Annotated in this window: 61 protein-coding genes (2 of these 61 only partly in view); 58 read left to right on the forward strand and 3 right to left on the reverse strand. The window is 53.4% G+C overall.

Annotation, left to right across the window (positions count from 1 at the left end; genetic code table 11):
* From nadD to QO008_RS00670, 19 genes are all read left to right on the forward strand, one after another.
* On the forward strand, positions 1-155 hold the end of the coding sequence (nadD, locus tag QO008_RS00580; RefSeq protein ID WP_126465191.1) for a nicotinate-nucleotide adenylyltransferase. 454 nt of this gene lie to the left of the window's left edge; 155 of the gene's 609 nt are visible here — the last part of the coding sequence; the start codon falls outside the window, past its left edge; the stop codon is at positions 153-155.
* Complete coding sequence (gene yqeK, locus QO008_RS00585) at positions 152-724, forward strand: bis(5'-nucleosyl)-tetraphosphatase (symmetrical) YqeK (protein ID WP_307383332.1); 573 nt, start codon at positions 152-154, stop codon at positions 722-724. The genes nadD and yqeK overlap by 4 nt, the downstream gene beginning before the upstream one ends.
* Positions 721-1617: an LCP family protein gene (locus QO008_RS00590; protein WP_126465195.1), complete on the forward strand. Its 897-nt coding sequence runs from the start codon at positions 721-723 to the stop codon at positions 1615-1617. Before yqeK ends, QO008_RS00590 begins: the two co-directional genes overlap by 4 nt.
* A gap of 30 nt (positions 1618-1647) precedes the next feature.
* On the forward strand, positions 1648-1998 hold the full coding sequence (gene rsfS / locus QO008_RS00595; RefSeq protein WP_307383337.1) for a ribosome silencing factor: 351 nt from the start codon (positions 1648-1650) through the stop codon (positions 1996-1998).
* Complete coding sequence (locus tag QO008_RS00600; protein ID WP_126465199.1) at positions 1995-2369, forward strand: RidA family protein; 375 nt, start codon at positions 1995-1997, stop codon at positions 2367-2369. The genes rsfS and QO008_RS00600 overlap by 4 nt, the downstream gene beginning before the upstream one ends.
* A 6-nt stretch (positions 2370-2375) precedes the next feature.
* A complete protein-coding gene (locus tag QO008_RS00605; protein WP_307383343.1) occupies positions 2376-2981 on the forward strand; it encodes a ComEA family DNA-binding protein in 606 nt (201 codons plus the stop codon).
* A 56-nt stretch (positions 2982-3037) separates the two neighbouring features.
* On the forward strand, positions 3038-4900 hold the full coding sequence (gene uvrC / locus QO008_RS00610) for an excinuclease ABC subunit UvrC (protein ID WP_307383346.1): 1863 nt from the start codon (positions 3038-3040) through the stop codon (positions 4898-4900).
* Positions 4893-5840 carry an HPr(Ser) kinase/phosphatase gene (gene hprK / locus QO008_RS00615; protein WP_126465205.1) on the forward strand — a complete coding sequence of 316 codons (948 nt, stop codon included), beginning with the start codon at positions 4893-4895 and terminating at the stop codon, positions 5838-5840. Before uvrC ends, hprK begins: the two co-directional genes overlap by 8 nt.
* Positions 5841-5953: 113 nt before the next feature.
* Complete coding sequence (nifJ, locus tag QO008_RS00620) at positions 5954-9496, forward strand: pyruvate:ferredoxin (flavodoxin) oxidoreductase (protein WP_307383348.1); 3543 nt, start codon at positions 5954-5956, stop codon at positions 9494-9496.
* Positions 9497-9622: 126 nt separating this feature from the next.
* Complete coding sequence (locus tag QO008_RS00625; protein ID WP_307383352.1) at positions 9623-10081, forward strand: glutathione peroxidase; 459 nt, start codon at positions 9623-9625, stop codon at positions 10079-10081.
* Positions 10082-10206: 125 nt separating this feature from the next.
* A complete protein-coding gene (locus QO008_RS00630) occupies positions 10207-11202 on the forward strand; it encodes a substrate-binding domain-containing protein (protein WP_371828956.1) in 996 nt (331 codons plus the stop codon).
* 124 nt (positions 11203-11326) lie between these two features.
* The gene (gene pstC, locus QO008_RS00635; protein ID WP_307383354.1) at positions 11327-12184 is read left to right on the forward strand and encodes a phosphate ABC transporter permease subunit PstC; all 858 of its coding nucleotides are present in this window, start codon (positions 11327-11329) and stop codon (positions 12182-12184) included.
* A complete protein-coding gene (gene pstA, locus QO008_RS00640) occupies positions 12184-13005 on the forward strand; it encodes a phosphate ABC transporter permease PstA (protein WP_307383357.1) in 822 nt (273 codons plus the stop codon). Before pstC ends, pstA begins: the two co-directional genes overlap by 1 nt.
* Positions 13006-13764, forward strand: coding sequence for a phosphate ABC transporter ATP-binding protein PstB (gene pstB / locus QO008_RS00645; protein ID WP_126465215.1), 759 nt, complete (start codon positions 13006-13008; stop codon positions 13762-13764).
* Positions 13765-13781: 17 nt separating this feature from the next.
* Complete coding sequence (gene phoU / locus QO008_RS00650) at positions 13782-14453, forward strand: phosphate signaling complex protein PhoU (RefSeq protein WP_307383362.1); 672 nt, start codon at positions 13782-13784, stop codon at positions 14451-14453.
* A 1-nt stretch (position 14454) separates the two neighbouring features.
* Entirely contained in the window at positions 14455-15132 is a 678-nt protein-coding gene (locus QO008_RS00655; RefSeq protein ID WP_126465218.1) for a response regulator transcription factor, read from the forward strand.
* 113 nt (positions 15133-15245) lie between these two features.
* A complete protein-coding gene (locus QO008_RS00660; protein WP_307383365.1) occupies positions 15246-16850 on the forward strand; it encodes a PAS domain-containing sensor histidine kinase in 1605 nt (534 codons plus the stop codon).
* A 42-nt stretch (positions 16851-16892) separates the two neighbouring features.
* A complete protein-coding gene (locus QO008_RS00665) occupies positions 16893-17573 on the forward strand; it encodes a response regulator transcription factor (RefSeq protein WP_126465222.1) in 681 nt (226 codons plus the stop codon).
* Positions 17570-18982 carry a HAMP domain-containing sensor histidine kinase gene (locus QO008_RS00670; protein WP_232006504.1) on the forward strand — a complete coding sequence of 471 codons (1413 nt, stop codon included), beginning with the start codon at positions 17570-17572 and terminating at the stop codon, positions 18980-18982. The genes QO008_RS00665 and QO008_RS00670 overlap by 4 nt, the downstream gene beginning before the upstream one ends.
* Before the next feature lie 135 nt (positions 18983-19117).
* Here QO008_RS00670 and QO008_RS00675 read toward each other — a convergent pair whose 3' ends face one another.
* Positions 19118-22558 (reverse strand): pyruvate carboxylase, encoded by a 3441-nt coding sequence (locus QO008_RS00675; protein WP_307383370.1) that lies wholly within the window; start codon positions 22556-22558, stop codon positions 19118-19120.
* A 134-nt stretch (positions 22559-22692) separates the two neighbouring features.
* On the opposite strand from QO008_RS00675, the gene cbiB reads away from it, so the two are divergent.
* The 18 genes from cbiB (at position 22693) to QO008_RS00765 (ending at position 36226) form a co-directional block, all read left to right on the forward strand.
* Positions 22693-23619, forward strand: coding sequence for an adenosylcobinamide-phosphate synthase CbiB (cbiB, locus tag QO008_RS00680; RefSeq protein ID WP_307383372.1), 927 nt, complete (start codon positions 22693-22695; stop codon positions 23617-23619).
* On the forward strand, positions 23616-24374 hold the full coding sequence (locus QO008_RS00685) for a sirohydrochlorin cobaltochelatase (protein ID WP_126465228.1): 759 nt from the start codon (positions 23616-23618) through the stop codon (positions 24372-24374). Before cbiB ends, QO008_RS00685 begins: the two co-directional genes overlap by 4 nt.
* Positions 24371-25072 carry an SAM-dependent methyltransferase gene (locus QO008_RS00690; RefSeq protein WP_307383377.1) on the forward strand — a complete coding sequence of 234 codons (702 nt, stop codon included), beginning with the start codon at positions 24371-24373 and terminating at the stop codon, positions 25070-25072. The genes QO008_RS00685 and QO008_RS00690 overlap by 4 nt, the downstream gene beginning before the upstream one ends.
* Complete coding sequence (locus QO008_RS00695; RefSeq protein ID WP_307383379.1) at positions 25018-26073, forward strand: pyridoxal phosphate-dependent aminotransferase; 1056 nt, start codon at positions 25018-25020, stop codon at positions 26071-26073. Before QO008_RS00690 ends, QO008_RS00695 begins: the two co-directional genes overlap by 55 nt.
* A complete protein-coding gene (locus tag QO008_RS00700; RefSeq protein ID WP_307383381.1) occupies positions 26066-26686 on the forward strand; it encodes a precorrin-8X methylmutase in 621 nt (206 codons plus the stop codon). Before QO008_RS00695 ends, QO008_RS00700 begins: the two co-directional genes overlap by 8 nt.
* Entirely contained in the window at positions 26683-27732 is a 1050-nt protein-coding gene (gene cbiD, locus QO008_RS00705; RefSeq protein WP_307383383.1) for a cobalt-precorrin-5B (C(1))-methyltransferase CbiD, read from the forward strand. The genes QO008_RS00700 and cbiD overlap by 4 nt, the downstream gene beginning before the upstream one ends.
* Positions 27733-28344 carry a precorrin-6y C5,15-methyltransferase (decarboxylating) subunit CbiE gene (gene cbiE, locus QO008_RS00710; protein ID WP_307383386.1) on the forward strand — a complete coding sequence of 204 codons (612 nt, stop codon included), beginning with the start codon at positions 27733-27735 and terminating at the stop codon, positions 28342-28344. It abuts the gene before it with no gap.
* Positions 28322-28867 (forward strand): precorrin-6Y C5,15-methyltransferase (decarboxylating) subunit CbiT, encoded by a 546-nt coding sequence (gene cbiT, locus QO008_RS00715; RefSeq protein ID WP_126465240.1) that lies wholly within the window; start codon positions 28322-28324, stop codon positions 28865-28867. The genes cbiE and cbiT overlap by 23 nt, the downstream gene beginning before the upstream one ends.
* Entirely contained in the window at positions 28864-29616 is a 753-nt protein-coding gene (gene cobM / locus QO008_RS00720; RefSeq protein WP_307383390.1) for a precorrin-4 C(11)-methyltransferase, read from the forward strand. The genes cbiT and cobM overlap by 4 nt, the downstream gene beginning before the upstream one ends.
* Positions 29613-30587: a cobalt-precorrin 5A hydrolase gene (locus tag QO008_RS00725; RefSeq protein WP_307383393.1), complete on the forward strand. Its 975-nt coding sequence runs from the start codon at positions 29613-29615 to the stop codon at positions 30585-30587. The genes cobM and QO008_RS00725 overlap by 4 nt, the downstream gene beginning before the upstream one ends.
* A complete protein-coding gene (gene cobJ, locus QO008_RS00730; RefSeq protein ID WP_307383396.1) occupies positions 30584-31312 on the forward strand; it encodes a precorrin-3B C(17)-methyltransferase in 729 nt (242 codons plus the stop codon). The genes QO008_RS00725 and cobJ overlap by 4 nt, the downstream gene beginning before the upstream one ends.
* The gene (cobK, locus tag QO008_RS00735) at positions 31309-32043 is read left to right on the forward strand and encodes a precorrin-6A reductase (RefSeq protein ID WP_307383399.1); all 735 of its coding nucleotides are present in this window, start codon (positions 31309-31311) and stop codon (positions 32041-32043) included. The genes cobJ and cobK overlap by 4 nt, the downstream gene beginning before the upstream one ends.
* Positions 32036-32296, forward strand: a complete 261-nt coding sequence (locus tag QO008_RS00740) for a cysteine-rich small domain-containing protein (RefSeq protein ID WP_307383402.1) — start codon at positions 32036-32038, stop codon at positions 32294-32296. The genes cobK and QO008_RS00740 overlap by 8 nt, the downstream gene beginning before the upstream one ends.
* Positions 32283-33359, forward strand: coding sequence for a nicotinate-nucleotide--dimethylbenzimidazole phosphoribosyltransferase (gene cobT, locus QO008_RS00745; RefSeq protein WP_307383405.1), 1077 nt, complete (start codon positions 32283-32285; stop codon positions 33357-33359). Before QO008_RS00740 ends, cobT begins: the two co-directional genes overlap by 14 nt.
* Positions 33356-33892, forward strand: a complete 537-nt coding sequence (gene cobU / locus QO008_RS00750; protein WP_126465252.1) for a bifunctional adenosylcobinamide kinase/adenosylcobinamide-phosphate guanylyltransferase — start codon at positions 33356-33358, stop codon at positions 33890-33892. Before cobT ends, cobU begins: the two co-directional genes overlap by 4 nt.
* Positions 33817-34605, forward strand: a complete 789-nt coding sequence (cobS, locus tag QO008_RS00755) for an adenosylcobinamide-GDP ribazoletransferase (RefSeq protein ID WP_307383409.1) — start codon at positions 33817-33819, stop codon at positions 34603-34605. Before cobU ends, cobS begins: the two co-directional genes overlap by 76 nt.
* Positions 34602-35153, forward strand: a complete 552-nt coding sequence (locus QO008_RS00760; RefSeq protein ID WP_307383412.1) for a histidine phosphatase family protein — start codon at positions 34602-34604, stop codon at positions 35151-35153. Before cobS ends, QO008_RS00760 begins: the two co-directional genes overlap by 4 nt.
* A gap of 86 nt (positions 35154-35239) precedes the next feature.
* On the forward strand, positions 35240-36226 hold the full coding sequence (locus tag QO008_RS00765) for an S-layer homology domain-containing protein (protein ID WP_126465258.1): 987 nt from the start codon (positions 35240-35242) through the stop codon (positions 36224-36226).
* A 62-nt stretch (positions 36227-36288) separates the two neighbouring features.
* Here QO008_RS00765 and glmS read toward each other — a convergent pair whose 3' ends face one another.
* Positions 36289-38109 carry a glutamine--fructose-6-phosphate transaminase (isomerizing) gene (gene glmS / locus QO008_RS00770; protein ID WP_307383416.1) on the reverse strand — a complete coding sequence of 607 codons (1821 nt, stop codon included), beginning with the start codon at positions 38107-38109 and terminating at the stop codon, positions 36289-36291.
* A gap of 351 nt (positions 38110-38460) precedes the next feature.
* On the opposite strand from glmS, the gene QO008_RS00775 reads away from it, so the two are divergent.
* The 20 genes from QO008_RS00775 to pyrR all read left to right on the forward strand — a co-directional run bounded on the left by QO008_RS00775 (position 38461) and on the right by pyrR (position 55732).
* Entirely contained in the window at positions 38461-39210 is a 750-nt protein-coding gene (locus QO008_RS00775; protein WP_269471183.1) for a peptidylprolyl isomerase, read from the forward strand.
* A gap of 138 nt (positions 39211-39348) precedes the next feature.
* Positions 39349-40689, forward strand: coding sequence for a GTP pyrophosphokinase (locus QO008_RS00780; protein WP_307383421.1), 1341 nt, complete (start codon positions 39349-39351; stop codon positions 40687-40689).
* An 18-nt stretch (positions 40690-40707) separates the two neighbouring features.
* The gene (gene msrA, locus QO008_RS00785; protein WP_307383424.1) at positions 40708-41202 is read left to right on the forward strand and encodes a peptide-methionine (S)-S-oxide reductase MsrA; all 495 of its coding nucleotides are present in this window, start codon (positions 40708-40710) and stop codon (positions 41200-41202) included.
* A gap of 45 nt (positions 41203-41247) precedes the next feature.
* Positions 41248-42687, forward strand: coding sequence for an aminoacyl-histidine dipeptidase (locus tag QO008_RS00790; RefSeq protein WP_307383428.1), 1440 nt, complete (start codon positions 41248-41250; stop codon positions 42685-42687).
* Positions 42688-42691: 4 nt separating this feature from the next.
* On the forward strand, positions 42692-43009 hold the full coding sequence (locus QO008_RS00795; protein ID WP_126465268.1) for a DUF1292 domain-containing protein: 318 nt from the start codon (positions 42692-42694) through the stop codon (positions 43007-43009).
* Positions 43009-43971, forward strand: a complete 963-nt coding sequence (locus QO008_RS00800; RefSeq protein ID WP_126465270.1) for a TIGR01212 family radical SAM protein — start codon at positions 43009-43011, stop codon at positions 43969-43971. The genes QO008_RS00795 and QO008_RS00800 overlap by 1 nt, the downstream gene beginning before the upstream one ends.
* A complete protein-coding gene (locus QO008_RS00805) occupies positions 43946-44371 on the forward strand; it encodes a hypothetical protein (protein ID WP_126465272.1) in 426 nt (141 codons plus the stop codon). The genes QO008_RS00800 and QO008_RS00805 overlap by 26 nt, the downstream gene beginning before the upstream one ends.
* A gap of 97 nt (positions 44372-44468) precedes the next feature.
* Entirely contained in the window at positions 44469-45047 is a 579-nt protein-coding gene (locus QO008_RS00810; protein ID WP_126465274.1) for a DUF6648 family protein, read from the forward strand.
* Positions 45048-45070: 23 nt separating this feature from the next.
* On the forward strand, positions 45071-46303 hold the full coding sequence (locus QO008_RS00815; RefSeq protein WP_307383431.1) for a serine hydroxymethyltransferase: 1233 nt from the start codon (positions 45071-45073) through the stop codon (positions 46301-46303).
* 49 nt (positions 46304-46352) lie between these two features.
* Entirely contained in the window at positions 46353-47696 is a 1344-nt protein-coding gene (locus tag QO008_RS00820) for a DUF512 domain-containing protein (protein ID WP_307383433.1), read from the forward strand.
* Complete coding sequence (gene der / locus QO008_RS00825; RefSeq protein ID WP_126465279.1) at positions 47689-48996, forward strand: ribosome biogenesis GTPase Der; 1308 nt, start codon at positions 47689-47691, stop codon at positions 48994-48996. The genes QO008_RS00820 and der overlap by 8 nt, the downstream gene beginning before the upstream one ends.
* On the forward strand, positions 48993-49586 hold the full coding sequence (plsY, locus tag QO008_RS00830) for a glycerol-3-phosphate 1-O-acyltransferase PlsY (RefSeq protein WP_307383435.1): 594 nt from the start codon (positions 48993-48995) through the stop codon (positions 49584-49586). The genes der and plsY overlap by 4 nt, the downstream gene beginning before the upstream one ends.
* On the forward strand, positions 49583-50587 hold the full coding sequence (locus tag QO008_RS00835; protein WP_307383437.1) for an NAD(P)H-dependent glycerol-3-phosphate dehydrogenase: 1005 nt from the start codon (positions 49583-49585) through the stop codon (positions 50585-50587). Before plsY ends, QO008_RS00835 begins: the two co-directional genes overlap by 4 nt.
* Positions 50584-51876 carry an HlyD family efflux transporter periplasmic adaptor subunit gene (locus tag QO008_RS00840; RefSeq protein ID WP_307383440.1) on the forward strand — a complete coding sequence of 431 codons (1293 nt, stop codon included), beginning with the start codon at positions 50584-50586 and terminating at the stop codon, positions 51874-51876. The genes QO008_RS00835 and QO008_RS00840 overlap by 4 nt, the downstream gene beginning before the upstream one ends.
* 19 nt (positions 51877-51895) lie before the next feature.
* Positions 51896-52585: a YggS family pyridoxal phosphate-dependent enzyme gene (locus QO008_RS00845; protein ID WP_307383442.1), complete on the forward strand. Its 690-nt coding sequence runs from the start codon at positions 51896-51898 to the stop codon at positions 52583-52585.
* A gap of 10 nt (positions 52586-52595) precedes the next feature.
* Entirely contained in the window at positions 52596-53072 is a 477-nt protein-coding gene (locus QO008_RS00850) for a cell division protein SepF (protein WP_126465289.1), read from the forward strand.
* A 56-nt stretch (positions 53073-53128) separates the two neighbouring features.
* Entirely contained in the window at positions 53129-53848 is a 720-nt protein-coding gene (locus QO008_RS00855; RefSeq protein ID WP_126465291.1) for a YlmH/Sll1252 family protein, read from the forward strand.
* 6 nt (positions 53849-53854) lie between these two features.
* Positions 53855-54319: a signal peptidase II gene (gene lspA, locus QO008_RS00860; RefSeq protein ID WP_126465293.1), complete on the forward strand. Its 465-nt coding sequence runs from the start codon at positions 53855-53857 to the stop codon at positions 54317-54319.
* Positions 54312-55214: an RluA family pseudouridine synthase gene (locus QO008_RS00865; RefSeq protein ID WP_307383450.1), complete on the forward strand. Its 903-nt coding sequence runs from the start codon at positions 54312-54314 to the stop codon at positions 55212-55214. Before lspA ends, QO008_RS00865 begins: the two co-directional genes overlap by 8 nt.
* Positions 55199-55732, forward strand: a complete 534-nt coding sequence (gene pyrR / locus QO008_RS00870; protein ID WP_307383453.1) for a bifunctional pyr operon transcriptional regulator/uracil phosphoribosyltransferase PyrR — start codon at positions 55199-55201, stop codon at positions 55730-55732. The genes QO008_RS00865 and pyrR overlap by 16 nt, the downstream gene beginning before the upstream one ends.
* Before the next feature lie 18 nt (positions 55733-55750).
* Here the strand turns inward: pyrR and QO008_RS00875 are convergent, their stop codons facing one another.
* Entirely contained in the window at positions 55751-56476 is a 726-nt protein-coding gene (locus QO008_RS00875; RefSeq protein ID WP_126465298.1) for an MTAP family purine nucleoside phosphorylase, read from the reverse strand.
* A gap of 59 nt (positions 56477-56535) precedes the next feature.
* Here QO008_RS00875 and QO008_RS00880 point away from each other — a divergent pair, with 59 nt between their 5' ends.
* Positions 56536-57043, forward strand: the 5' end (the start) of a protein-coding gene (locus QO008_RS00880; protein WP_307383456.1) for a s-methyl-5-thioribose-1-phosphate isomerase. Its footprint extends 551 nt past the window's final position; only the first 508 of its 1059 coding nucleotides appear in the window; it begins with the start codon at positions 56536-56538; the stop codon falls past the right edge of the window.

Consider the following 57043-nt stretch of genomic DNA (forward strand, 5'->3'; position numbering starts at 1 on the left):
ACTTCAATGCGGGCATCGTACTGATCGACACGCCGCTCTTGGAGATTTCCTCGACCAATTTGCGCAATCGGATTCGCCAGGGCAAGTCCGTAAAGTACTTTTTGCCCGACGATGTGATGACCTATATTCGAAAAAAGGGGTTTTATCAATATTGAAGACACCGAATTTTAAGAAAATTGAATCGGATATCGGAGAAAAACGGTATTTGCATACATTGCGGGTGACGAAAACCGCCGAAAAACTAGCGGAAATCCACGGCGTGAACGGGGAGAAGGTTCAGATTGCGGCAAGGCTGCACGACGCCTGTAAATATCCCGATGCGGCGGCGATTCGGGATCGCGCACGCGCTTTAAATATGAAAGAAGACGACGTGTTCAAAGATTTTCCGCAGATTCTCCATGCCTATGTGGCCGCGACGTGGGCGCAGAAAGAGCTTGGCATTACGGATCCCGAGATTCTCGACGCCATCCGCTACCATACCACCGGAAGGGCCGATATGCGTCCGTTGGAAGAGATCGTGTTTTTGGCGGATTATCTCGAGCCGATGCGCAATTTTGAGGGCGTAGAGGCACTTCGCGCACTGGCGAAAAAAGATCTCACCCAAGCCATGGCGGCATCGGTGGCGCAGAACCTAAAGTACCTACTCGAGAAGCGGATTCCCGTCCATCTCGACACCGTGCGTTGCTATAATTACTATATCGGACAGATCGGAGGCGGCCGATGAAGAGTTTCTTTCGAGGGTTTTTTGCCACCCTTTTGATCGTCTGCGCCCTGTTTTTCGGGTCGCAGTGGTATATCAACCGCAGCGACAATACCGCGGCGCAGACTTGGGTGGAAGATCTGAAAAACAGCAACGAAAAATTTCAGGTCCTTCTTATCGGCATCGACAGTCTGGACTCGAAACAGGCGGAGAATACGCGCAGCGACGTGATGATGGTATTGGACGTCGACGGGGCGAAGCGCACGGCATCCCTCGTATCCGTGCCGAGAGACAGTCGGGTCCCCATCGAAGGGCATGGAAAGACGAAGATCAATCACGCCTATGCCTATGGAAAACAGGACCTCGCCCTGCAAACCGTCAATGAAAATCTGGGGCTCAACATCCCCTACTATATCGTCGTCGACTACGCCTTTGTCAAAGACGTGGTCGACATTGTCGGCGGGATCGACGTCGATGTGCCGATGGATATGGATTATGAGGATCCTTCGGCGGATCCGCCCCTGTATATCCACCTAAAACAGGGTATGCAGACCCTAAACGGCGACGAGGCGCTTCAATTCGTGCGCTTCAGAAAGGGCTATAAAAACGCCGATCTGGACCGCGTAAAGGCGCAGCAGGCGTTTATTTCCTCGCTGGTTAACAAGGTAAAATCTCCCGGCGGTCTGCTCCATGCGCCGTCTTTGTTCGTAAGCTATATGGACCATACGACGAGCAATATGCCCCTATCCAAGGTGTCGCGCATGGGACTTACGTTGATTTCCATCGGCGAAGAGAATCTGACGACCAATACTTTACCGGGTACGCCGAAGACCATCGACGGGATTTCATATTTTATCGTCGACGAGGCCGGCACCGACCGACTGTTGAAAGATCTGCACATGAAACCCCTGAAATAGGGTATACTGAAATAGAAATAAGGAGGTAGAATGGAAAAAGTCGAATTGACCGGAAAGTTAAAAATTATCGATCAAAGTGCCGAAGCCAAGGGCGGTGCGGACATACAAGTCCTGGACATCCACCAGATGACTTCCATAGCCGACTATTTCGTGATCGTGAGCGGAAACTCGACCCCGCAGCTGAATGCCATCGCCGAAGAAATCGAAGACAATATGGCAGAAGCGGGCTATGAGACCTACCACCACGAAGGAAACGGCATGTCCCGCTGGATTGTATTGGATTATGGTGATATTATCGTCCATATCTTCCACCGGGAAATGCGCGAGTTCTACAACTTAGAGAGACTTTGGACTCAGGATTTTAAGGAGGAAACAGAATGAACATTACCCAAACGGATAAAGCACCTGCGGCCATCGGCCCCTATTCCCAAGCCGTCGTATCCGACAGCGTGGTCTATACGTCCGGCCAGATTCCGGTGGACCCGGCGACCGGCGAGCTGAAGACCGACATCAAGGAAGCGACCCACCAAAGCCTGACCAATCTGAAAAACTTATTGGAAGCCTCCGGGTCTTCTTTGGAAAATACCTTGAAGGTCAATATCTTTATTACCGATATGGACCAATTCGGCGCCATCAACGAAGTCTATGCGGAATACTTCAGCACCCACAAACCGGCGAGAAGCTGTGTGGCCGTAAAGACCCTGCCGAAAAATGCCGTCATCGAAATCGAGGCAATCGCCCGCACCAAGTAATGGATCATGGATCTTTCGCCCCGGGAAAAAAATATTATCTTCTGCTCCATCGCCCTAATTGTCCTCGTGGTTTCGTATTTCACCTATAAGGACAAGAAACGACAGGAGCCCGATGCGCCGATGATGCTATATGCCGAAAGCGGCGATTTTTCCGGCGCGCAAAATGTGGAGCGACAAATAGAAGTGCCGGTGGAGACGGGCACGATTTTCGTCGACATCGGCGGTGCGGTACAGCGTCCCGGACTCTACGAACTCGACGCGGGAAGCCGCGTAAAAGACGGCATCGTCGCGGCCGGCGGCATCATTGGCGAAGCGGATATGTCGCAGGTCAACCAGGCGAGAAAGCTCTCCGACGAGGAAAAGCTCTACATCCCCCACCGGGGAGAAGAAGTGCCGCAAGGCGAGGCAGGTGAATCGGAGGGGGCGGGGCCCGTTAGCATTCAAACCGCATCCAAAGAGCAGTTGATGCGCCTTCCCGGCATCGGCGAGAAGACCGCCGATAAGATCATCGAACATAGAAATGCCCATCCCTTTCAACAAGCGGAAGACTTAAAAGAAGTTCCGGGCATCGGCGAAAAGACCTATGAAAGTTTAAAACCATATATCAAATAGAAAACTGACCTTCCCGGTCAGTTTTTTACTAGGATAGAAAAGGAGCATTGCGGCGAATGAGCGAAGAGAGTATACGAGAAAAACTCGCCAAATTGCCCGACGATCCCGGCGTGTATCTGATGAAAAACAAGCTGGATCAAATCATCTATGTTGGCAAGGCAAAGAATTTAAAAAATAGAGTTCGACAATACTTTGGCTCCTACGGCAAGGGCGATACAAAGGTGCGGAGTATGGTGAGCCATATTGCGGATTTCGAGTATATAATCGTAGAAAACGAATTGGAATCCTTAATTCTCGAGTCGAATCTGATCAAAGAGTATCTGCCCAAGTACAATATCTTGCTCAGAGACGACAAACAGTACCCCTATATTAAGATCACCAACGAGCCCTTTCCGCGGGTGTTAAAGACGCGGCGGATTCTCAAGGACAAGGCAAAGTATTACGGCCCGTTTCCCGATGTGCTCGCGGTCAATCAGTCCATCGAATACCTCCACCGAATTTTTCCTCTCAGGAACTGCAAATTGGATCTTTCCAAGCCGAATCCCGTGGTGCGTCCCTGCCTCAACTACCATATAGAGCGCTGTGCCAGTCCCTGCATCGGGGCGGCCACCGAAGAAAAGTACGACGGCTATATTCGCGCCATTACCGATTTTCTCGACGGCAAGCCCGCGCCCTTTGTCGCCGATCTGGAGGAGAAGATGCAAACAGCTGCCCGCGAGATGGAATACGAAAAGGCAGCGGCATATCGGGACCAATTGCGGGCATTTCGGACGCTCATGGAAAAGCAGCGGATTACCGACGCCGGCAGTTCCGAAGAATTTGACGTCATCGGCATCGCCACCGACGACCGCGACGTCTGCATTCAGATCTTTTTCTTTCGCGACGGGAAAAACATGGGCAGGGAGCACTTCTTTATGGAAAATCGCTACGGCGACAGTTCCGCGCATCTGCTCCACGCCTTTATCACCCAGTTCTATCACGGCACGGCCTATATACCGGCCAAACTCTACATTCAAGAAGTTCTGCCGGATGGCGCATTGGTAGAGGAGATGTTGAGTATAAAGCGGGGCCAGGCGGTGCATATTCACGTACCCAAGATCGGCGAGAAGAAGAAGATTCTTTCCATGGTGCAAAAAAATGCGGTCGATATGCTCGACAAACACGGCGAACAGCTGCGCACCAAACAAAAAAAATCCGTCGACGCCTTGGCGGATCTCGCGACCAGACTTCATCTAGACCATATGCCCGAGCGGATCGAAGCCTACGATATTTCGAATATCTCCGGCGCCGAAAGCGTCGGTTCTATGGTGGTCTTCGAAAACGGCGAGGCGAAGAAAACCGATTATCGGCGGTTTCGCATCAAGGAAGTACAGGGCCCCGATGACTACGCGTCCCTGAGGGAAGTCCTATACCGCAGATTCCGCCGGGGCCTTCGGGAGCGCGCCGGGGAAGGGGAGGCGCGGGGGTTTTCCACCTTTCCCGATTTGATTTTGATGGACGGGGGAAAGGGCCAGGCAAGACAAGCGGAGATCGTCCTCGAAGACTTGGGGCTCGACATTCCGGTAGCGGGTCTCGTAAAAGACGACTTTCACAAGACCCGTGGCATCTATCTCAACAAACAGGAAATCCCCTTGCCGCAAAACGCACCCGTCTATCGCCTCGTCTACGGGATTCAGGAAGAGGCACACCGCTTTGCGATCACCTATCACAGAAGCCTGCGCTCTAAGGCGGGCTTTAAATCTGAACTCGACGACATCCCCGGAATCGGCCCCAAGCGCAAGGAGGCGTTGATGCGGTATTTTCGCTCTATTGAAAAGATCAAGCACGCCGACATCGAAACCCTTTCGGGCGTACAGGGCATGACGAAGCGGGCGGCCACATCCCTTTACGAGCACTTTCACGGAGGAAAAGATGACTGAAGAATATAGAACGAGTTTTACCGTCGAACAATTGATTCAATCCAACGACTTTGAAGTGGTGCATAAGGCGGTCAATGTCGATCGCGTGCGCTTATATACCCCCGAGTTCAATCGGCCGGGGTTGCAACTCTGCGGTTTTTACACGAAATTCGTCTCCGACCGCATTCAGATTATCGGCGGGGCGGAGTGGCACTACCTAAAGGCATTGGACCCGGAAGTGCGGCGGTCCCGTCTCAAAACCCTATTCGAGCATGAGATACCGGTCTTGATCGTCACCCGCGGCCAGGAAATCTTCCCCGAGATGCTGCAATTCGCCGGCGAACACGACTGCACGATCCTGCGAACCGTAGACCCAACCTCCCGGGCGGTCAACAATCTAATCAACTTTATGGACGCCGCCTTGGCGCCGACCATCCGCAAACACGGCATACTGCTCGATATATACGGCGTGGGCGTGTTGATCGTCGGCGACAGCGGCATCGGAAAATCGGAGACGGCGCTTGATTTGATCGTAAACGGACACAAACTAATCGCCGACGATTCGGTGCGCATTCGCAAATTGGAAAACCGCCTGATCGGCACCTCGCCCAAAGTCACGCGCCACTTTATGGAGATCCGGGGCATCGGCATTATCGACGTGGAACGGCTCTTCGGGATCGGCTGTATTATGGAAGAAAAGGAAATCGAGCTGGTGATCCACCTCACCCAATGGGACGATTTTGCCGATTACAATCGGTTGGGGATAGAGGATGAAAGGGTTTCTATACTCGACATTTCTTTGCCCAAAGTGGAGATTCCCATGCGCACGGGAAGAAACACCGCGGTCATAATAGAGATCGCGACGCGAAACTTCAAACAGAAAGAAATGGGATATAACGCCGCATTGGCTTTAAATCAACGTGTTTTGGAGTCGATCGAAGAAAATAAGCGCAACCGATAAGACGGTTATTATCATTTTTGTAATATTGCATACTTCTTGCGTCTACTTGAATATTCATCGATGACTGATATAATTAAGCATATAGGAAAATGTTGTTTATTTAGGAGGTTAAAATGGCAAAAATGATGAAAACTATGGACGGGAACACGGCGGCGGCACACGTCTCTTACGCGTTCTCCGATTTGGCGTGTATCTTCCCGATCACCCCGTCCTCTCCCATGGCCGAACATATCGACGCATGGGCAAGCAACCACAGAAAGAATATTTTCGGTCAAGAAGTCAGTGTTAAAGAAATGCAATCCGAAGCCGGCGCAGCAGGTGCCGTTCACGGTGCATTACAAGCAGGCGCTTTAACTTCCACCTATACCGCATCGCAAGGTCTCCTCTTGATGCTCCCCAACATGTATAAGATCGCCGGTGAACTGCTTCCCGGTGTTTTCCACGTTGCGGCTCGCGCATTGGCAAGCCACGCGCTGAGCATCTTCGGCGACCATCAAGACGTTATGGCGGTACGCGCTTCCGGATTCGCCCTTCTCGGTTCCGGTTCCGTACAAGAAGCAATGGACCTCGCAGGCGTTGCCCATTTGGCAGCCATCAAAGGCCGCGTACCCTTCGTACACTTCTTTGACGGATTCCGTACTTCCCACGAAATTCAAAAGATCGAAGTTCTCGACTACGACGATCTCGGAAAATTGGTGGATATGGATGCCGTCAACGAATTCCGCGCACGCGCTTTGGCACCCCAAGACCCCGAAGTTCGCGGTACCGCACAAAACCCCGATATCTACTTCCAAGAAGTGGAAAGTGCCAACCCCTACTACAACAATATCGTTGGCATCGTAGAAGAGTATATGGGCAAAATCTCCGAACTCACCGGAAGAGAATACGGCCTGTTTAACTACTACGGCGATGAAAACGCAGAAGATGTTATCGTAGCTATGGGTTCGGTCACCGAAACCCTGGAAGAAGTGGTAGACTACTTAGCTGATAAGGGCGAAAAAGTCGGTGTACTCAAGGTTCACCTCTATCGTCCCTTCTCCAAAAAGCACTTCTTGGACGCTATGCCCAAGAGCGTAAAACGCATTGCCGTTCTTGACCGCACCAAGGAAAAGGGCGCAAACGCAGAACCCCTTCTCCTCGACGTCAAGGACATCTACTACAACGAAGAAAATCGTCCCATGATTATCGGCGGACGCTACGGTCTGGGCAGCAAGGACACCACGCCTTCTCAAATGCTCGCCGTATTCAAGAACTTAAGAGCCGATGAACCCAAGGAAGGCTTCACCGTAGGTATCGTCGACGACGTAACCAACCTCTCCTTGGACATCGACGAATTTATCGAAACCGAACCCGAAGGAACCATCGGATGTAAATTCTGGGGCTTCGGATCCGACGGTACCGTAGGCGCAAACAAGAGTGCCATCAAGATCATCGGCGATGGCACCGATATGTATGCACAAGGTTACTTCGACTACGACTCCAAGAAGTCCGGCGGGGTTACCATGTCCCACTTGCGCTTCGGCGATAAGAGAATCACCTCGACCTATCTTCTGACGGCAGCCAACTTCATCTCCTGCTCCAAGCAATCCTATGTTCACCAATACGACTTGCTTCGCGGCATCAAAAAGGGCGGTACCTTCCTCTTGAACACCACCTGGGATGAAAAGGAATTGGAAGAAAATCTTCCCGCAAGCCTGAAGAAATTCATCGCAGAAAACGAAGTCGAATTCTACACCATTAACGCGACCAAGATCGCAGGCGAAGTCGGACTCGGCGGACGCACCAACATGGTTATGCAAGCGGCATTCTTTAAGCTCGCAGAAGTTCTGCCCCTCGAAACCGCAATCGAAAAGCTGAAAGAAAGCATCGTTTCCGATTACGGCCACAAGGGCGACGAAATCGTCAACATGAACTTTGCCGCCGTCGACCGCGGTATGGACGCCACCAAGAAGATCGAAGTTCCCGCTGAATGGGCAAACCTCAGCGAAACCGAATCCTACGAAATCGAAGGCGCACCCGAATTCATCAACAAGATTCTCGTGCCCATCAACCGCCAAGAAGGGAACGACCTTCCCGTCAGCACCTTTGTCGGCATGGAAGACGGCACCTTTATGTCCGGTACCAGCCGTTACGAAAAACGCGGTATCGCCGTAAACGTACCCCAATGGCAAATCGAAAACTGTATCCAATGTAACCAATGCTCCTTCGTTTGCCCCCACGCCGTCGTTCGTCCCTTCTTGCTAGACGAAGAAGAAGCGGCTAAAAAGCCCGAAACCTTCGAAACCAAGGAAGCAAAGGGCAAGGGATTGGATGGTTATGAATATCGCATTCAAATCTCTCCCCTCGACTGTACCGGTTGTGGAAACTGTGCACAAGTTTGCCCCGCAAAGGAAAAGGCACTCGTCATGGTTCCCTTCGAAGAAGAATTCGAAGTACAATCCAAAAACTGGGAGTTCGCTTCTAAGGAAATCAAGTCCAAACAAGACGAAATTCCTGCTGACAGCGTAAAGAACTCGCAATTCCACATGCCGCACCTCGAATTCTCCGGTGCCTGTGCAGGTTGTGGTGAAACCCCCTATATCAAACTGGTAACCCAACTCTTCGGCGACCACATGATGATTGCCAACGCAACGGGATGTACCTCCATCTGGGGCGGCTCCACTCCCTCCATGCCTTACTGCACCAACGATATGAACCAAGGTCCCTCCTGGGCAAACTCCTTGTTCGAAGACAATGCGGAATACGGCTACGGCATGAAGATCGCTGTCGATCAACAACGCGACACGATCCGCGCAAATATGGAAGCATTCAAGGAACTCGGTGCCGACGAAGAAATCGCAAAGGCATTCGACAAATGGCTTGAAAACTACAACGACTACAAAGCCACCAAGACCGCAACGGCAGAAATTCTTCCCTTGCTCGACAAGAAGACCGGAAATGAAGAAGCGGACAAATTGCTCGCCAACATCAGCAGCATGAAACGCCTCCTTATCAAACCTTCCCAATGGATCTTCGGCGGTGACGGATGGGCATACGACATCGGTTACGGCGGATTGGACCACGTTTTGGCCAGCGGCGAAAACCTCAACATCCTCGTCGTCGACACCGAAGTATACTCCAACACCGGCGGTCAATCCTCCAAGGCTACCCCGACGGGTGCGGTTGCGAAATTTGCCTCCAACGGTAAAGAAGTTCGCAAGAAGGACCTCGGTCTCATGATGACCAGCTACGGCTACGTATATGTCGCACAAATCGCCATCGGCGCCGACAAGAACCAAGCCCTCAAGGCCATCAAGGAAGCCGAAGCCTATGACGGACCCTCTTTGATCATCTGCTACGCTCCCTGTATCAACCACGGCATTCGCCAAGGTATGGGCGTATCCATCGCAGAAGAAAAGAAAGCCGTCGAAACCGGTTACTGGCACCTCTACAGATTCAATCCCGAGCTCACCGCAGAAGGAAAGAATCCGTTCTCCTTGGACTCCAAGAAACCGACCAAACCCTACAGAGAATTCCTCGAAGGCGAAGTTCGCTACACCTCCCTGCAAAAGCTCTTCCCCGAACGTGCGGAAGCGCTGTATGAAGCAGCAGAGCAAAATGCGAAAGAACGTTACGAAAGTTACGAACGCCTCCACAACATGGAAGCGGGAGAATAAGTCTCTGAACGATAAAAAAGTACCGAGCCATGGCTCGGTACTTTTTTTGTGTCTATGAAAAAGATTTCATTTTCAAATTGAGAATTGGGGAAAAATAGCGTATACTAGCCATTAAGGGGGGATAAAATGGACTTGTATTCGATTTCCGTAAAGGACATTTACGGACAGGAACAGACATTGGAAAAATATCGGGGTATGGTGATCTTGATCGTCAATACCGCGGGGGAATGCGGCTGTACGCATCAATACGAAGGACTCCAACGACTGTATGAGCGCTATCACGAGGACGGATTTGTCGTACTCGGCTTTCCCTGTAACCAGTTCGGGGGACAGGAGCCGGGGGACGAGGAGGAGATCCTGAACTTTGTGCAGACGGCCTATGGCGTCTTTTTTCCCATGTTTTCAAAAGTCGACGTGATCGGAGAACACGCCCATCCGCTGTTTCGCCATCTGACTGAAGGGGACGAGGCGATCCATTGGAACTTTGAGAAGTTTCTGATCGACCGCGACGGGAATCTGCAAAGTCGTTTCCCCGCCGATATGGAACCGAGGGACCTTGTCGACGATATCGACGAATTGATTTAATTATCACCAAACAATCACATTCCGACTCGATGATTTACATTGAATTTACAATACGGACATACGAGTTTAATTGGTCTCGGATAGAATATCATCAGTGTGAAGAACTATGAATTAGGAGGATGAAGATGATCAATTTGAAAAACATTAAGTTGGCAGTAGGGGTATCCACCCTCGCTCTGACCCTTGTAGCTTGCGGTGGCGGACAAAACACAGCAGGCGGCAACGAAGGCGCCAATGCACCGACGAACAACACCCAACAAACCGAACAAACCCAAGAAAACAACGCGGCAACCACCGAAGAAGGCGAAAAGACCGCCGATGCCGGTGACCTCGAAAAATTGGGTCAAATCGCAGTTATCACCCGTGAAGAAGGTTCCGGTACCCGCGGCGCGTTTACCGAAATCGTAGGCCTTTTGGAAAAGAACGGCGACGAAGAAGTCGACAACACCACCCAAGGTGCCGCCGTACAAAACTCCACCAATGGCGTTATGACCACCGTTGCCGGTAACCAATCTGCAATCGGATACATCTCCTTGGGTTCCTTGAACGACACCGTAAAGGCCCTCAAGGTAGAAGGCGTAGAACCGACCGCAGAAACCATTCTCAGCGGAGAATACAAAATCGCTCGTCCCTTCCTGCTCGTAACCAAGGGCAAACCGGAAGACGGCAGCATCGAAGCGGATTTCCTCAAATTCGTCCTCTCCAAACAAGGACAAGAAGAAGTTGAAAAAGACGGCTACGTTAAGGTAGAAGGAACCGAAGAATACACCCCCGCCGACCTCAGCGGAGAAATCACCATTGCAGGTTCCACCTCCGTTACTCCCTTGATCGAAAAGTTGGCAGAAGCATATAAGAAATTAAATCCCAACGCCAACATTCAAATCCAATCCAACGGTTCTTCCGCAGGTATCACTGCAGCAGCTGAAGGCACCGCACAAATCGGTATGTCTTCCAGAGAACTGAAAGACGAAGAAAAATCCAAGGTAGAAGGTACTGTTTTGGCACAAGACGGTATCGCCGTTATCGTAAACAAAGACAACGGCTTGGAAGACATCAAAATGGATCAAATCAAGAGCATCTTCAAGGGCGAAACCCCCGCATGGGCTGACCTCGCAAAATAAGATGTATCTACCCAATAAAGCCGGTCCCGTAACGGGGCCGGCTTTATTTTACATAGACTTTACAAACAGTAGATCTTTCGATGACGCATAGTTGATATAGTAGCGGAAGTTAAGGAGGAAAATAATGCAATCGAAAACATTCGAAAAAATTTGGGAGATCGTGTTTCTGGCCTGCTCGCTGGTTTCGGTTCTCTCGATCATCGTGATCTGCTATTTTATTTTCGTGAATGGTGTTCCCTTCATTTTGAAGACGGGAATCGCCGAATTTATCTTCGGTTCCGAATGGCGACCCACGGCATCTCCCGCCAGCTTCGGGATCTTGCCCATGATCGCCGGATCGGTCTTCGTTACCATCGGATCGATCATCGTCGGCGTACCGATCGGCGTCATGACCGCAATTTTTATGGCTTTTTATTGCCCCAAAAATATCTATAAGATTCTGAAGCCTGCGGTAAACCTGATGGCGGGGATCCCCTCTATTATCTACGGTTTCTTCGGCTTGATGGTCTTCGTACCCATCGTGCGCAGTTGGTGGGGCGGTACGGGGATGACCGTATTTACCGCGGCCGTCTTGTTGGGGATTATGATTCTGCCGACCATTATCGGCCTTTCCGAATCATCACTGCGCTCGGTTCCCAAGTCCTATTACCAAGGGTCCATCGCCTTGGGCGCCACCCACGAACGGTCTTTGATGGGCGTCGTCGTGCCCGCCGCCAAGTCCGGGATTCTTGCGGCGGTTATTCTGGGGATCGGCCGCTCCATCGGGGAGACCATGGCGGTTATCATGATCGCCGGTAACCAGCCCATGATTCCCCAAAGCATCAAGCAGGGGACCCGTACGATGACCGCCAATATCGTACTGGAGATGGCCTATGCCACCGGCCCGCACCGGGATGCGCTGATCGCCACCGGCGTCGTGTTGTTTATCTTTATTCTGTTGATCAATGTGATCTTTAACGTCGTAAAAAGGAGGATGAAGTAATGAAAACTCGTTCCGGAATCGTGCGAGGACTCATTCTCGGGAGTGCGTTTATTACTTTCGCCATCCTGATCGTACTCGTCGGCTATATTATTTTGAAGGGCGTACCGCATCTGAATGCTAAGATGTTTGAGCCCGTCTATACCACCGAAAATGTTTCGATGATGCCCGCTATCGTAACGACGCTGATCGTCGTCGTATTGTCTCTGCTCGTCGCCACTCCCTTGGGCGTATTTACCGGTTTCTACTTAGTGGAATACGCGAAAAAGGGCAGCAAAGTCGTCGAGATCATTCGACTGACCACGGAAACCCTCTCGGGCATTCCCTCGATCCTATACGGTCTGTTCGGGATGCTGTTTTTCAGTATCGCCCTTTCCTTGGGATACTCGATCCTATCCGGGGTATTTACCCTCGCGATCATGATCTTGCCCTTGATCATCCGCTCCACCGAGGAGGCCTTACTGGCGGTGGACAATAGCTTGAGAAACGGCTCTTTCGCCCTGGGCGCGGGCAAGCTGCGCACCATTATTCGCGTGGTTCTGCCGGTCGCGACGCCGGGTATCCTCTCCGGGGTAATCCTCGCCATCGGCCGATGCGTCGGCGAGACGGCGGCGCTTATGTTTACGCTGGGTACGACCACGGATATGCCGAAGAGCCTCTTGTCTTCGGGCCGTACCCTATCGCTGCACATGTACGTTCTGTCTACGGAAGGGCTGTTCGTCAACGAGGCCTTTGCAACGGGTTTTGTGTTGATCGTCGTCACCCTTTTGATTAACGGCTTAAGTACCTATATCGGAAACAAATTAGCAGGAGGAAACAATTAAATGGAAGATACAAAAATTCTCGTTCAAGACGTCGATCTTTGGTACGGTGATTTTCAAGCGCTGAAAAAGATCAACTTGGATATTAAAGACAAAGAGATCACCGCATTTATCGGACCCTCGGGTTGCGGGAAGTCGACGATGCTGAAATGCTTAAACCGCATGAACGACTTGGTAGAAAACTGCCGCATCGAAGGCACCATGACCTTAGACGGAAAGGACATCTACGCGCCTTCCTATGACGTAAACCAATTGCGTAAAAACGTCGGCATGGTATTCCAAAACCCGAACCCGTTCCCCATGAGCATTTACGACAATATCGCTTACGGCCCCCGTACCCACGGTATTACCTCCAAGAAAAAGCTCGACGAAATCGTAGAGCGCTCCCTGCGCGGCGGCGCCATTTGGGACGAAGTCAAAGATAAGTTGCAACAGAAGGCGACGGAAGTCTCCGGTGGACAACAACAGCGGATCTGCATTGCCCGCGCTTTGGCGGTCGAACCCGAAGTGTTGCTGATGGACGAACCTACCTCCGCATTGGACCCGATTTCCACTTTGAAGATCGAAGAACTTGTTCAAGAGCTGAAAAAAGAATATACTATCGTTATGGTAACGCACAATATGCAACAAGCTGCTCGGGTATCCGACAAGACCGCATTTTTCCTTACCGGTGAGGTCATCGAAATGGACGCTACGGAAAAGATTTTTGCGAACCCGCAAGACGAACGTACGGAGGACTATATCACCGGCCGTTTCGGTTAATCAGAAGGAGGTTAACAATGCGCAAACAGTACGACATTGAATTGAGCGAACTCAACACCAATCTAATAGAGATGGCGGCCTATGTGGAACGCGCCGTCGCCGATTCTCTGCAAGCGTTAAAAGACAGAGATAAGGAACTCGCCGTAGAGGTATACAGAAACGATCGCTCCGTCAACCGCATGGAACGCAAGATCGAAGATATGTGTCTGATGCTCTTGTTGCGTCAACAACCCGTCGCGGGAGACCTGCGTTTTATCTCTGCCGCACTTAAGATCATCACGGACTTGGAGCGCATCGGCGATCACGCGCAAGACATCTGCGAGATCTCCCTCTCTATGGACGACAAGCCCTTGGCGGTTACGCCCGATACCATCGACAAGATGTATGAAGAGTCCTCGACCATGATCAAAATGGCGATCGACGCGTTTATAACCAAGGACGAAGATTTGGCGAGACAATGTATCGCCCACGACAATATCGTCGACTCTCTCTTCGTCGATACCAGAAACACCATCGTAGAGGCGCTTCAGGCAAAGCAAGGAGACACCGAAGAACTGATCGACCTGCTCCAGATCGCAAAGTATCTCGAACGGGTCGGCGATCACGCACAAAACATCGGCGAATGGGTCATTTTCTCCATTACCGGACACCATAGGGATTATCTCGGCGTAGAAACCTTCGGTGTGTAAGATGATCTATTGTGTAGAAGATGAAGCGAACATTCGTGATCTGATCGTCTATGCCTTAAAAAACAACGATCACGAAGTGCAGGGTTTCGCCAGCGGAGAGGAACTCTTCGAGGCGATGCAGATCGAACTGCCTTCGCTTATACTATTGGATATTATGCTGCCGGGAGAAGACGGACTGCAAATTCTGGAGCATATTCGGGAAAACGAGCAGACGGAAGACATCCCCGTTATTATGTTGACGGCGAAGTCCTCCGAACTCGACAAAATCGTCGGCCTGGACAAAGGCGCCGACGACTACATCGTAAAGCCCTTCAGCGTCTTGGAACTGATCGCCCGGGTCAAAGCGGTGCTGCGCCGCGCGCAACCGCGAAAGATGCACCACGATATGGTGGACATCGACGGGGTCAGCATCGACAATCAACAGCGTTCGGTGACGGTAGATGGGGAAGAGATCAACTTGACCTTTAAAGAGTTCGAATTGTTGTTGTATCTGTTCCAAAACAAAAATATCGTCCTGAATCGAGAAAAGATCATGACCCATGTGTGGGGCTATGATTTTGAAGGGGAGTCCCGAACCGTCGACGTGCATATCGCCTCTCTCAGGCAGAAGCTAAAAGAAAAAGCGTATCTGATCGAGACGGTCCGCAATATCGGTTATAAAGTAGGTAGCAAACAATGAAAGAGCGGATCCGATGGTTTAGTATCGTGATCGCGTTTTTCATAGTCTTCATATTTCAAATTTCTGTATCCCTCGAGAGTAACAATCGAGGGATACGTTTTAGAGAAGAAGGGGTGGAGTTTCTAGCCGATTCTTTGGAAGCCGTACACTCTTCCGACGAGAGAATCGGCATCTTGAAACGTCGAGAAAAACACGATCGCGATATTCTGAATATATATGTCAGCCCCTCCGAAGAAATCTTGTATAGCAGCAGTTTTCGGTCGAAGGCGGAAAAGGCCTTGCAGTACGTCAAAGAGAACCCGCAGTTATTGGAACCGAAGGACGCGAAGGGCCTGTATAAATCCGGTTTTTTGAACAACGAATACGTTGAAGCCCGAAATTACGATGACGGCTCTATGTTTATCGGCGTATTTCGAGCGGAATCCATGGTCTCCACTGCCTTACATCACTTTTCCTATACCGTGCTCGCCGGTTTGGTCGGTGCGTTTTTGTTGTATGTGGTGCTGAATCACTTCGTCGAGCAACACCAGGAAGAGACGCGCTACTTTTTGCAAAATTCCAAAAAATACGTGCAGGATCCGGATTATAAGATGGAGCTGAAGGCGCTCGTCAAGGAATACGAGCCGACGCTCGCAAAAGAAGCCGGCGAACTGCGCGAGCACTTGGATCAGCTGAATTCGCGTCTGACCGGCTTAAACGACATGGTCGACAATATGATGGAGGGGGTCATCCTCGTCGGAAAGGACCGGAAAATCATCTCTATCAACGAGTCGGCGATCAAGCTCTTGAACGCTTCGATCCACATCAATTACAAGGGCAAGGACCTATTATATCTCTGCCGGGCGATGGAATTTTACCGCGCCTTTACCCACGCCTTCGACCGCGCCAAGGACGAGATCCGAAAGATCGAGCTGGACGGTACGATCATCAAATTTTTCTTCGACCCCGTCTTTAACGAAAAGGGCGAGTTTTACGGCATGATGCTCTTGATGATCGACGAAACCCAGCAAACCCTCGCGGAGCGGAGTCGGCGCGAATTTACCTCCAATGTCACCCACGAACTCAAGACGCCCTTGACCTCGATTCGCGGCTACGCGGAGCTATTGCGCACCGGCGCCGTGGCAGAGGCGGATGTGAACCGCTTCCTCGATATAATTCTCGACGAGTCGCAAAAACTCTTTGAACTCATCGACGCGGTCATTTCCATGTCCCGCTTGGAAGAGAAGAACCGAATCGAAGAGTATCGGGTGACCAATCTCGAACTCTTGGTGCGGGAAGTGCTGCGTTCTTACCAGCCGGATTTCGAAGAGAAGGAACTGCGCGTCCAGCTGCGTGCCGATATGGACAGCAAGCTCTATACCCATCCGGAACTGATGAAGGAATTAATCACCAATCTCGTCGATAACGCCACATCCTACAATGTGCAGGGGGGCGAAATCAATATCGACCTGGATGGTTCCGATCCGGAAATGTTTAAGATCGTGATCCAAGATACGGGGATCGGCATCTCTTACGACCACCAAAAGCGAATTTTTGAACGTTTTTATATGGTCGACAAATCTCGGTCTTACAATAAGAAATCGACAGGTCTGGGTCTCGCCATCGTCAAACACAATGTCGAGAGCCTGAAAGGCAGCATCGAATTGAACTCGCAGATCCATCACGGCACCGTCTTTGTATTGAAATTTCCCAGAAACGGTCTTTCCTCTACACAATAATTTCACGAAGAGATTATAGTATAATGGGAGTGGAGGATGCCTATGTTTAAAATTTTGGTAGTGGACGACGAAGAAAAAATCCGCGAGGTCATTCGAACCTACGCGGAATTTGACGGACATGAGGTGGTCGAAGCCGCCGACGGTCTGGAAGCGGTGGAGATCTGTCAAAACGAGGACTTCGACGTGATCGTCATGGACATTATGATGCCCAGACTCGACGGCTTTAGCGCCTATAAAGAAATCAGAAAAGAGAAGGACATTCCCGTCCTCATGCTCAGCGCCAGGGGCGAAGAGTACGACAAGCTCTACGGGTTTGAGATCGGCATCGACGATTACGTCGTAAAGCCGTTTTCGCCCAAGGAGCTGATGGCGCGGCTCCAGGTCATCGTAAAGAGAAACAACAATATTTCACAAAATCACACCCTGGACTTCCAAGGGGTTTCCATCGACTTGGACGGCAGAGAAGTCTATGTCGACGAAGAGGCGGTGGAGATGACCCCAAAGGAATTCGACCTATTGGTGTTTATCGCCCAAAACGAGAACATAGCCTTGAGCAGAGAAAAGCTGTTGAATAAGGTATGGGGATACGATTTTTACGGCGACGACCGCACGGTGGATACCCACATTAAAATGTTGCGCAACAGCTTGGGGCCGTACAGAAACTACATCGTTACCGTCCGCGGCGTGGGCTATAAATTTGTCGGGGAAAGCGGGATCGAGTGAAAAGACGAGGCTATCCGGACGACAAGAGCATACGCGTAAAGTTTTGGCTGTACTTTTCCGGTATGGCCGTCTTTATATTGGTGCTTTTATGGCTTTTGCAGATAGTCCTGATCAATTCCTTTTACGAATCCATGAAGATTCGCGATACCGAAAAGGTGGGGCGCATCGTCACCGCGGCATTCGGCAAGGACAATTTTGAGGAGACGCTGTTAAAATACAGCTTCGAAAAAAACCTGAGCCTCCAAGTCTATAACGAAGAAGGCGGCCTCGTCTTTCCGCTGAATCCCTTGGACTATATCTACCAGCCGATGATCAGCAGCGAGGACTTTTTCACCTACTTTATGCCGCTCTTGCGAAACAATGTGTCCGAAAAGACCTATGTCAAAGAGTATCAGGGCGAGGAATCGTCCTCGATTCTCTATGTCTCGTATTTGGGCGAGGAGGCGGGGGATAAGTTTTTCCTCGCCGCGGCGACCAATGTGGACCCGGTGGAGTCGACGGTGGACATCCTAAAAAACCAGCTGATCATCGTCAGCATTATTTCTATGATCGTCGCCTTCGGGCTTTCGTTTTATCTCAGTGCGCGGCTGGCAAAGCCCCTTTCGGATATGGCGAAGACCGCGCGCGCCTTGGGCCAGGGGAACTACGACGTCAAGTTTCGGCCGCAGGCCTACACCGAAATCAACGACCTAGCGAACACGTTGAACTACGCCACCGGCGAATTGACCGGGGCGCTCGAGATGCGCAAAGACCTTATCGCCAATGTGAGCCACGACTTTAAGACGCCGCTCACGGTCATCAAATCATACGGCGAGATGATTCGAGATATTTCCGGCGACGACAAAGCACTGCGGGAAAAGCACATCCAGACGATTTTGGAAGAAGCGGACTATCTCACTGACTTCGTCAACGATCTTTTGGATCTTTCCAGAGTAGAGTCGGGCCTAAGCGAACTCGTCATCGAACCCTTGGACCTCAGGAATTTGACCGAGGAGGTACTGGAGCGATTCCGCCATCTGAAAGACAAAGGGTACGTCTTCGCCGTCCACGGCGATGCCACTATAGAAGCCGACCGGAGCAAGATCCGCCAAGTGATCTATAATTTTATATCCAACGGTATCAACTATTCGAAAGACAAAAAGCGAATCGACATCTATATCGTCGACGACGGCGAGCGCGTCAGCTATGTGGTGCGCGACTACGGAAAGGGCATTGCCCCCGAGGACATCGATGCGATCTGGGAACGGTACTACCGCGGCAGAGACCATCACGAACGACAAGTCGTGGGCACCGGCCTGGGCCTTTCCATCTGCAAGAATATACTGGAACTCCACGGCTTCGCCTACGGCGTAAAGTCCAAGCTCGGCGAAGGAAGCAGCTTCTACTTCCAATCTGAAAACAAGGCATAAAGCCCGAACAAGACCCCCGAACATATAGGTAGTAAAAGAGGAGGGCAACAAAAAGAAAAACTCTGCCTTTGAAATTAGGGCATAAAAAATAGCGGCTTCTATGGCCGCTATTTTTGTGTCTTTAATATTCTGTTCTTATTGTTCCGCCAGTTCAATCAAGAGTTGACCGCTTTCTACGGCATCGCCGGCCGCGACGTAGATGTTTTCTACGACGCCGGATTGGGGGGCGATGACGTTGGTTTCCATCTTCATGGCTTCGAGTACCATCAGGGGCTGCGATTCTTTTACGGTTTCGCCGATGGCTACATTTACCTTGACGACGGTGCCGGGAATAGAGGCGCCGACCTCGAGGGGATTGTTTTCGTCGGCCATTATGGTGCCGCTGCCGCCGGTGGTGGGCATGGGACGGGTATGGTCTTCAATATTGATGCTGCGGCGGGAGCCGTTGATCTCGAAGGTGAGGGTACGGGTGCCGTCCTCTTTGAGCTTGCCAATTTCTACGAGGGTGACGATCATGGTCTGTCCTTCGCTGACGGCGATTTCGGCGGTTTCACCTTCTTTTAAGCCGTGGAAGAACACGTCGCTGCCCATGCGCCAGAGTTCGTCGTATTTGGCGTAGTTCTTGGCAAATTCTTCAAATACCTTCGGGTACAGCGAGTAGCTGGTAAGGTCTCTCTCTTCGGGTTCTCGATGCATAATCGTGCGCAAGTACTCACGATCCGCTTCGTAGTCTTCGTCCTCTAAGAGGAGACCGGGGCGGACGGTGATGGGCTTTTCGTCTTTGAGCACGATTTTTTGCAGGCGTTCGGGGAAGCCGCCGTAGGGTTGTCCCATCATACCCTTAAAGTAGGTGACGACCGAGTCGGGATAGTCCATGCTCGCGCCTTTTTCGTAGATATTTTGCGGCGTGAGTCCGTTTTGGACCATAAAGATCGACATATCGCCGACCATCTTCGAGGACGGGGTGACCTTGATAATGTCGCCGACCATTTCGTTGACGGCTTTATACATTTCCTTGACTTCGCGGAATTTGTGGCCCAAGCCGAAGCTTTCCACCTGCGGCTTGAGATTCGAGTACTGACCGCCGGGGATCTCGTATTTGTAGATCTCGGTGGTGCCGCTCTTCAGATCCGATTCGAAGTTGGCATAGACCGGGCGCACCGCCGACCAATAATTGGAGATCCGGTCGACTTTTTCGAGGTCGCTGCCGGTCTTACGGGAGGTGTTTTCCAGTGCCGCGACCACCGAGTTGAGTGCCGGCTGCGAGGTGAGCCCGCTCATGGAATCGATGGCGGTATCGGCGATGTCGACTCCGGATTCCGCCGCCATGAGGATGGTGGCTACGCCGTTTCCGGTGGTGTCGTGGGTGTGGAGGTGAATGGGGACGGCCACTTCATTTTTCAGCGCGCGAACGAGTTTTTGTGCCGCGTAGGGCTTTAATAGGCCGCTCATGTCCTTAATGCCGATAATGTGGCAGCCGGTTTTTTCCAGTTCCTTCGCCAAATTGACATAGTATTGGAGGCTGTATTTGTCCCGGCTTTCATCTAATATATCGCCGGTATAGCACATGGTGCCCTCGGCGATTTTTCCGTTTGCGATGGTCTCTTCGATGGCGAGGCGCATGCCTTCGATCCAGTTGAGGGAGTCGAAGATGCGGAAGACGTCGATGCCGAATTCGGCGGATTCCTTGATAAACTTTTTCACCACATTGTCGGGATAGTTTTTGTACCCGACGGTGTTGTTGCCCCGCACCAACATCTGCATCAGCAGATTGGGCATGGCTTCGCGCAACAGATCGAGCCGCTCCCAGGGGTCTTCGTGGAGGAAGCGGTAGGCGACGTCGAAGGTGGCACCGCCCCACATTTCCATACTGAACAGATCGCGCATATTGTAGTTCATCGCCTTGGCGATCTTTAAGAGGTCGATGGTGCGCACGCGCGTCGCCATTAAGGATTGATGGGCATCGCGCATGGTGGTGTCGGTCAAGAGCAGACGCTTTTGATCCAAAATCCATTGGGAGAATTTGTCGGCGCCCAATTCGTCGAAGATCTGCTTGGAGCCGCGGTAGTCGGTCTCTTCGAATTCCGGCACCACGGGCACGTCGAAAGAAGTGTTTGCGGTGGTCTTGTCGTTGACGACGATATTGCCGATGTATTCCATCAACCGCATTTCCTTATCCGTAGAGGTGTTGATATTAAACAGCTCGGGATGTTCGGCGATAAAGCCGGTGTCGCAGCTGCCGTTTCGGAATTCTTCGGAGTTGAGTACGTTCAGCAAAAAGCCGATATTGGTCTTTACGCCCGAGACGCGCAGTTCGCGCAGGGAGCGGATGGATTTGTTGACGGCGTCGTTCCAGGTTCTGCCTTGGGTGATGACCTTTACCAACAGGGAATCGTAGTAGGGGCTGATAATCGCGCCCTGGAAGCCGTTGCCCCCGTCGAGACGCACGCCGAAGCCGGAGGAGGAGCGGTAGAGGGAAATCTGACCGGTATCCGGGGCGAAGTTGTTGAGCGGGTCTTCGGTGGTGACGCGACATTGAATCGAATAGCCGCGCAGTTCTACCGAATCCTGGGAGGGGATGTCGATCTCGGGATCGGCGAGGGCATGGCCCTGGGCGATCTGGATCTGCGCCTGAATGATGTCGATGCCGGTGACCATTTCGGTGACGGTGTGCTCGACCTGAATGCGGGGATTGACCTCGATAAAATAGTGATTGCCCGCGCTGTCGACCAAAAATTCCACCGTACCCGCGGAACGATAGCCCAATGTCTTGGTAATCTTTAAGGCGTCGTCGCAGATTTTTTGCCGCAGATCGTCGGGCACGGAAAACGCCGGGGTAAATTCGATGACCTTTTGGTGTCGGCGCTGAATGGAGCAGTCGCGCTCAAACAAATGTACGACATTGCCGTAGAGGTCGCCGAGGACCTGTACCTCGATGTGCTTCGGGCGATCGAGGTATTTTTCGATAAACATGGAGTCGTTTCCGAAGGCCTTTTTCGCCTCGCTCTTTGCCGAGTGGAACTGGTCCAACAGTTCTTCTTCGCTGCGGACGACGCGCATGCCGCGACCGCCGCCGCCGGCCGCCGCCTTGATCATAACGGGGTATCCCGCCTGTGCGGCAAATTCCAGCGCCTCTTGGTCGGTGCGGATCGGTTCTTCGACGCCGGGAATGGTCTGTACCCCGGCTTCTCTGGCGATGATCTTTGACGAGATCTTGTCGCCGAGTTTGCGCATGGTGTCGGGGCTCGGGCCGATAAAGGTGATGCCCGCCTCCTCACATTTTTGTGCAAAATCCGGATTCTCCGCCAAAAAGCCGTAGCCCGGGTGGATGGCGTCCACGCCCTTATTCTGCGCCAGTTGGATAATCTCGTCGATATCCAAGTATGCATCGACCGGGTTTTTGTCCTTGCCGATCAAATAGGATTCGTCGGCCTTGGTGCGGAACAACGAAAGACTGTCCTCTTCGGAATATATAGCAACCGAACGGATGCCCAGTTCTCGACATGCGCGGAAAATGCGTATGGCGATCTCGCCGCGGTTGGCGACGAGAATCCGTTTAAACTTTTTCGTTTCCATGGAAACCTCCTTTAATATTCATCTATATATTATATCTCTTTTTTGGAATTTTATGCAATAGAGGGCAAAAGAAGGTCGAATGGATTGTAAGCGATGGGGGAGCATGGTACACTATACCAGTGAAAGGATAGTTTATGTATATTCTCATTGCTTTTCTACTAGATATAGTATTTGGCGATCCGGAAGGCATGGTGCACCCGGTGCGGGGGATGGGCCGATGGATTGAATTTGTATACAAAAAAATCACGGCATTGCCACAGGATCGACAGCGGGCGGCGGGGATCGTCGCCGCGTTTGGATCCGTTTTCGGCGCTTTCTTTTTGGTACAAGTTCTCCTGCTGCTTCTGCCGGCACCGCTCGACGGCATCCTATCCGTCTACTTGCTGTATACCTCTTTGGCGGCAAAGAATCTCGCCGAGGAGGCGATGGCGGTGCATCGCGCCCTCGAGGAATCCCTCGAGGCGGCGCGCCGGCAGCTTTCTCGCATCGTAGGGCGCGAAACCGCCGCCCTCAAGCGCGAAGAAGTGATCTGTGCCGTCGTGGAGACGGTGTCGGAGAACACCTCGGACGGCGTGATCGCCCCGCTGCTCTATGCGTTTTTGTTCGGCCCGGCGGGGGCTGTGGCCTATAAGATGGCGAACACCCTGGATTCCATGGTGGGCTATAGGAACGAAACGTACCGCGACGCGGGCTACGGGGCGGCGAAGCTCGACGATATTCTGAACTGGATTCCGGCGCGCCTAACCGTAGCCGTGATGGCGATTTCCACCGGATCGGGTTTTGCCATGGTACGCGCCTTTAAGAGCGCAAAGCGCTACGGCCGCAACCATTTGAGTCCCAATGCCGGCTATCCCGAAAGCGCGGCGGCGGGTATTTTGGGGATCCGCCTGGGCGGCGGGCACTATTATTTCGGCGAGTACGTCGAAAAGCCCTATATCGGAGAAGCCGTGAGAACGCCGACGACAGATGACATCGTAAACGCCGTAGGACTTCTGTGGCGCTCGAGTCTATTGTTTATGTTGATAGGCCATGTTTTATATTGGATCGTGAGGGGAATATGAAGCAAGCACTGCTGATCGCATCCTTTGGCACTACCCATAGGGATGCGGAAGAATTGGATTTGAACCCGGTGATAGACGCCCTTCGGGACGCGCATCCCGACGCGGCGGTTCGCGCCGCGTTTACGTCTCGCATGGTGATTCGCGCCATCGAAAAGCAGACCGGTCGCAAGGTCGACAACGAACGGGAAGCGGCGGCGCGCCTCCGGAAAGAAGGTTTTTCGGAGGACGAGATTCGCATACAACCCCTGCACTTGATCGAAGGGGTGGAATACGAAAAGTTGACGCGAATTCATGATGAGATCCTCGTGGGCGAGGCGCTGTTTTCCAGGGAAGCGGATCTGTACGCGTTTGCGGAATATGCGACAAAGAGTTATACGACGCCGACCCTCTTTATCGGGCACGGAAGCGAGCACGAGGCCGATGCGATCTACCGGCGGCTCCACGAATGCATGGCGGAGGCCGGCGGTATGCACGGCGTCGCCACGGTGGAAGGCGAATTGGGCCGCGCGCACGCCTTACAGTGGCTGAAAAGCAGCGGCGCCGATTCGGTTCACTTGGTGCCCCTCCTTTTGGTGGCGGGGGATCACGCCAAGAACGATATTTTTGGCGACGACGATTCCTACAAGACCTTTTTGGAAGGGAAGGGGTATAGGGTTTCTTATAGAGAGCGAGGCTTGGGGTGCGACGCCTTTGTGCGGGAGATGTTCTTGAAAAAGTGCCGCGCGTTGATGGAAGACAAGGCGGGCGCGCGATGAAGCGGATCATCGGCGTGGGCGTCGGACCCGGCGCGCCCGATCTCTTGACGCTGCGAGCGCTTCGCCTGCTCCAAAAGGCGGATCACATCTATATCCCCGAAAACCGCGGCAAGTCGCGCGCCTATGAAGTCGTGCGAGAATTTGTCGACGACGAGAAGGTGGTCTTTTTGGAATTTCCCATGGGCGAGGCGATGGAAGCGCGGTATCGGGCGGCGATGGACCGCATTTTGGAGGAGACAAAGGACGGGGAGACGTCGCTGTTTTTAACATTGGGCGATGCCGCCGTCTACTCCACCTTCTTTAACGGCATGGCCGCCGCGGATATGGCCGATATGGCGGTGGAATCGGTCCCGGGAATCCCGGCCTTCTTGGCGGGAATCCACGGGATGGCGGCGTCTTTGGTGGAAACGGGCGAGTCCTTTATACTGACCGATCATCTGCCCGATGCGCCCCTTACGGCGGACGCCGTCGCGGTACTAAAGACAACCGATCCCGCGTCCGTCTTCGAGCGACTGCGGCGTGAAGGGTACGCTCCCCTCTATATGGAAAATATCGAGGCAAAGGGCTGGAAGGCGACGGGGGATGCGGAAAAGCTCCCCGAACGTCGCTGCTATATGAGTCTAATTCTCGGGAGGAAGAGACCATGGAACACGGCGGAAATATCGAAACATATGGGCGCGGACATCCGGAGCTTCTGACGGATTTCAGCGCCAATATCAATCCCCTGGGGATCGATCCGCGCCTAGAGGCGGCGATGCATCGCGCGCTTTCGGCGGCGGATCGCTATCCGGATTTCACCTATCGCCGCTTACGGCGCGCGCTTTCGGAATACTTACACTGTGCGCCCGAGGCGGTGGTGGCGGGAAACGGCGCGATGGAGATTATCGCGGGCTCTATCGCCCTGTTTCCGAGGATATATCTGGCGACGCCGTGTTTTAACGAATACGCGCGGATTGCCAAAAGCCGCGGCATCGCCGTATATACCTTCGAAATGGCGCCGCCCTTTCGACTTTGTGTACCGGAATTTATCGAGAAGATGCCCGAAAATGCGCTGACGATCCTGACCGATCCCAACAATCCCACCGGATACACGCTATCGGATTCGGAGCGGGAGGCGATATACCGCGCGGTCGTAGAAAAAGGGGGCCACCTCTTACTCGACGAGACTTTTATGGAATTTGTGCGGCCTCCCTCTGAGGAATGCTCCTTTTACGACGAAAAGGACCGATTGATTACCGTGCGCGCGGCGACGAAGTTTTTCGCCTTACCCGGTATTCGCCTGGGCTACGGTATACTGCCCGCGGGCATTCGAAAGCGCTATCTCGCGCGGCAGCTCCCCTGGACGGTCAATGTGCTCGCAGAGGAAGCGGGGCTGTGGCTCAAGTCGCTGGACGCATATGGGGAGCGGACGCGGGCGTATGTGCAGAGAGAGCGCGAAAGATTGGCGACCTGTTTTCAAAAATCGAAGATTGCCGAGGCGTACCCTTCCGAAGCCAATTTTCTCTTGATTCGCCTCCAAGCACCGGTTGCGAAGCGTTGTTTTCAATTTTTTCTCGAGCGGCACATATTGCTCCGCATTTACCCGGCGGGGGGTGTGCTCGCCGATCGCTATATGCGGATTGCCGTCCGTACGGCGGAGGAGAATACGCGGTTTATGGCGGTTTGGTGCGAATTTGAAAGGAGTGTGGCGGATGTATGAAAAAAAACCCATGGCGATCGAAAATCGCTCCATGGATATCATCGACAGCTATTTGCGCGACGTGAATTTTTCGGCGGAGGAATTGCCCCTGGTGCGGCGCATGATCCACACGACGGGAGATCCGGAGTATCGTAAGATTATCCGCATACGGAGCGATTTTTTTTCGGCGGCAAAAGAGGCCATCGCATCCGGCGCGAAGATCTATACCGATACGAATATGGTAAGAAGCGGCATCAACAAAAAGGCGCTGGCGAAAAGCGGCTGCACGTTGATTACCCCCATCGCCGAGGCGGAAGTGGCGGAAGAAGCCGAGGCGCGGGGCACCACCCGCAGCATTGTCGCTCTGGAAAAGGCGATCGAGTGTGGTGCGACGGCTTTTGTGTTCGGCAATGCGCCGACGGCACTTTTTCGCCTGCTCGAATGTATCGACGCGAAGCGGATCGCGCCGAACTTTGTGGTCGCCACCGTGGTCGGCTTTGTGGGAGCGGCCGAATCCAAAGCGGCGATAGCAGCGTACGACGTGCCGCATTTGCGCACAGAAGGCACCAAGGGCGGCTCCAATGTGGCGGCGTCTGTGATCAACGGCCTCCTCTACGAAATGGGGTATCGATGAAAGACGTCATCGTCGACGGAAAACATATGCGGCCTGGCTATACCACCGGAAGCTGCGTGGTGGCGGCGGCCGCGGCGGCAATCCGCGCCATAGACGAAGACCGCGCCCAACACCGTATCGCCATCGACGTACCGGCGGGCATGCGCATAGAGATCCCGGTAAAAGAGGTGACGCGCGATAGGGCGAGTGCCACCTATTCGGTGATCAAAGACGCCGGAGACGATCCGGATGTCACCGACGGCATCGAGATTCTGTGTACCATACGGCGCGATAACAGCGGGGAGGTACGCATTCGAAAGGGAACGGGGGTCGGCACCCTTACCAAGCCGGGCCTGTTCGGTGCGGTGGGAGAACTAGCGATCAATCCCGTGCCCAAAGGGGAGATCCTACGGCTCTTGGAAGACAACCGAAAAGACGGCATTTCCCTGCAGATCGACATCCCCCGGGGCGAGGAAGTGGCAAAAAAGACGTTCAATCCCAAACTCGGCATAACGGGCGGTCTCTCGATCCTCGGCACCACGGGGATCGTACGGCCCATGAGCAAGGAGGCCTATGTCGCCACCGTCGACATGGAATTACGGGCGCTTTCCGAAGAGGGCGCACGTGCGGTGCTTCTCACCCCCGGAAATTACGGCGTGCAATACGCCGCTACGCATTTTCCCGACCTGCCGGCGGTGCAGGTGTCGAATTATTTCGGCGACGCGCTGGTTTTGGCGCGAGACTACGGATTTCGCGCGATCCAAATCCTCGGCCATGTGGGCAAGCTATCCAAGCTCTCCTTGGGCATATGGAACACCCATTCGACGGTGAGCGACTGCCGTATGGAGGCCTTCGTCTATTATCTCGCGAAGATGGGGGCGAATACGCGCCTGTTTGCGGCGGTGGAAGCGGAAACCACGGCGGACGGCGCTTATGCCATCTGCCGAAAGGCGGGCAATGGCGATATTTTGCAACACATGGAGGCGGGAATCGAAGCGCGGGTGCCACGGTTTCTGCAAGACGATGCAATCGCCGTATCGGCGAAGATTTACACAATGGAGGCATAAATGCTTACGATGATCGGTGCCGGTCCCGGCGACATTCGGTATCTGACCTTAGAGGCAGCGGAAGAAATTCGCCGCGCGCCTAGCCTGCTTGCCTTTCCCCGGGTGGCGGAATCAATTCGCGCCCTGCGTAGGGATGTGGAGGCAGTGGCGAGTGTGGACGAGATGCTGGCGCGCATTCGAGAGGCTGGGGATACGGATGTAGCCGTGCTCGTAAGTGGCGATGCGCTGTTTTTCGGCTTTGCCAAGACCCTACAGGCACGCGGCATTCGCACAGACCGGATTCTTCCGGGCATCAGCAGCGTGCAGTACGCCTTCTCTAAGTTACAGATTCCGTGGGAAGGGGCGCGCTTTATGTCGTTTCACGGTAGAGACGCAGACCTCGATGCCGTCGCGGGGTCGGGACCGGTGGCGATCCTTTTGGACCGTAAATACAGCGCAGAGCGGCTTTCCTTCGAACTCTATGCGCGCGGCGTGCGGGGAAAGATGACGGCGATCAGCCGAGCCTCGTATCCCGATGAGCGCATTGTGCGCGCATCGATCGGCGATGCGATGGCGGTGGATGCGGATTTGGCATTGGCGGTGATTGAAATTGAAGTGGACGGACGACGATAACTTTATGCGGGGGGCGGTGCCCATGACCAAGGCGGAAGTGCGCATACTTACCGTAGCGGCCCTCGAACTCGTGCCGGGGCAGCGATTTTTGGACATCGGCGCGGGCACCGGTTCCATATCGGTGGCTGCGGCGGCCTCCGGCTGTACGGTAGATGCCTGCGAATGCCACCCGGAGGCACTGGGCCTGATCGTAGAAAACGCGAAGGCCTTCGACGTGTCCATCGACATTCTGGCGGGGAAGGCGCCGGATGTGCTCTCCGAAACGGCATACGACCGCATTTTCATCGGCGGGAGCAAGGGACGTTTGGACGATATCCTGGGATACTGCCACGGGCATTTAACGAGCGGCGGCATCGTGTGCGGCAATTTCGTGACGCCCGCGAATGCGGTGCGTTTTCGGGAGTTTCTGAAAGCACGCGGCTATCTGTGGACGTTTCGGTATATCGCCGTATCCCGGGAGGACCGATTCGGCATGCTGCGCGCCGAAAACGGCGTATTTATGGTGAAAGGACAAAAACCATGATTTCATTTGTGGGGGCCGGACCCGGAGATCCGGATTTGATTACGATCAAGGGACGACAACGCATCGAATCGGCGGATGTGATTATCTATGCCGGAAGCCTCGTACACGAGGGGCATCTCGCCTACGCCAAATCCGACGCAGAGATCTTAAACAGCGCTTACATGGATTTGGACGAGGTGTTGGCGTGTATGGTCTCTCGCCACCGGGCGGGCAAATCCGTAGTGCGCCTTCACACCGGCGACCCCTCGGTGTACGGGGCCATTCGCGAACAGATGGATCCTCTCGCGGAAGCAAATATCCCCTACGAGGTGATTCCCGGCGTGAGCTCGTTTTCGGCGGCGGCCGCCGTCCTGAAGCGGGAATACACGCTCCCGGGCGTAAGCCAGACCGTGATCCTCACCCGCCGCGCCGGCCGCACCCCCGTGCCCGAAGGAGAATCCATAGAGGCGCTGGCGGCACATAAGGCGTCGATGGCGATTTTTCTTTCCGCCGGACAGATTGAAAATGTAGCGCGGGAATTGGCGCAGTCCTACGCGGCCGAAACTCCCCTCGCCGTCGTATATCGGGCGAGCTGGGAGGACGAGCGGGTCGTTTGCTCGACGGTCGGGACGATCGCAAAGGATATGGAAGGCGCCGGCATTCGAAAGCATGCGCTGATCCTCGTCGGCGATTTCTTGGGCGACCGGTATGAGAATAGCAAGCTCTACGATCCCGGTTTTTCCACCGAATACAGAAAGGCCAAGCGGTGAAGGCGGTCCTCTGTTTTTCGCCGGGCGCGGCGCAACTGGCGAAAAAACATCTCGCCGATTTCGCGCCCTACGGAAAGGCGTTCGGCAATAGCCCCGATCGGAACAGTTTCGGCGCGCTGTTTCGGGCGGCGGAGGCGCTGGTGTTTATCGGCGCGGCGGGGATTGCCGTTCGCTATATCGCGCCGTGGCTTGCCGATAAGCGTACCGATCCCGCCGTCGTCGTCATCGATCCGGCGGGACGCTACGTCATTCCGATTCTAAGCGGGCATTTGGGCGGCGCCAACGCCCTGGCAAAGGAGCTGGCGGAGCGATTGAGCGCGGAGGCGGTGCTCACCACCGCATCGGATGTGCTCGGCTACGAAGCGCCGGATCTCTTTGCCCAAAAGCGAGGGTACGTGATCGACGATATGGCGGCCATGCGATGGATCGCGGCGCGCATGGTGGCGGGGGAGGCGATATATTGGTATTCCGAGCGAGATGCGGGGCCGCAGTATCCGCATTTGATCCGCGTTAGAACGCCCGAGGAGGCGGACCGGCCCGGGGGTGTGGTGGTCTCCGAACGCGATCTTTCCCCGGAACATGCTCTGAAACTCGTGCCGCGTTGCGTGCATCTCGGCGTGGGTTCCAAAAAGAGAACGACGGAGGCGGATTTGATGCGGCTATTAGAAAATACTTTAGACGTGCTCGGTTTGGATCGGCGGGCGATTCGCGCCGTGCATACTATAGATATAAAGCGAAAGGAGCCGTCCATCGTCGCCGTGTGCGAAGAATTGGGCGTTTCTTTGTATGGGTATAGCGCCGCGCAACTTTCGCAAAATGCGTGTCGATGTAGCGAAAGCGACTTCGTAAAAAGAACCGTCGGCGTCGGCAATGTGTCTTGCTCCGCCGCACTAATGGGTGGCAGTGAATTGTTGGCAGAAAAGATCGCGGAAAGAGGCTTTACCCTTTCCGTAACGAGGGAGGAAAAGTGAAAAAACTCTATGTAATCGGCATTGGCCCCGGCGGATCGGCGCTATTTACCGACCGCATGCGACAGGCGCTCGAGGAGAGCGAGGTGGTGGTGGGATATACGCCGTATCTGGGCTATATTCGCCACTTGATCGAGAACAAGACCTTGCTCTCCACCGGCATGAAGTCGGAGATCGAGCGCTGTAAAATGGCGGTGGAATCGGCGTCTTCCGGCCGCACCACCGCCATCGTCTCCACCGGCGATGCGGGGCTATATGGCATGGCGGGCCCCATTCTCGAGATCGCCGCGGATACGGATATCGAGGTCGAAATCATACCGGGCGTCAGCGCAAATTTTGCCGCGGCGTCTCGGGTCGGCGCGCCGCTGATGCACGATACGGCGACGATCAGTCTGTCGGATTTGATGACGCCTCTTTCCGTGATCGAAAAGCGGATTCGCTATGCCGCGGCCGCGGATTTTGTGATCAGCCTATACAATCCACGCTCCAAGGGGCGCGCGGGCTATTTGTCACACGCCTTTTCGATTATGAAAGAAGAAGGTTACGGCCCGGATCGCCCGGTGGCGGTGGTCAAAAACGCCTGGCGAGAGGGCGAAGAAATTCACATCAGTACGATGGATGCGGTGGATATCGAATCGGTGGATATGAACACCATAGTGATTGTTGGAAACAGTCGTACGTATATTGAGGGCGGAAAGATGATCACACCGCGGGGGTATGATCTATGAAGGTCTGGATCCTGGGCGGCACCGCCGATGCCTCGCGATTTGTGCGCAAGACCAAAAACCGCGATCTCGTCGTCACCGTCGCGACGGAGGAAGGGACGGAGTTTTTGCCCGCGGACATTGATGTGCGCGTGGGCCGGCTTTCCGAAGCGGATATGTGCCGGTTCATTGCCGATGCGCAGATCGAGGCGGTGCTGGATTTCACCCATCCTTTTGCCAAAGTGGCCACCCACACGGCGAAACGGGCGGCAGCGGCGGCGGGGATTTCGTACTATCGCTATGTGCGGCCCCGCGTGGACGGATTCGGCGATATGCGCTTTTCGTCCTATGCGGACTGTGCCCGGGCGCTAAAGGAAATGACGGGAACGGTTTTTTTTACCACCGGCTCCAACGAGGCGGCGCGCTTTCAGGCGGTGCGCGGAGAAAATCGATTCGTCTATCGCATTATCCCGTCGGAAGAAAGCCTGCATAAACTCAAGGCCTGCGGCGTCGAAACGGCGGATATCGTCGCGATGTTGGGGCCCTTTGACTACGAGATGAACGTCGCTTTGTTTCGCCACTATCGCCCCGCGTATCTGGTGACAAAAAACAGCGGCGAGGGCTCGGGATTTTGCGATAAAATGCGTGCGGCTGCGGATTGCGGCATGCGGACTTTGGTGATCGAGACCGAAGCGGAAAGCGGATACGATTTTGAAGAGATGCTAAAGATTGCAGAGGGGGATAGGCGTGGATAATTCGTATCGATTCTTTACCAATACAGACTGTCAATATTTTCCCTGCCATAGGCTTGAAGGACCGTTTAACTGTTTGTTTTGTTATTGCCCGCTGTATTTAATGGGCGAAGACTGCGGTGGCCGATTCGTCTACACAAACGGCGTGAAGGACTGCTCGGGGTGTACGATTCCCCACGTGCCGAAGGGCTACGACTATATCAACGAAAAATTACGCGAAGAGATCGCGAGGAGGCGAGACGGTGGAACTCGATAAATACATACAAGGCATATCCGAAACGGATGTCGATTTTGAAAACAGCGGCCGCGCACACTGGGACAGCCGTACCCATCCGATGGGTTCTTTGGGCGCGTTGGAAGAATATTCCATTCGACTGGCGGGCATACAGCGGCGGAAGATCCCCCGCATTCGAAAAAAATCGATCCTCGTGATGTGTGCCGACAACGGGGTGGTAAAAGAAGACGTGAGCTCCTCGCCGCCGGTCTTTACGCAGCTATTGGCCAATGCCATGGCGCGCGGAGAAACCGGCGTCTGCGCCTTGGCGAAGCACAACGGGGCGAAGGTCGTCGTGATCGACGTGGGTATGGAAAAAGGTATCGAGCGCGAGGCCGGTATTTGCGACGCGTCGGTGCGCGCGGGGACCGGCAATATCGCCACAGAAGACGCCATGACGAGAGAAGAAGCGGTGCAGGCGATTGGCGTCGGCATCCGCTATGCCGAGGCGGAGATCGAGGACGGGGCCGACATCCTCGGTACCGGCGAGTTGGGGATCGGAAACACTACTACCGCGTCGGCACTCTTATATATTTTAAGCGGCGAGGCACCCGAGGCGTGTGTCGGCTACGGCGCGGGGATTACCGACGCGCAGTGGCAGAAAAAAGTGCGGGCGGTGTGCCGGGCGAAGGCGCGTCTCGACGGGTGCGAAGATGCGATCGACATCCTCGCCAAATCCGGCGGGTTGGACATCGCGGCACTCGCGGGCGTCTTTCTCGCCGGCGCCTACCACCGCGTGCCTGTCGTCTGCGACGGCCTGATTTCGGGGGTCGCCGCCTATCTCGCGATCCAAATGGCGCCTTTGGCGAAGGGCTATATCTTTCCGTCGCATAGGAGCGCGGAGCTCGCCGCATCGGTGCTCTACCGCGTCCTGGATATTACGCCGCCCCTCGATCTGCATATGCGCCTGGGCGAGGGGAGCGGCTGTCCGCTCTTTTTCTCGCTTTTGGAATCCGCCATCGCCTGTATGGAGTCTATGGGGTCCTTCGAAGCCAATCAGATCGACCCGGCGGTATTGGTGAGCCTTCGAAAGGATACGCCGTGATCGCGCTGGTGACCGGCGGCGCGCGGAGCGGAAAAAGTCGCTTTGCCGAAGAGAAATGCCGCGCCTACGACCGGGTATTGTATATCGCCACCGCAGAGATCACCGACGAGGAGATGCGCAGGCGGGTGGAAGAACACAGAAAGCGGCGCCCCGAGAACTGGGATACGGCGGAGTCGCTTCCCGATCCCGCTGAAATCCGAAACTACGACGCCGTCCTACTGGACTGCGTGACGCTCTTGCTCTCCCGCGAACTCTATCTCGTCTCGCAGGAGGTCGACGAAGGAGACGTGGAAATGGAGACGACGCGCCGCGTGATCGCCCGACTCGAAGGGTGGATTGATGCCGCGCGGGCGGCGGGGACCGATCTGTACTGTGTGAGCAATGAGGTGGGAATGGGTATCGTACCAATGGATCCCGTTTCCCGTGCCTTCAGGGATTGTCAGGGGAGGGTAAATCAATGGATCGCGAAACAAAGCGACGCCGTATACTGGCTCGTATCGGGGATTGCGGTTGCGATCAAATGCGCGGACTGATCCTCGCCATACAGTTTCTGACGCGCATACCGATTCCCGTCGAAGTGCCCTTTACGGCACAATCGGCGGGTCGGAGTCTGTTCTGGTTCCCTTGGATTTCCTACGGAATCGGCGCGCTGGTGGGCTTGATGCAACAAGCGTTCTATTACAAAAATCCGCAGATCGCCGCCTTTCTGGCGCTCCTCGCCTGGGTGGCCCTCTCGGGCGGCATGCATCTGGAAGGGCTTATGGATACGGCGGACGGATTTTTGGCGAATCGGGATCCCGAGTCGACCCGAAAGATTATGAAAGACGCCCATATCGGCAGCTTCGGCGCCGTCGCCTTGGTCTTGCTCCTCGGCGGAAAGTACGCCGCCCTTTCCGGGGTATTGTTTACGCCTCACATCTTGGGTCTGATCGCCGCGGTGGCGCGCATGGGGATGTTGACGGGCATGGTGTGGTTTCCGGCGGCGCGTCCCAAAGAGTTGGGCCATTTCTTTCGCCGGCATGCAAATCGAGGCGTATATTTTGTGCAGTGGACGCTATTGGCGGCTCTCTTGATCGCGACCGAAGGCGTACGATTCCTGTACTTTCCCCTGATCGGCATCGCCATCGCCTGTGCGATTTCCCGTTGGAGCCGAAAAAAGATCGGGGGACTCACCGGCGACGTCTACGGCGCGCTGATGGAAGTCTGCGAGTGTGGCCTAGTCCTCGTCTACGGTCTTATGCGATGACGAAGACCATCTATCTGATGCGCCACGGGCGCACCCGCGCCAATCTCGAAAAATACTACGGTTCTGCCGAAGAACCGCTTTTGTTCGAACCGGCGGCATTTTCCGAGGCAAAGGCCGCCGTCGCGCAGATCGATCCTGTGGGCATCGCAGCGAGTCCGTATCTGCGCGCAATGCAGACCGCCGCGATCGTAAAGCCCGATACGATCGCGAGGATCGACGAAGAGCCGTTGCTCCGGGAGGTCTCTATGGGCGTATTGGAAGGGCGCCGTTTTTCCGATGCCTATGACCAATACGGCGCCGCCCTCGACCCCTGGATCGACGACCCTTTCTCCAATGCACCGCCGAGGGGAGAGAGCCTAAAAGACGCAATGGTGCGCGCCGAAGCGTTTTTGCAAGCGGCAGAAGAAGGCCATTTGTACGTAAGCCACGACGGCATTATCCGCTTGATTCTCTGCGCGGTGGCCGGAGATATTCGGCGATTTTTCGACATATCCGTTCAAAATCTACAGATCGTTCCCTTGGATTGCAATGAGATTTCTAAAAGGTGACAATTCCGTTACAAATCTCCGGCGGATCTTTTTCTTTGTGTTCCGATTTGCTATAGTCTCTTGTGGCATAGAAAGGATGCATACCATTGAAAAATACATTTCAGAAACTATTGGTTCTGCTTCTGGTATTCGGCGCAGTGTTCTCTTCGAGCACGGCTTTCGCCGCAGAAGTAGAAAAGCCGCAATACGTTTCGTTGCGGCTCGAAAAAGACGAAAGCGGAAATTACAATCGCTTCACCATGTCCTGGCAGAATCCGGCGTGGGTAAAGGAAATTCTGGCGAAGGGAGAAACCGTACAGTTTGAGATCGACGGTAAGGTCGATTACGAACCCTGGTCCTCCAAATCGGGGATTGTCTATCGGGGAGAGATCAGCGCGGCCACGGCCGACGGCGTAAGCATCAGCATTCCCCCCGAGGCCTTCGCCCATCTAAAAGACGTCAAGGTGACCCGCAAGCTCTATAGCTTCCGCGTGCGCTACGCAAAAGGCGACTTGCGCAGCGAATACAGCAATGCGGTGGCGGTCGGCTATCGTCCGAGCTTCTCCAACTCCAGCCAATGGTCCATGGAAGAGCTTTCCGCCGCCGGGGAACACGGATTTATTCCCCCCGCCGTCCGTTCGGACATGAAACGCGACATTACCCGGGAAGAATTTACCGAGGTAATCGTGCGGGTGTACGAAAAGGCAAACCGCGTACACTTGGTGGCGGGAGATAGCCCTTACGTCGACACGAAGAACCCCTCTGTGATCGTCGCCACCCGCTTGGGCCTGGTACAGGGCGTAGGCTATAAGCACTTCGATCCCGAAGCCAAGATCAATCGGCAGGAAATGGCGACCATTTTGGCGCGGTTCTTGCATACCTTCGACATCGAAGCCGATAAGAGCAATACCAAGACATACGCCGATCACGAAAAAATTCGCGATTTTGCCGTAGAGCCGGTGTATACGCTGCAAAGCATCGGTTTGATGGAAGGCTACGAAGACGGCACCTTCCGTCCCCGCACCAGTGCGAGCCGCGAACAGGGCGTCGTCCTGGGCGAGCGATTCTATAATTTCGTCACGACAAAACAATGAGCACGCAAAAACGGTACGAACCCATTTCGGTTCGTACCGTTTTTTTGTGTGTCGATACGGATTTATTCGACGGTGACGGATTTTGCCAAGTTCCTCGGCTTGTCCACGTCGTTGCCCAACAGAACGCTGACCTTATAGGCGAGGATCTGTTGCGGCAGTACCGCGAGTATGGGCGCATAGAGATCCGAGATCGAGGGGATGCGCACGGTGGCATCGGCGACCTCGTCGATCATGCCGGCGACTTCGTCGGTGATGACGATGGTATAGGCGCCCCGCGCCTTCACTTCCTTGATGTTCGAAATGCTCTTTTCCACCAATTCGGATTGGGTAATCAGGGTAACCACCGGCAGATTTTCTTCGATAAGGGCGATGCTTCCGTGTTTCAGCTCGCCCGCCGGCATGGATTGCGCGTGGATATAGGAGATCTCTTTGAGTTTCAGAGCCCCTTCCTTGGCGCTCAAATAGTCGATGCCGCGGCCGAGATAGAAGACGGCATCGTGCTTGGCGAGGCGCTTTGCGATGTCGTCCAGCGCGTCGGTATCTTGCAAGAATGTCTCGATTTGCGCGGGTACTTCGCTGAGTTCTTCGATGGCGAGCTTGACGGCGTCACGGTCGTAGGTGCCGAGTTTATGGCCGAAGTCCAAAGCCAACAGATACAAGCTCAAGAGCTGGGTGGAATAGGCCTTCGTACTGGCGACGGAGATTTCTGGACCCGCGTCGCAGTAGATGACCTTGTCGCTTTCGCGGTCCACGCTCGAGCCCACCACATTGGTGACGGAGAGGACTTTGGCGCCCCGGAGTTTTGCCTCGCGGAGCACCGCCAGGGTGTCGCCGGTTTCGCCGGATTGGCTTACGACGATCAAGAGACTCTTTTCGTTCAAGAACGGCATGTCGTAGCGGAATTCCGAGGCGATCTGTGCCGTGATTTCTTGTTGTAAGGCGTCCTCCAATGCGCGTTTTCCGACTTGGCAGGCGTGAAAAGCGGTGCCGCAGGCGGACATATAGATATGGTCGAAGGACTCGATCTCTTCTTTGGTAAAGGATTGTTCGCCCAGGTCGATAAATCCGTCGGTCACCTTGCGGCGCAGGCAGTCTTCCAGCGCCTTGGGCTGTTCGTGGATTTCCTTCATCATATAGTGCTCGAAGCCTTCCTTGCCGGCACTTTCGGGGCTCCACTCGACGGTGGTGATTTCTTTTGTGACGGGCTGTCCGTCCTTAAAGATTTCGTATCGGCCGTCTTGGATCACGACCAGTTCGTCGTTTTCCAAGTAGATGACATCGCGCGTGTAGTCCAAGAGCGCGGGTACATCCGATGCGGCAAAGACGCCGTCCTCTGCGATACCCAGGATCAGGGGCGATTCGCGTCGCGTGACGACGAGTTTGTCGGGGTCCTCGGGCGAGAGCACCGCGAGACTGAAGGTGCCGCGGAGCGCTTTGACAGCTTCTGCCACGGCCTCTTCCAAATTGCCGTCGAGTTTGGATTCGATCAGATTCGCGACGACCTCCGTATCCGTATCGGAATAGAAGGTATAGCCGGCCTCTAAAAGGCTATTTTTCAGGCTTTGGTAGTTTTCGATAATGCCGTTGTGTACCACCGCCACGCGTTGATGGGTGCTGATATGGGGGTGGGCATTTTCTTCGCTGGGCACCCCGTGGGTCGCCCAACGGGTATGTCCGATGCCCGTCGTACCGCCGAGGGGTTCTGCTTCGAGCTTCTCTTCGAGTGCCTCGAGTCGCCCTGCCGCCTTGGCGATGCGCAGCTTTTTGTCTTCGATGACGGCGATCCCCGCGCTGTCGTATCCGCGGTATTCTAATTTTTCCAATCCGTTGATAATGCGTTCCTGTGCATTTTTCGAGCCGTTAAAGGCCACGATTCCACACATATTTTCCTCCTAAAATTCAGGGAGCTGCTGTGTCGATTTTGTGCGCGAATTGCTCCGCGTTTTGTACGACACTGAGGTTGCAGACCTATGAAGCATCCGCCGATAACTCGATCACTTCATTCCTCGTCCACCCGAAGGGTGCTGGCGCTGTAATTTGTTCTCCCTTTTATTTTATATCGGACCTTTTCCGATATAATGTGAACTATTATACCATAGGGCGATACGAGTTGAAAATATCCGACTTCTTGACTGCGTTTTCTCCAATTGATATGATTACAAAGTATGAAATCTGCGGCGATACACCCGAGCATTTCTAAGCATATACCGCGAATGAGTAAACAGGAGGAAAAAATGACCGAAGAAAATAAAGTACTGGCGAGCATCGACAATGTAGATATCCACGAATCCGATGTCGACGCCTATCTACAAAGTATGAATCCCCAAATGGCAATCCAATTTCAAGGGGAAGAGGGAAAGAAACACATTCTCGACGAATTGATCCGCCAAGAGCTCTTATTAAAAGATGCCCTGGATACGAAAATGGACGAAGAAGAAGAATTTCAAAAGGTATTGGCAGACACCAAGAAATCTCTGTTAAAGTCCTATAACTTCTCCAAGACCATCGAAGGGGCACAGATCGACGAAGCCGAAGCCATCGACTTCTACGAGAAGAACAAGCAGTTCTTCAAACAGCCCGCCTCCGTTCGCGCGTCCCATATCCTCGTCGAAGGAGAAGACGAGGCCAAAGAAATCGCAGAAGCGATCAAAGGCGGCGCGGATTTCGAGGAACTTGCCAAAGAAAAATCCATCTGCCCGTCGAAAGAGCGTGGCGGAGATCTGGGCAGCTTCGGCCGCGGTCAAATGGTGCCGGAATTCGACGAAAAGGTGTTCTCGATGAAAGACGGAGAGATTTCCGAACCCGTCAAGACCCAATTCGGTTACCACATTATTAAGCGCGTCGAGGGCAACGAAGAACAAGAGCGCAGTTTCGACGATGCCCGCGACGATATTCGCATGGAATTGATGCGCAGAAAACAACAAGAACTGTATTTGAACAAGGTCAATGCCCTGGAAAAGAAATACAATGTCGTTCGCAAGTAATCGCGACAAAGACTCGAAGGATTTTTCTTCGGGTCTTTTTGTTTTGTCTAAGGCGGCGAGGGAAAAGGAGCGAAAAGCGCGATAGGACATCGTTTGCAGGGGCGGTTTGTGATATAATACTCCCGTCAGGAGGAAATTATGGATTTAGATTTATTTTCATATATAGACGCCGCCACCGGCCTGTTGGAAGCCAATTGCGAACATATGGGAGATTTGGCCGGGGAGTTGGAGCGTTTTTTTGTTGCGGAATTCGGAGAAATAGACAGTTTTCTGAGTATTAATTCGCGGCTGAAATCGCCGCAATCCCTGCAGGAAAAGATCATCCGCAACAATCTCTATCTCGAATACAAAGACGCGGAAGAGATGTATCGAAATATTCAAGACATCATCGGGATCCGCATCGAATGCCGATTCACAGAGGATGAAATCGATCTCTACTACGCCATTCGTTCCGCATTTTATATGGCGAACGGGGACGGCTATTACCGCACGCCGGAAAACGCGCGTATTTTTTTGGATCTGGATACGCCACAGCCGATGGTCCAAAAAAACGGATTCGGGATTTATAAATTGGACGGCTATATTGTAGACGGCACACATCCGGTAAAGTTCGAGCTGCAGATCAAGTCTTTGGTCAATGTATTTTGGGGAGAGATCGACCACAAAGTCCTCTACAAAAATTTTAATTATATGCTGACCGAAAACTTCTTCCACGATATTATGCACTCGATTAAAGACAATTTGTCGATGATCGACCGTCAGCTGCGAATCCTCTACCAGCACGTCAACGAGATGGATTCTTCGGCGGAGCTGAGCAATCGCATGCAGGTAAAAAGCCTTCTGTCGAAGATCATCCACGATATTTTCGTCGGCAAGATTCACAGGGATTTGGGCTTTGTCATCGACTTTAACGAGACGTCGGATATTCTGGTCGAATACCTTTATTTTAAGTGTAAGGTGTTGATGAACTACGATTACGGCGAAAACTTCATCCGCCTGCTCAACCGCATCAATCGACTCGCCGAAGAGGAGTTTCGCATCGGCGAAGCACTGGTGTTCGACAGAGTGCCGGTGTTCGATACGCCCTTTACCGAAAAAGTAGGCGGTGCGGTATACGAGATCGTCAACAAAGAATTTGGATGGAATTTGTTTTTTAAGATCATCTCCGAAGTTGAGCAAAGCGACCCGCGTACGGATTTCGAAGGATTTTTCCGCTATATGGAGCATTTCATTCAGGAACGCATTCGCAAAGAGATCGACCCGAGCGATGTATCGGCGGAAGAATTCGACGAGATCGAGGCCTTTATACTGGATTGTTTTGCGAGAAATTTCGTCAAAGACCCTTCCATGAATTACGTATTGATGCAGTGTTTTCGGTTTGCACCCCATTCTTTGACGCAGGTATTTCGCAATATCGAAGATTACGATCACTTCCTCCAGGATAAAAAGAGAATAGAACGCACATTGTTATCACAGTGAGTAGAAATGGAGGGGCGTATGAAACGCATAGTCTTGGCCGGCGGTTGCTTTTGGGGCGTGGAGGAGTATTTTCAAAGGACCCCGGGCGTGATAGACACCGAGGTGGGCTATGTCAATTCGAACATTCCCGATCCCAGCTACGAAGAGGTCTGTGCCGGAAAGAGCAAGGCGGCGGAAGGGGTACGGATCGACTACGACGAAAGCGTGCTTTCCACCGAGGCGCTATTGGATCACTTTTACGAGATCATAGATCCCTTCAGCTATCATCGCCAGGGCATGGACATCGGCCGGCAGTATCGAACCGGGATCTATTATCCGAAGGGTGACGACGAGCTGGCATCGCTCTACAAGGCGGACAGAGACAGAAGGCAGGCGGCATGGGAGCGGACGATTCGCGTAGAAATCGAGCCCTTGGAGAACTTTTATAAGGCGGAGGAATACCACCAGTGGTATCTTCAGAAAAATCCCGGCGGCTATTGCCATGTCCCGCTCCCGGAGAATCGCCAAAAGTGATGACGAAGCGGGGGTTTTCGTGTAATATAAAGGGGAGGTGATATTGTGATAAAAGGTTTACAGGGAAACTTCCCGGTTTTACAAAATTTTGCCACCATCACGGACATTCCGCGGTGCAGCAAAGAAGAAGGACAGATTCGCGACTTTCTCGTCCGCTGGGCAAAAGAGCGCGGTCTCGAAGTCATGGTCGATGAGATTCAAAATGTCATCGTGAAAAAGCCCGCCTCTCTAGGCTACGAGGACGAACCGACCGTGATCTTACAGGGCCATATGGATATGGTCTGTGAGGCAAAAAAAGGACATGTCCACGATTTTTGCAAAGATCCCATCGAGGCGAAGGTAGACGGCGATTTTATCGTCGCCGAAAATACGACCTTGGGCGCCGACAACGGGATTGCCGTGGCGATGATGATGGCAGTGCTCGAGGGCGACTTCGAGCATCCGGCTCTGGAGTGTCTGTTCACCGTCGATGAAGAGACCGGAATGACCGGGGCCATCAACGTGGATGGGTCGCTCCTTTCGGGAAGAACCCTGATCAATCTGGACTCCGAGGACGAAGGCGTAATCACCGTAGGTTGCGCCGGTGGTCTGGTCAACAATATTGCAATTCGAAAAGCGTATAAAGAATCGGATTCGGACGCCTTTTTAGAGGTCGCCTTCGGCGGATTTGTCGGCGGCCACTCCGGACAGGATATCGACGACGAACGCGGAAACCCCATCCTGCAACTGGCACGCGTGTTAAAAGAGGCGGCTGATATGGTGGACTTCGACCTGGCAGATTTTTCCGGCGGTTCCAAACCCAATGCCATCCCGCGAGATGCGGAGGCGATCGTCGCGGTTAAGGCCGCCGACAAAGACGCGTTGATCGAGGCGCTCCATACAAATGCGGACATCGTCGCTTCGGAATTTAAGGCGACCGATCCCGACATTCACCTGGAAATTTCGGATGCCGAACCGAAAAAAGTGCTCTCCGATGCCGTAAAAGACGGCATTTTAGGGTATCTCTTAACTGCCCCCAACGGCGTCAACACATTTAGCAAAAAGATCGATGGCATGGTAGAATCCTCTACCAATATCGGCGTGGCGAAAAACGACGACGAACGCATCGTATTCACCTCGCAAATTCGAAGCGATGTGGAGACGAAGATTCGAGAAATTGCGCTGAAAAACCGCACGGCCGGTGAAATGGCGGGCGCCGAATACGAGGAACTCTCGGCGTATCCCGCATGGGAATATGCCGAAACATCGTCCCTACGCGAAAAGGCGAAGGAACTCTGGAAATCGATGTACGGGGAAGAACCCGTCGTAGAAACGATCCACGCCGGGCTGGAATGCGGCCTTTTGCAAGATGCCATCGGCAAGATGGACATGATCTCCGTCGGTCCGGATATGTCCGGCGTGCATGCCCCGGGAGAGAAACTTTCGATCTCGTCTACAGAGCGGTTTTATGAATATTTACTGGCTCTATTGAAACTGAAAGGATAAGAACATGGCACACGATCACAATCACGATCACCAACACGAAGGGGAAGAGCTCGACGTAATCACCCTTACCCTCGAAGACGACAGCGAGTTGGACTGCGCCGTCATCGGGGTGTTTGAATTCGAGGACAAAGAATATATCGCATTGATGCCGCTCGACGGCGATGAGATCGACGAAGACGCATCCGTATTGATCTACGAATACGACGAAATCGACGAAAACGAGATGGAACTGGTCTTTATCGAAGAGGAAGATCGATTCAACAAGGTCGCCGAAGAGTTTGAACGCCTGTTTGCCGAAGACGTGGAAGAGCAAGGTGTATAATCGTAGATACGCGTAAAAAAGAGCCGTACCGGAGTTTCAGCGCCTATACCCGAGACGTCTTCAAAAAGAAGGTCTATAAGGTGCCCATCCACCTCAAGGGATCTTGTCCCAATCGGGATGGCACCAAGGGCACAGGCGGCTGTATCTTTTGCGGCGAAGAGGGCGGAAGTTTTGAGTGGATCGGCGGCAGCATTCAGGATCAGTTCGAAGAGAACAAAGAGCGGATGCGAAAGAGATACCGTGCGGAAGGCTTTATCGCCTACTTTCAAAACTTTACGGGCACCTATCTGCCCCTCGAACAATTTCGCGCCAATCTAGAGGCGGTGCCGAAAGAGGATTTGGCGGGTGTGTCGATCTCTACGCGGCCGGACTGCGTGGACGATGCGTACCTCGCCTGTGCAAAGTCGGTATTTCCCCATACGCCGGTGACCTTCGAATTGGGGCTGCAGAGCGCAAATCCCCGGTCTTTAGAAATCCTAAATCGGGGCCATACGGTGCAGGACTTTATCGATGCGGCCCAAAGAATCAAGGCGGCGGACATCCGCCTTTCGGTGCATATGATTTTGGACTTGCCCTTCGACGGGCGCGACGACATCGTTCGCGGCGCCGAACTGATGAACGCGGTGGCAGCCGATGAGGTAAAAATCCACAATCTCTACGTGCCGAAGGGGACGAAGTTGGCAGAGATGTATCAAGACGGCAGTTTTGTACCGGTTCCCATGGAAGAGTTTATCGAGAGGTGTATCTTGTTTTTGGAACATCTCGACCCCGATATCGTCATCGGTAGGCTGTTGGGCCGTGCACCGGAAAAAGACGTGCTCTTCGCAAATTGGAACCGCAGTTGGTATTATATACGCGACGAAATCGTGCGTAGAATGGAAGTAAGCAATAGGGTGCAGGGATCGAAGTTCTCTGCGGAACAGAAAGGACGAGAACATGATTCAATATATTTTGGGCGCTAAAGGAGCCGGCAAGACCAAATGGCTGATCGACCACGCCAACGAAGATCTACACGGCGGAAATGGCAACATCGCCTTTGTAGAGGTCGACGACGATCACATTTTCAGCCTCGACTACAATGTGCGCCTGATCAACGCCACCGAATACGGTTTGGAAAACCTCGATCAATTCTACGGTTTTCTCTGCGGCATGCTCGCCATGGATTACGACTTGGAAAAGATCTACGTAGACGGTATCTACAAGGTTCTCGACTTGTCCGTAGAAGACCTAGAAACCTTGCGCGAACGCCTGGAGGCATTGGACATCGAAAATCGAGAGATCTATATCAATGTCGATTATGTCGAATCCGAGATTCCCGACGCGTTAAAGGAATATGCACAGGAAGTATCGCTAGAGGCGTAAGCGCTTAGGCAGGGGGACGGTATGGGAAACCAAAAGAAATTTATTCGCATTGTAGCCATCGTGCTCTGCGTAGGGATGTTGTTGCCGGTATTGATCAATGCGTTCTTATAAAGAAGACGTATTGTATATGGAGCCGGTCTGCGACAAGTGGTTCGAGCATTTTTTAGAGAGAAGGAATGCGCTGATCGCCGCCTATGAGCGGGGCGATCTCGACAAAAAGGAATTCCTGGAATGCAATCTCCGGGACTTAAACAACAGCAATGTGCGTCCTTTTCTCGTGATCGATCGCCTGGAAAAGGGGATCTTTAACTACCAATATTTCAATGCCCTGGCAAAAAGTTACCGCATGGAGGCGCGTAAGGCGCGCATAAAGCCGAGGTCCAATCGGAAGTACTGCCGCTGTCTGTCCCTGGCGAACAAATACTACGGGAAAAAAGACGAAACGATATTGGAGATTTTGGAGTTTATGGAGTTTCGGGAAGTGTACGGCTACTTTGTCCACTGCGCGGGCAAAAATCTGGATGGACGCCTCTTTGAGATCGTCTTTCCGGCGTATCCCGAATTTATTCTTCACTCCACATCGAAAAAAATATACGACGCTTTGCTTCGCAACGAAGCATTCCTCGAAGAGACGCTGCGTTCGAAGATCGAAAGCTATATCAACGACAGATACTGAAATTTGACGAAAAGAGGTACACTGTGGAATATAAGCATCTGAAGGCGACGGATCCGGAGATTTACGAGCTGATCCTGCGCGAAACCGAACGACAACAAAGTCACATCGAACTGATCGCTTCGGAAAACTTTGTTTCCGAGGCGGTGATGGAAGCCATGGGATCACCTCTGACCAATAAATACGCCGAAGGATTGCCCGGCGCGCGCTATTACGGCGGCTGCGAAGTGGTCGATCAGGCGGAACAGCTGGCGATCGGCCGGCTCAAGGCACTCTACGGGGCGGATCATGCGAATGTGCAACCCCACAGCGGTGCCAACGCCAATATGGCGGTCTTTTTGGGACTGTTAAAACCCGGGGAGCGGGTGCTGGGGATGAATCTCAGCCACGGGGGACACTTGTCCCACGGCTCGCCGGTGAATATCTCCGGAAAGTATTTCGACGTGGTGGACTACGGCGTCGATCCGGATACGGAGCGGATCGACTACGACGCCTTTGCGGAAGCGGTCAAGAAATATGCGCCGAAGCTCGTTATCGCCGGCGCCTCGGCCTACCCGAGAAAGATCGACTTCGAACGAATGGCGAAGGTCGTAAAAGAAAGCGGCGCATACTTTATGGTCGATATGGCGCATATCGCGGGGCTGGTCGCATCGGGGCTGCACCAAAACCCGGTGGAATTTGCGGATGTCGTCACCACGACGACCCACAAGACCCTGCGGGGGCCCAGGGGCGGTGCCATCCTATGTACCGAATCTCTTGCAAAGACCATCGACAAGGCGGTGTTCCCCGGTCTGCAGGGCGGGCCTTTGGAGCATATCATCGCGGCAAAAGCGGTGGCATTTCACGAGGCGAATACCCCGGAATTTAAGGCGTATAGCCGACAAATCATCGACAATGCCAAGGCGATGGAAGCGGTGTTTACGGAAAACGGGGTGCGCCTCGTATCGGGCGGAACTGACAACCACCTGCTCCTCTTGGACGTGCGGTCTTTGGGGTTGACGGGAAAGGATGCCGAAGCGCTCCTCAATGCCAACGGCCTTGCGGTCAACAAAAACACAATTCCTTTCGATCCGGAAAAACCCATGGTCACCAGCGGTATTCGAATCGGAACACCGGCGATTACCACACTGGGCGCAAAAGAAGAAGATGCGGCGTTTGTGGCGCAGATCATGGTGGATGTCTTGAAAAAAGAGATCAGCGAAGAAGAAGCAAAGGATCGCGTCAAGCAATTCTGCGAAAAATTCCCTCTTTACAAGTAAAATGGTTGGAAAGGACTCTACCCGGAGTCCTTTTCTATTTGGAGGTACAATGAACCCATACGAAATCGATATCGTCCACAGCCAACTGAATACCATCCGCTCCGTCGATCGCGGCTCCATCGGAGAGGAGCTGGAGCTCGAAGCGGGAGATCGGGTGATCGCCATCAACGACGAGCGCATTCTCGACGTCATCGACTATCGCTACCAGATGGAAAACGAATATATTACCCTGGCGGTGGAAAAAGCAAATGGCGAGCGGATCCTGTTCGACATCGAAAAGGACCCGTCCGAGGACTTGGGGCTAAATTTTGTGACCCCGCTCCTGGACCGGCAAAAGACCTGTTCCAATCGCTGTGTGTTCTGCTTTATCGATCAAATGCCTCCGAATATGCGGGACAGCCTATATATCAAAGACGACGATTCGCGGCTTTCCTTTTTGCAGGGAAACTACATCACCCTCACGAATTTGCGCGAGGCGGACTTCGAGCGCATGATCCGCTATAAGCTCAGTCCGGTCAATGTATCGGTTCACGCCACCGATCCCGCGCTCAGGGTCGAACTTCTGAAGAATCCTTCGACGGGAAAGATTATGGATCACTTGCGGCGGCTCGCCGAGGCGGGCATCGTCGTCAATGCGCAGATCGTCTTGGTGCCCGGGAAAAACGACGGCGAAGCGCTGAAACAGACCCTTCGGGATCTGTGGTCGCTTTGGCCGCAGGTCTGTTCCGTCGCCTTGGTCCCCGTAGGCGTTACCCGGTTTCGCGAAGGACTCGATCCGCTTCCTACCTTTGAAAAAGAAAGCGCCGCGTCAGTGATTCAAATCGCGGAGTCTTTCGGCGAAGGTGCCTATCACAAGAGCGGAAGCCATTGGGTCTACGCCTCCGACGAATTCTATTTGATCGCCGAAAAACCCCTTCCCGAAGAAGCCTATTACGACGGCTATCCCCAGTACGAAAACGGCGTGGGGTTGATGCGTTCTTTCTACGACGAGTTTGAGCAGGCGCTACACGATGCGGCGAGAAACTATCGCGGTAAAATCACATTGGCGACGGGAGAATACGCCGCGCCGATGTTTCGGAGGATCGCGGAAGCGATTCGCGAAAAATTTCCCGATATAGAGCTTGAAGTCGTCGGCATAAAAAATATGTTTTTCGGCGACACCGTAAAAGTCGCGGGCCTTTTGACCGCAGAAGACGTATACGCTCAATTGAAAGGGCCAAATCGCGATGTTATAATGTTACCTATGTCGATGTTTCGCCGGGATAAAATGATTACCTTGGACGATCAGACCGCGAAGGAGATGGAAGCGGTGCTGAACGCCCGCTTACTCCCGGTGGACAATGACGGAGCGAAGTTTTTAAATACCATCTTGGAGGTGAGCGCTGTTGGATAGACCGGTCGTATGCATACTCGGCAGGCCCAATGTAGGCAAGAGTACTTTATTTAACGCCCTGACGGGTTCGAAGATTTCGATAACCGAAGATACCCCCGGCGTGACTCGCGACAGAATCTATGCGAAAGCGAGATGGCTGGACCGCGAGTTTACGCTGATCGACACGGGCGGATTGGATCCCGGATCCGACGAAATATTTATGCCGGAAATCCTCGCGCAGGCGGAGGTCGCCGTGGAACACGCCCAGGTGATTCTGTTTGTGGTCGACGGCAAAGAAGGCCTTACCTCTATGGACAGAGAAGTCGCAAGCTATATTCGAAAGTTCGGCAAAAAAATCATCCTCGTCGTCAACAAGATGGACGCCAAACAGTCCCGCGACCACATGTATGATTTTTACGAACTCGCCCTGGGAGAGCCCTATGTCATCAGCGCGGAACAGAACCGGGGGATCGGAGATCTGTTGGATGCGACCATCGAATCCTTCCCGCCGGCAGAGACGGAATTTGCGGGGGACGAGATCAAGGTCGCCTTTATCGGAAAGCCCAATGCGGGCAAGTCTTCTTTGGTGAACCGCATCTTGGGGCAGGAGCGTTCGATCGTCACCAATATCCCCGGCACTACCCGCGATTCGATCCACTCGTTCTTCGAATACGAAGATACTGAATACGTTCTGATCGACACGGCGGGGCTCAGAAAGCGAAAGAAGATCAACGAAAAGGTAGAGCGATATTCCGCGGTCCGCACCCTTAGGAGCATCGAAATGGCCGATGTCTGCGTGCTCTTAATCGATGCCGTGGAGGGGGTCAGTGAACAGGATTCCAAGATTGCGGGCTTTGCCCACGACAATCAAAAGGCGATGATTATCGCGGTCAACAAATGGGATGCGATTGAAAAAGAGAACCATACCATGAAGACCTACGAGATGGAAATCCGCCGCGAGTTGCCGTTTTTGAACTATGCGCCGATGATCTTTATATCGGCAAAGACGGGAACGAGGGTCAATAAATTGTTGGATTTGATCCACGTGGTCAACAACAATTACTCCCTCCGGATTCAGACCGGCGTATTAAACGACATTATGAACCGAGCGGTGCTGATGAACCAGCCGCCGTCGGATAAGGGCAAGCGCGGAAAACTCTATTACGCCTCCCAAGTGTCGGCGAGACCGCCGAAGATCGTGCTGTCAGTGAACGACAAGGAACTGTTCCATTTCACCTATCTGCGTTTTTTGGAAAATCAAATCCGCATGGCCTACCGTTTTGACGGGGTGCCCATTATTATGGAGTTGAGGAATCGATGAAGACGGCCATCGTCTTATTCTTGTCTTATTTGATCGGATCGATCTCCGGATCGTATATTATCGGCAAGTTGCTTCGCGGCACCGACATCCGAGAGCACGGAAGCGGCAATGCCGGCACGACCAATGCGATTCGCGTGATGGGAAAAAAATTGGGTTATCTGACCTTTTTCATTGACGTCGTAAAGGGCGTGGCGGTAATGTTGTTTTTGGCGCCCCTATTGGCGCCCGAGCTGCGACTGTTTGCAGGTGTCTTTGTGGTATTGGGGCACGACTTTCCCTTCTACCTGCGCTTTCGCGGGGGAAAGGGCATAGCCACCACCTTGGGCGCCTGGGGAATTCTGCATCCCGTCTTTGCCGCAGTGAGTGCGGCGATCGGCGTGATTTGCGCCCTGGCGACGCGCTATGTAAGCGTCGGCTCGATGTGTTTTTTATCGGCGATTTCGATCGCAATGATTTGGACTTATAGCGCGACGCCGTGGAATGTCGTCGCCGTCGTCGTTCTCTGGATCTTGGGTTTTGTGCGGCATCGCAGCAATATCGACCGCCTAAGACGGGGAACGGAAAAGAGAATCGGAGGGAATTCGCAATGAAGATCGCAATTATCGGTTGCGGGAGTTGGGGCAGTGCCATCGGAAATATATTGGCGGATTTGGGACGAGAAGTGCATATGTATACGCGCAATGCGGCGCAGTATCGGCGCATATCCGAAAAACGGGACAATCCCGGCTATCTGGAGGATTTTCGCTTTCACGATTCGATCCGCTTTCATCGTTCTATCGAAGAGGCGATAGAAGAGGCGGACGGCATCGTCCTCGCCGTGCCCACCGCCGCGGTGCGCGAATGCCTCAAAGAGATCGCGAAGTTGGACAGTTCCGCGCGCATTATCAATCTGGCGAAGGGGCTCGAGCAAGGCAGCGGCTTGCGCCTTTCCGAGGTGGCGGCGGAGGTCCTGCCGGAAAATCCCTATATCGTGCTATCCGGCCCTTCCCACGCGGAAGAAGTGGCGAAGTTTAAGCCTACCACCGTCGTGGTCTGCTCCGCCCGGGAAGAAGACATTTTGTGGGCACAGGATCTCTTTTCCCACGACAGTCTGCGGGTCTACGCCCAAGACGACATGATCGGCGTCGAGATCGGCGGCGCTCTGAAAAACATCATCGCCCTGGGGGCCGGCCTGTCCGACGGACTCGGATTCGGCGACAATACCAAAGCGGCGCTGATGACCCGGGGTCTGACCGAAATTCAGAGGATCGGCATCGCCCTGGGCGCGAACGCCATCACCTTTCAGGGGCTTACCGGCGTGGGCGACTTGATCGTAACCTGTACCAGCGTCCACAGCAGAAATTGGAAGTTCGGCAATCTGATCGGATCGGGTTACGACGCCGAATCCGCCATGGAGAAGGTGGGCATGGTGGTGGAAGGCTACAAGACCACCAAGGCCGCCTATGATCTGAGCCGAAAGATGGGGATCGAAATGCCCATCACCGAAAAACTATATGGCGTGCTGTATGAAGGGGCAGATCCCGAAAAGGCCGTGCAGGATCTGATGCTTCGGCCCGTAAAACACGAAAACGAGAAGATCTATCTGCTATGACGAAGCGAGGCGGAACCCGCAAAAAAATAGAAAAAAAGCGGAGGTCGCGCAGGATCCGGCGGCGCGTTCTCTTGTTTCTCGTGCTCCTTTTGTTCCTATCCGGTGCGGGTTACGGCATCTATTATCACATCACCCATCGCCTGGGCACCGTATACCCCACCCAGATCAAATATCGGGATGTGGTGCGCGATAAGGGCTATCTGATCTACGAAGAGGATACGGTCTTTACCAAGGGTAACGGCATCGCGATCTACAATGTCCGGGAGGGCAAAAAAGTCCCCAAGGGACATGTGGTGGCGAATATCAATGTGATGAACGACAATTCCGAGATCAAGGACCGCCTGATCAAGGTCAATGCGGCGATCGACTTTAAGAACGACCGGAAAAACAAGGACAAATCGGAAGACCTGACGAAAGAAGACGTCAATGTGATCCGCAATATCCAGCGATTTATTCGAGACGAGGACGGCGAAAAGCTGATCTCCTCGATCAATACCCTAGATCTCAGGACCAAGCCTGCGGTAAATGTATCGGAATTGAACGAGCTCTTAAAGCTATCGCCCGATGCACTGGAGGAACAAAGAAATATCCTTACCGAAAAAATCGCCACTACAAATTCGGATTACAAGGCCCCGATCTCCGGGATTATCAGCTATCGATTTGACGATCTTCGGGGCGCACTCTCGCCGAAAAAAGACGATTCGGTCTTTACCACCGCCTATTTGAAGGGCCTCAAGCTCACGCCGATTGAGCGCGGCGAAAATCGGGTCAAGGAGGACCACGCTTTTTTCCGCTCCATCGGAGACACCGAGTATAAAGTCGCCTTGTCCGTCGAAGATTTGCGACTGCTCCCCGAGGGCGAGAATAAGCGTTTGGACGTGCGCATCGGGAATGTGACCGCAAAGGGCGAGATCGAATCGGTGAACCGCGAGGGAAGAGGCGGTGTGGTAATATTACGATTACAAGACAAATTACAGGAAGTTTACGCCCCGCGGGTGCAAGAGGTTACAATAATTAAAAGCGAAGAACCCGCCTATGCCGTGCCGAAAGAATGTATCGTTCGGGGACCTGACGGCGAAACGGGTGTCTATGCGGACGCGATTCGGGGATTTGTAAAGTTCGTTCCCGTATCGGTCTTATCTCGCGATGCGAAGCGTGCTTATCTTCGCGTGGGCGATGCAGACGGCCGGATTTTGGTTGCAAAAGGCGACAAAAAACCGACCGTTTCCGCAGACGATGCGATCGTCCTGAAGCCGAACAAGGTCGATAAGACGCGCGTCATTTATTGATGGAGAAAGGAAAGTATACATGTCGGAAATCGGCGAGAGGATCAGCCGTGTAAAAGAAGAAATAGAAGAAGCCCGAAGTCACAGTATAACGGGAGAGCCGGTGGAGTTGATCGCCGTCACAAAAACCCATGACGTCAAGACCATACGAGAGGCGATCGTCGCCGGCGCCACCGATATCGGCGAGAACAAGGTGCAGGAGCTCCGAGGAAAGATCGAAGAAATCGGTCCCGAGGTCCGTTACCATATGATTGGCAACTTGCAGTCGAATAAGGTAAAATATATTTATCAAGATGTAGTCTTGATTCATTCTTTGGACCGGAAGTCCCTGGCTAAGGAGATCGAAAAGCGCGCCCAACAGACGAACGACATCGTGCGATGCCTGTTGGAGGTCAATATCGGCAGGGAGTCGTCTAAAGGCGGTCTTCTGTTCGAAAAGGTCCTGCCCTTTTTGGAATCCATCCTCGACTATTCCCATATCAAGATCGACGGATTGATGACGGTAGCCCCTGCTGTAGACGATGAAAACTACTTACGGGCATTGTTTCGAAAGATGTTTGCTCTCAAAGAGGATATCGCCCTCAGAAATTACAAAGACGTGGATATGAAGTACTTATCGATGGGGATGAGTAATGATTTTCCGATAGCGATCGAAGAGGGAGCGAATATGGTACGCATCGGCAGTCGGATTTTCGGCGCCCGCACGTATTAAGGAGGAGATTATGGCAGATTTTGCAGACAAGCTGAAAAAAGCCTTTGGCTTCGGCGAGGATTACGAATACGACGACGAATACGAATACGATGACGACGAGAAATTCCAGACCACGGAAGTGGAACCCGTTACCGCACAACAAGTGCAAAAGCCGGTAAGTTCCACCACGCGTCGCAAGGACAACGGCAGCGTATTGAGCATTCAAACGAAGGCGGCAATGGTGATTACCGTTCACGAACCGCTGAGCTACGACGAATCTCCCAAGATCGTAGACGATCTGAAGGAAAACAAAGCCGTCGTCTTGAACTTCGAACAGCTGGATCTGGAAGTCAAACGAGAAATATTCGACTTCGTTAACGGCGCTTTGTACGCCATCGAAGGCAAGATTCAAAAGGTCAACAAGGACATTTTTATTCTCGCCCCGAACAATATCGCCATCGACGGCCTGAAGGAAGAACTGCAAAATTCCGGAATCTTCCCCTGGTAAGAATGACCGACAAAGACGAATTATTACAACATATTCAGGAAACTGAGAAAATCACTATGCTGCGTCATATACTCGATTTGCCGGAGATCGCTTCGAGGAATTTTACGGCGACAGATAGTGATTTTTTAGATCCATACGAACAAAGACTCGTCCGCGATCTTCTGCCCCATTTTCCCGAGGTCGAAGCACAATTTGTGCCGGCGGGAGAGAGGGAGCGAAAAGTCGTCCTATTTTGCCCGTACCCCGCGCCGGCAGAGGATGCCGTCAGCGTCCTCAAGGCGTCGGTGTCCGGACCGATCCCCGCGCATCGAGATATTCTGGGTTCTCTGTTGGGGCTTGGGATCGAACGGGCAAAGATCGGCGATATTGTGCCGAACGATGCGAGCTATGTGGTGGTCAAAAGAGAGATCGCGAATTTTCTTCTCGTGCACTGGAGAGAGATCGGGAATCAAAGGATTCAAGTCGAAGAGGTTCCCCTCGAGACGCTGCCGATCGAAGAAAAGAAGTGGCGCGCCTCTTCTGCGGTGGTGCAGTCGCCCCGATTGGATGCCGTGGTGCGGGCGATCACAAAACTCTCTCGCGACGAGGTGAAAAGTCGTATCGCAAAAGGGCTCGTGAAGGTCGACTTTCAGCCCATTCGAAAGACCCATTGGGAGATCCACGGCGGCGAATTGCTCTCGGTGCGGGGCTTCGGGCGGGCGAAGATCGGCGAGGAATTTCGACAGACGAAAAAGGGCAAGGTCCGGTTCGAATACGGCACGCTGCAGGAAAGTTAGGTGTATATGGTTACGATTGTTATATTGCTATTGATAGCAGCCGATCAGATCAGCAAATGGCTGGTACTCAATTTTTTGAAAGATGCCGGTTCGGTAGAGATCATTCCCGGATTTTTCCGGCTGCTCTATGTGGAAAACCGCGGCGCCGCCTTCGGCATCTTGCAGGACGGCAGGCCGCTATTTATCGTGGTTACGCTTTTGGTGATCGGCTTTTTGCTCTATGCCATCTATGGAAAAAACGAGGGGATACGCGGCATGGGCCGCATCGCCTTGGTGCTGATCCTCTCCGGTGCCGTGGGCAATTTTATCGACCGGTTGCGCCTCCACTATGTGGTGGATTTTTTGTCATTTCGCTTTTTCGGCCACGACTTTGCGGTCTTCAATTTGGCGGATACCATGATCGTAATCGGTACCGTGCTGTTGATGGTGCAAATCTTTAAGATGGATCGGGAGCCGAAGCGCCATGTCTGAGACCATATATGTATCGGAGGGCGGCAGTCGGCTGGACAAATACCTCACGGGGATTCTCTCGTTAAATCGCTCGCAGATTAAAAACGCCATCCTGGAAGGCCGTATTTTGGTCGACGGCGTGCAGAAAAAGGCGGGGTATACCCTGTCGGCGGGAGAATGTATCTCATATGAAGAAGCGACGCCCTATCGCTTGGAAGGAAAGGATCTCGGCGTTCGCGTTCTCTATGAAGACGACGATCTCGCGCTGGTGGAAAAACCCTACGGCATGGTCGTTCACCCCGGGGCGGCACGAGAAGAAGACACATTGGTGCATCATCTCCTTTGGCGATTTTCTTCGCTGGCGGAGGGGTCGGACCCCCTACGACCGGGCATCGTACATCGGCTGGACAAAGACACATCGGGCATTATGGCGATCGCAAAAACCGATCGCGCCTATACCGGCCTGGTGGAACTGTTTTCTGCGCGAAAGATCCGAAAGGAATACTACGCCCTCTGTCGCGGCAACATCCGCGAACCGGGCCGCATCGATGCGCCGATAGGGCGCGATCCCGCACAGAGGACGAGGATGGCCTGTGATGTCTATCCCTCTAAAGAGGCGCTTACCGCCTATACGCCCGTACGCGCCTTTGGGGAAGCGACCTTGCTTCGCGTGCGGATTTACACCGGAAGAACCCATCAGATTCGCGTGCATATGCGCCATATCGGACACCCCGTGGTGGGCGATCCGATTTACGGCATCCACGCGGATCGCAAGGGAAAATTGATGCTCCATAGTTACCGGCTGTCTTTTACACATCCGATTACGCAAGCACGCATCGACGGACGCTCGAAGTTACCGCGCAGATTTATCGCCTATTTTCGCAAACACGGAGGTGAACGATGCACAGGATTTTAGATGAGATCGCCATTCGCCGCGCTATCGCCCGCATCGCCAATGAAATCATCGAAAGAAATAAGGGCATCGAGGACATCGTATTGATGGGAATCGTAACCCGCGGCGTATATCTCGCCGAACGATTGCAAAAATCCATTCGAGAAATCGAGGGAAAAGACGTCCCCGTCTATGCGCTGAACGCCTCCTTCTTTCGGGACGACCGGCGGGATGCGGAATTTTTGCCCATGGAATTTATGGGAAAGATCGACGGAAAGCGCGTGGTCCTCGTCGACGACGTGTTGTTTACGGGCAGGACCGTTCGCGCCGCCATGGACGCCCTGATGGTGAAGGACCGGCCGCGTTCGGTGCAACTGGTGGGTTTGATCGACAGGGGGCACAGAGAGCTTCCCATTCGCGGCGATTTTATCGGAAAAAATGTACCCACTTCCCAATCGGAAAAGATTATCGTGCACTTAAAAGAACAGGACGGCGAGGACAGTGTCTACGTCGCCGACAAAGAAAAGGACTCGGAACATTGATTCCGGGTCCTTTTTGCATCAAAGCAGATCGATTTTTGCCGCGCGGGGCTCTGTCTTTTTTGTAAAGACCGCATCCACCGCCGCGACGATTTTTTCTCGAATCCGGGCCGAAGGGAGGATCTCCAAACTTTCGGCGACGCCGGTGCAGTAGTTTACGACGTGGCAGATGTTCGCATAATACATCCCCATCTCCTTGGCGAGCACCACTTCGGGCACATTTGTCATACCCACCACGTCTCCGCCGATGGAAGCGTAGAATCGAATTTCCGCCCGGCTTTCAAAGCGCGGCCCCTCGGTGGTGACATAGATGCCGCGGGGCAACTTTTCTCCATAGGCTTCCTCGAAGAGGCGATTGAGTTCTTCGTCGTAGGGCGCATCCATGGCGATGTGTTTCGCCACCGTCTCCGTGCCGTCGTAGAAGGTTGAAGGCCGGGTCTTGGTAAAGTCCAAAAAATCGTCCGTCAGCACGACGTCGTTGGGGGCATATTTCTTCTTCAAACTGCCGACGGCGCTGATCCCGTAGACTTCGGTGACGCCGATTTCGTGAAGCGCCCAGATATTCGCCTTATAGGGGACGACATGGGGCGGGATATTGTGACCGGTGCCGTGGCGCGAGACAAAAACATAGGGTTTGTCTTCGGGATACATTAACTTCGCCTCGCCGTAGGGCGTGGTCATAATTTCTTCTCTTGCGGGAGAAAACGGCGCTTCAAATCCCGTTCCTCCGATAATTCCATAGTGCATGATAACCTCGTTTCCTTTTCCTGAATATGTTACTATTATAATATATAGAGGGGGTTATTATGCAATTTGACCAAGATTTGGCATATATGTTACAGGCGGATCACGTCGCCCGGTACGAACAGGGCTGTGTCTATATATTGGACCGAAGAATTTATCCGATCCGCGTAGAATATGTGGCGTGCCGCGACCATATCGAAGTGCGCGACGCCCTCAGAAATATGGTGACCCAATCCGCCGGGCCCTATACGGCGGCGGCAATGGGGATGGCGCTTGCGGCGTACGAATCCCGTACTTTGCGGGGCGAAGAGCGTCTTTCCTATTTGCGGGAGGCGGCGTATACCATTTCCAACGCCCGTCCCACCACCGCCAATCGCATGGCGCAGGTGACCCAAGGGGCCCTCGCCATCGCCGAGGCGGCGATCGACGATCCCGATTTGGATCTAAAGATTCGTGACTACGGCATTCGATCCATGAAACAGCGCTACGACGCCATTCATACGGTGGCGAAGCATTTTATGGAGGTGATGCCGGATACGGGTACGGTGATGACCCAGTGCTTTGGCGAGA

The organism is Aedoeadaptatus ivorii (assembly GCF_030815095.1).
Lineage (GTDB): Bacteria > Bacillota > Clostridia > Tissierellales > Peptoniphilaceae > Aedoeadaptatus > Aedoeadaptatus ivorii.

What these genes read in the sequence shown, in the direction of transcription:
- QO008_RS00850 (WP_126465289.1), top strand. Translation starts at nt 52,596, where the DNA reads ATGGCAGATTTTGCAGACAAGCTGAAAAAAGCCTTTGGCTTCGGCGAG.
- QO008_RS00775 (WP_269471183.1), top strand. Translation starts at nt 38,461, where the DNA reads ATGACCGAAGAAAATAAAGTACTGGCGAGCATCGACAATGTAGATATC.
- QO008_RS00840 (WP_307383440.1), top strand. Translation starts at nt 50,584, where the DNA reads ATGACGAAGCGAGGCGGAACCCGCAAAAAAATAGAAAAAAAGCGGAGG.
- glmS (WP_307383416.1), bottom strand. Translation starts at nt 38,109, where the DNA reads ATGTGTGGAATCGTGGCCTTTAACGGCTCGAAAAATGCACAGGAACGC.
- QO008_RS00865 (WP_307383450.1), top strand. Translation starts at nt 54,312, where the DNA reads ATGTCTGAGACCATATATGTATCGGAGGGCGGCAGTCGGCTGGACAAA.
- cbiB (WP_307383372.1), top strand. Translation starts at nt 22,693, where the DNA reads ATGTATATTCTCATTGCTTTTCTACTAGATATAGTATTTGGCGATCCG.
- pyrR (WP_307383453.1), top strand. Translation starts at nt 55,199, where the DNA reads ATGCACAGGATTTTAGATGAGATCGCCATTCGCCGCGCTATCGCCCGC.
- cobK (WP_307383399.1), top strand. Translation starts at nt 31,309, where the DNA reads ATGAAGGTCTGGATCCTGGGCGGCACCGCCGATGCCTCGCGATTTGTG.
- QO008_RS00630 (WP_371828956.1), top strand. Translation starts at nt 10,207, where the DNA reads ATGATCAATTTGAAAAACATTAAGTTGGCAGTAGGGGTATCCACCCTC.
- uvrC (WP_307383346.1), top strand. Translation starts at nt 3,038, where the DNA reads ATGAGCGAAGAGAGTATACGAGAAAAACTCGCCAAATTGCCCGACGAT.
- cbiD (WP_307383383.1), top strand. Translation starts at nt 26,683, where the DNA reads ATGAAAGACGTCATCGTCGACGGAAAACATATGCGGCCTGGCTATACC.
- QO008_RS00780 (WP_307383421.1), top strand. Translation starts at nt 39,349, where the DNA reads ATGGATTTAGATTTATTTTCATATATAGACGCCGCCACCGGCCTGTTG.
- QO008_RS00600 (WP_126465199.1), top strand. Translation starts at nt 1,995, where the DNA reads ATGAACATTACCCAAACGGATAAAGCACCTGCGGCCATCGGCCCCTAT.
- QO008_RS00695 (WP_307383379.1), top strand. Translation starts at nt 25,018, where the DNA reads ATGGAACACGGCGGAAATATCGAAACATATGGGCGCGGACATCCGGAG.
- cobM (WP_307383390.1), top strand. Translation starts at nt 28,864, where the DNA reads ATGATTTCATTTGTGGGGGCCGGACCCGGAGATCCGGATTTGATTACG.
- plsY (WP_307383435.1), top strand. Translation starts at nt 48,993, where the DNA reads ATGAAGACGGCCATCGTCTTATTCTTGTCTTATTTGATCGGATCGATC.
- QO008_RS00810 (WP_126465274.1), top strand. Translation starts at nt 44,469, where the DNA reads ATGCGTTCTTATAAAGAAGACGTATTGTATATGGAGCCGGTCTGCGAC.
- nifJ (WP_307383348.1), top strand. Translation starts at nt 5,954, where the DNA reads ATGGCAAAAATGATGAAAACTATGGACGGGAACACGGCGGCGGCACAC.
- rsfS (WP_307383337.1), top strand. Translation starts at nt 1,648, where the DNA reads ATGGAAAAAGTCGAATTGACCGGAAAGTTAAAAATTATCGATCAAAGT.
- QO008_RS00820 (WP_307383433.1), top strand. Translation starts at nt 46,353, where the DNA reads ATGAACCCATACGAAATCGATATCGTCCACAGCCAACTGAATACCATC.
- msrA (WP_307383424.1), top strand. Translation starts at nt 40,708, where the DNA reads ATGAAACGCATAGTCTTGGCCGGCGGTTGCTTTTGGGGCGTGGAGGAG.
- lspA (WP_126465293.1), top strand. Translation starts at nt 53,855, where the DNA reads ATGGTTACGATTGTTATATTGCTATTGATAGCAGCCGATCAGATCAGC.
- hprK (WP_126465205.1), top strand. Translation starts at nt 4,893, where the DNA reads ATGACTGAAGAATATAGAACGAGTTTTACCGTCGAACAATTGATTCAA.
- QO008_RS00760 (WP_307383412.1), top strand. Translation starts at nt 34,602, where the DNA reads ATGACGAAGACCATCTATCTGATGCGCCACGGGCGCACCCGCGCCAAT.
- QO008_RS00835 (WP_307383437.1), top strand. Translation starts at nt 49,583, where the DNA reads ATGAAGATCGCAATTATCGGTTGCGGGAGTTGGGGCAGTGCCATCGGA.
- QO008_RS00605 (WP_307383343.1), top strand. Translation starts at nt 2,376, where the DNA reads ATGGATCTTTCGCCCCGGGAAAAAAATATTATCTTCTGCTCCATCGCC.
- QO008_RS00875 (WP_126465298.1), bottom strand. Translation starts at nt 56,476, where the DNA reads ATGCACTATGGAATTATCGGAGGAACGGGATTTGAAGCGCCGTTTTCT.
- QO008_RS00700 (WP_307383381.1), top strand. Translation starts at nt 26,066, where the DNA reads ATGTATGAAAAAAAACCCATGGCGATCGAAAATCGCTCCATGGATATC.
- QO008_RS00795 (WP_126465268.1), top strand. Translation starts at nt 42,692, where the DNA reads ATGGCACACGATCACAATCACGATCACCAACACGAAGGGGAAGAGCTC.
- QO008_RS00675 (WP_307383370.1), bottom strand. Translation starts at nt 22,558, where the DNA reads ATGGAAACGAAAAAGTTTAAACGGATTCTCGTCGCCAACCGCGGCGAG.
- QO008_RS00805 (WP_126465272.1), top strand. Translation starts at nt 43,946, where the DNA reads ATGATTCAATATATTTTGGGCGCTAAAGGAGCCGGCAAGACCAAATGG.
- QO008_RS00685 (WP_126465228.1), top strand. Translation starts at nt 23,616, where the DNA reads ATGAAGCAAGCACTGCTGATCGCATCCTTTGGCACTACCCATAGGGAT.
- cbiE (WP_307383386.1), top strand. Translation starts at nt 27,733, where the DNA reads ATGCTTACGATGATCGGTGCCGGTCCCGGCGACATTCGGTATCTGACC.
- QO008_RS00845 (WP_307383442.1), top strand. Translation starts at nt 51,896, where the DNA reads ATGTCGGAAATCGGCGAGAGGATCAGCCGTGTAAAAGAAGAAATAGAA.
- QO008_RS00590 (WP_126465195.1), top strand. Translation starts at nt 721, where the DNA reads ATGAAGAGTTTCTTTCGAGGGTTTTTTGCCACCCTTTTGATCGTCTGC.
- QO008_RS00855 (WP_126465291.1), top strand. Translation starts at nt 53,129, where the DNA reads ATGCTGCGTCATATACTCGATTTGCCGGAGATCGCTTCGAGGAATTTT.
- phoU (WP_307383362.1), top strand. Translation starts at nt 13,782, where the DNA reads ATGCGCAAACAGTACGACATTGAATTGAGCGAACTCAACACCAATCTA.
- pstC (WP_307383354.1), top strand. Translation starts at nt 11,327, where the DNA reads ATGCAATCGAAAACATTCGAAAAAATTTGGGAGATCGTGTTTCTGGCC.
- QO008_RS00655 (WP_126465218.1), top strand. Translation starts at nt 14,455, where the DNA reads ATGATCTATTGTGTAGAAGATGAAGCGAACATTCGTGATCTGATCGTC.
- pstB (WP_126465215.1), top strand. Translation starts at nt 13,006, where the DNA reads ATGGAAGATACAAAAATTCTCGTTCAAGACGTCGATCTTTGGTACGGT.
- QO008_RS00665 (WP_126465222.1), top strand. Translation starts at nt 16,893, where the DNA reads ATGTTTAAAATTTTGGTAGTGGACGACGAAGAAAAAATCCGCGAGGTC.
- pstA (WP_307383357.1), top strand. Translation starts at nt 12,184, where the DNA reads ATGAAAACTCGTTCCGGAATCGTGCGAGGACTCATTCTCGGGAGTGCG.
- QO008_RS00625 (WP_307383352.1), top strand. Translation starts at nt 9,623, where the DNA reads ATGGACTTGTATTCGATTTCCGTAAAGGACATTTACGGACAGGAACAG.
- QO008_RS00690 (WP_307383377.1), top strand. Translation starts at nt 24,371, where the DNA reads ATGAAGCGGATCATCGGCGTGGGCGTCGGACCCGGCGCGCCCGATCTC.
- cobS (WP_307383409.1), top strand. Translation starts at nt 33,817, where the DNA reads ATGGATCGCGAAACAAAGCGACGCCGTATACTGGCTCGTATCGGGGAT.